This window comes from Bradyrhizobium sp. S69, assembly GCF_009766005.1.
Classification (GTDB): domain Bacteria; phylum Pseudomonadota; class Alphaproteobacteria; order Rhizobiales; family Xanthobacteraceae; genus Bradyrhizobium.
In genome coordinates this window covers 1-57,671 of record NZ_LMUK01000029.1, presented here as the reverse complement: position 1 = coordinate 57,671, position 57,671 = coordinate 1, and the positions used below count along the sequence as shown (strand labels likewise).

Annotated in this window: 46 protein-coding genes and 3 tRNA genes (1 of these 49 running past the window's edge); 20 read left to right on the top strand and 29 right to left on the bottom strand. The window is 63.5% G+C overall.

Features of this window, described 5'->3' with window-relative positions; translation table 11 throughout:
* A protein-coding gene (locus GSQ88_RS12305; protein WP_159008022.1) for a pseudouridine synthase crosses the window boundary here: on the top strand, window positions 1-1,179 show its 3' portion. 960 nt of this gene lie to the left of the window's left edge; the window shows 1,179 of its 2,139 coding nt (coding positions 961-2,139); its start codon lies off the left edge, out of view; it ends in the stop codon at window positions 1,177-1,179.
* Between the two features lie 7 nt (window positions 1,180-1,186).
* Window positions 1,187-1,741, top strand: a complete 555-nt coding sequence (rsmD, locus tag GSQ88_RS12300; protein ID WP_159008021.1) for a 16S rRNA (guanine(966)-N(2))-methyltransferase RsmD — start codon at window positions 1,187-1,189, stop codon at window positions 1,739-1,741.
* A gap of 186 nt (window positions 1,742-1,927) precedes the next feature.
* On the opposite strand, the gene mutL is transcribed toward rsmD, so the two are convergent.
* Entirely contained in the window at window positions 1,928-3,748 is a 1,821-nt protein-coding gene (gene mutL, locus GSQ88_RS12295) for a DNA mismatch repair endonuclease MutL (RefSeq protein ID WP_159008020.1), read from the bottom strand.
* A 252-nt stretch (window positions 3,749-4,000) separates the two neighbouring features.
* Here mutL and GSQ88_RS12290 point away from each other — a divergent pair, with 252 nt between their 5' ends.
* Entirely contained in the window at window positions 4,001-4,318 is a 318-nt protein-coding gene (locus tag GSQ88_RS12290) for a ribbon-helix-helix domain-containing protein (protein WP_159008019.1), read from the top strand.
* A gap of 1,039 nt (window positions 4,319-5,357) precedes the next feature.
* Here the strand turns inward: GSQ88_RS12290 and GSQ88_RS12285 are convergent.
* The 7 genes from GSQ88_RS12285 to GSQ88_RS12255 all read right to left on the bottom strand — a co-directional run bounded on the left by GSQ88_RS12285 (window position 5,358) and on the right by GSQ88_RS12255 (window position 13,346).
* Window positions 5,358-6,236: a phosphonopyruvate hydrolase gene (locus GSQ88_RS12285; protein ID WP_159008018.1), complete on the bottom strand. Its 879-nt coding sequence runs from the start codon at window positions 6,234-6,236 to the stop codon at window positions 5,358-5,360.
* A gap of 57 nt (window positions 6,237-6,293) precedes the next feature.
* Entirely contained in the window at window positions 6,294-9,161 is a 2,868-nt protein-coding gene (locus GSQ88_RS12280) for a valine--tRNA ligase (protein WP_159008017.1), read from the bottom strand.
* 282 nt (window positions 9,162-9,443) lie between these two features.
* Complete coding sequence (locus GSQ88_RS12275; protein ID WP_159008016.1) at window positions 9,444-10,232, bottom strand: PopZ family protein; 789 nt, start codon at window positions 10,230-10,232, stop codon at window positions 9,444-9,446.
* A 179-nt stretch (window positions 10,233-10,411) separates the two neighbouring features.
* Window positions 10,412-10,654: a hypothetical protein gene (locus tag GSQ88_RS12270; protein ID WP_159008015.1), complete on the bottom strand. Its 243-nt coding sequence runs from the start codon at window positions 10,652-10,654 to the stop codon at window positions 10,412-10,414.
* 48 nt (window positions 10,655-10,702) lie between these two features.
* Window positions 10,703-12,100 (bottom strand): TolC family outer membrane protein, encoded by a 1,398-nt coding sequence (locus GSQ88_RS12265; protein WP_159008014.1) that lies wholly within the window; start codon window positions 12,098-12,100, stop codon window positions 10,703-10,705.
* Between the two features lie 198 nt (window positions 12,101-12,298).
* Window positions 12,299-12,964, bottom strand: a complete 666-nt coding sequence (locus GSQ88_RS12260) for a protein-L-isoaspartate O-methyltransferase family protein (RefSeq protein WP_159008013.1) — start codon at window positions 12,962-12,964, stop codon at window positions 12,299-12,301.
* Between the two features lie 202 nt (window positions 12,965-13,166).
* Window positions 13,167-13,346 (bottom strand): hypothetical protein, encoded by a 180-nt coding sequence (locus tag GSQ88_RS12255; RefSeq protein WP_159008012.1) that lies wholly within the window; start codon window positions 13,344-13,346, stop codon window positions 13,167-13,169.
* Window positions 13,347-13,669: 323 nt separating this feature from the next.
* Between GSQ88_RS12255 and GSQ88_RS12250 the strand changes: the two genes are divergently transcribed.
* The 4 genes from GSQ88_RS12250 (at window position 13,670) to GSQ88_RS12235 (ending at window position 16,400) form a co-directional block, all read left to right on the top strand.
* Window positions 13,670-13,744: transfer RNA gene (locus tag GSQ88_RS12250), tRNA-Asn, on the top strand.
* A 596-nt stretch (window positions 13,745-14,340) separates the two neighbouring features.
* On the top strand, window positions 14,341-14,523 hold the full coding sequence (locus GSQ88_RS12245) for a hypothetical protein (protein ID WP_159008011.1): 183 nt from the start codon (window positions 14,341-14,343) through the stop codon (window positions 14,521-14,523).
* Window positions 14,524-15,077: 554 nt separating this feature from the next.
* Window positions 15,078-15,151, top strand: a tRNA-Cys gene (locus GSQ88_RS12240).
* Window positions 15,152-15,275: 124 nt separating this feature from the next.
* The gene (locus GSQ88_RS12235) at window positions 15,276-16,400 is read left to right on the top strand and encodes an FUSC family protein (RefSeq protein WP_502706724.1); all 1,125 of its coding nucleotides are present in this window, start codon (window positions 15,276-15,278) and stop codon (window positions 16,398-16,400) included.
* 19 nt (window positions 16,401-16,419) lie between these two features.
* Here GSQ88_RS12235 and GSQ88_RS12230 read toward each other — a convergent pair whose 3' ends face one another.
* The 6 genes from GSQ88_RS12230 to GSQ88_RS12205 all read right to left on the bottom strand — a co-directional run bounded on the left by GSQ88_RS12230 (window position 16,420) and on the right by GSQ88_RS12205 (window position 27,178).
* Entirely contained in the window at window positions 16,420-17,154 is a 735-nt protein-coding gene (locus tag GSQ88_RS12230) for a tRNA-uridine aminocarboxypropyltransferase (RefSeq protein WP_159008009.1), read from the bottom strand.
* Window positions 17,155-17,221: 67 nt separating this feature from the next.
* Window positions 17,222-20,311, bottom strand: coding sequence for an efflux RND transporter permease subunit (locus GSQ88_RS12225; protein WP_159008008.1), 3,090 nt, complete (start codon window positions 20,309-20,311; stop codon window positions 17,222-17,224).
* Between the two features lie 112 nt (window positions 20,312-20,423).
* Entirely contained in the window at window positions 20,424-20,906 is a 483-nt protein-coding gene (locus GSQ88_RS12220; RefSeq protein ID WP_159008007.1) for a hypothetical protein, read from the bottom strand.
* A 71-nt stretch (window positions 20,907-20,977) separates the two neighbouring features.
* Window positions 20,978-24,115, bottom strand: coding sequence for an efflux RND transporter permease subunit (locus tag GSQ88_RS12215; protein ID WP_159008006.1), 3,138 nt, complete (start codon window positions 24,113-24,115; stop codon window positions 20,978-20,980).
* A 155-nt stretch (window positions 24,116-24,270) separates the two neighbouring features.
* Window positions 24,271-25,740: an efflux RND transporter periplasmic adaptor subunit gene (locus GSQ88_RS12210; protein WP_159008005.1), complete on the bottom strand. Its 1,470-nt coding sequence runs from the start codon at window positions 25,738-25,740 to the stop codon at window positions 24,271-24,273.
* Window positions 25,730-27,178 carry an efflux transporter outer membrane subunit gene (locus GSQ88_RS12205; RefSeq protein ID WP_502706723.1) on the bottom strand — a complete coding sequence of 483 codons (1,449 nt, stop codon included), beginning with the start codon at window positions 27,176-27,178 and terminating at the stop codon, window positions 25,730-25,732. The genes GSQ88_RS12210 and GSQ88_RS12205 overlap by 11 nt, the downstream gene beginning before the upstream one ends.
* Window positions 27,179-27,648: 470 nt before the next feature.
* Between GSQ88_RS12205 and GSQ88_RS12200 the strand changes: the two genes are divergently transcribed.
* From GSQ88_RS12200 to GSQ88_RS12185, 4 genes are all read left to right on the top strand, one after another.
* Window positions 27,649-28,962 carry an NAD(P)/FAD-dependent oxidoreductase gene (locus GSQ88_RS12200; protein WP_159008003.1) on the top strand — a complete coding sequence of 438 codons (1,314 nt, stop codon included), beginning with the start codon at window positions 27,649-27,651 and terminating at the stop codon, window positions 28,960-28,962.
* Window positions 28,963-28,964: 2 nt separating this feature from the next.
* Window positions 28,965-29,825, top strand: coding sequence for a DUF1365 domain-containing protein (locus GSQ88_RS12195; RefSeq protein WP_159008002.1), 861 nt, complete (start codon window positions 28,965-28,967; stop codon window positions 29,823-29,825).
* 123 nt (window positions 29,826-29,948) lie between these two features.
* Complete coding sequence (locus tag GSQ88_RS12190) at window positions 29,949-31,178, top strand: SAM-dependent methyltransferase (protein ID WP_159008001.1); 1,230 nt, start codon at window positions 29,949-29,951, stop codon at window positions 31,176-31,178.
* A 102-nt stretch (window positions 31,179-31,280) separates the two neighbouring features.
* Window positions 31,281-32,315 (top strand): cysteine synthase A, encoded by a 1,035-nt coding sequence (locus tag GSQ88_RS12185; RefSeq protein ID WP_159008000.1) that lies wholly within the window; start codon window positions 31,281-31,283, stop codon window positions 32,313-32,315.
* A 78-nt stretch (window positions 32,316-32,393) separates the two neighbouring features.
* Here GSQ88_RS12185 and GSQ88_RS12180 read toward each other — a convergent pair whose 3' ends face one another.
* Genes GSQ88_RS12180 through GSQ88_RS12165 form a run of 4 tightly spaced genes read right to left on the bottom strand, consistent with a single transcriptional unit; the run spans window position 32,394 to window position 36,913 of the window.
* Entirely contained in the window at window positions 32,394-33,134 is a 741-nt protein-coding gene (locus GSQ88_RS12180) for an amino acid ABC transporter ATP-binding protein (RefSeq protein WP_159007999.1), read from the bottom strand.
* Window positions 33,135-33,146: 12 nt separating this feature from the next.
* Window positions 33,147-34,649 (bottom strand): amino acid ABC transporter permease, encoded by a 1,503-nt coding sequence (locus tag GSQ88_RS12175; protein WP_159007998.1) that lies wholly within the window; start codon window positions 34,647-34,649, stop codon window positions 33,147-33,149.
* A 10-nt stretch (window positions 34,650-34,659) separates the two neighbouring features.
* Window positions 34,660-35,868 carry an amino acid ABC transporter permease gene (locus GSQ88_RS12170; protein ID WP_159007997.1) on the bottom strand — a complete coding sequence of 403 codons (1,209 nt, stop codon included), beginning with the start codon at window positions 35,866-35,868 and terminating at the stop codon, window positions 34,660-34,662.
* A gap of 28 nt (window positions 35,869-35,896) precedes the next feature.
* Window positions 35,897-36,913, bottom strand: coding sequence for an amino acid ABC transporter substrate-binding protein (locus GSQ88_RS12165; RefSeq protein ID WP_159007996.1), 1,017 nt, complete (start codon window positions 36,911-36,913; stop codon window positions 35,897-35,899).
* Between the two features lie 383 nt (window positions 36,914-37,296).
* On the opposite strand from GSQ88_RS12165, the gene GSQ88_RS12160 reads away from it, so the two are divergent.
* Complete coding sequence (locus GSQ88_RS12160; RefSeq protein ID WP_210253792.1) at window positions 37,297-37,467, top strand: class I SAM-dependent methyltransferase; 171 nt, start codon at window positions 37,297-37,299, stop codon at window positions 37,465-37,467.
* 16 nt (window positions 37,468-37,483) lie between these two features.
* On the opposite strand, the gene GSQ88_RS12155 is transcribed toward GSQ88_RS12160, so the two are convergent.
* The 6 genes from GSQ88_RS12155 to GSQ88_RS12130 all read right to left on the bottom strand — a co-directional run bounded on the left by GSQ88_RS12155 (window position 37,484) and on the right by GSQ88_RS12130 (window position 48,665).
* Complete coding sequence (locus GSQ88_RS12155) at window positions 37,484-37,822, bottom strand: lipid-A-disaccharide synthase N-terminal domain-containing protein (protein ID WP_159008061.1); 339 nt, start codon at window positions 37,820-37,822, stop codon at window positions 37,484-37,486.
* Window positions 37,822-38,565: a glycosyltransferase family 2 protein gene (locus GSQ88_RS12150; protein ID WP_159007995.1), complete on the bottom strand. Its 744-nt coding sequence runs from the start codon at window positions 38,563-38,565 to the stop codon at window positions 37,822-37,824. Before GSQ88_RS12150 ends, GSQ88_RS12155 begins: the two co-directional genes overlap by 1 nt.
* 186 nt (window positions 38,566-38,751) lie before the next feature.
* Window positions 38,752-39,546, bottom strand: a complete 795-nt coding sequence (locus GSQ88_RS12145) for a phosphatase PAP2 family protein (protein ID WP_159007994.1) — start codon at window positions 39,544-39,546, stop codon at window positions 38,752-38,754.
* A gap of 1 nt (window position 39,547) precedes the next feature.
* On the bottom strand, window positions 39,548-41,290 hold the full coding sequence (locus GSQ88_RS12140; protein WP_159007993.1) for an ArnT family glycosyltransferase: 1,743 nt from the start codon (window positions 41,288-41,290) through the stop codon (window positions 39,548-39,550).
* Window positions 41,291-41,340: 50 nt separating this feature from the next.
* Complete coding sequence (pbpC, locus tag GSQ88_RS12135; protein ID WP_159007992.1) at window positions 41,341-43,464, bottom strand: penicillin-binding protein 1C; 2,124 nt, start codon at window positions 43,462-43,464, stop codon at window positions 41,341-41,343.
* Window positions 43,461-48,665 carry an alpha-2-macroglobulin family protein gene (locus tag GSQ88_RS12130; RefSeq protein WP_159007991.1) on the bottom strand — a complete coding sequence of 1,735 codons (5,205 nt, stop codon included), beginning with the start codon at window positions 48,663-48,665 and terminating at the stop codon, window positions 43,461-43,463. Before GSQ88_RS12130 ends, pbpC begins: the two co-directional genes overlap by 4 nt.
* A 393-nt stretch (window positions 48,666-49,058) precedes the next feature.
* Between GSQ88_RS12130 and GSQ88_RS12125 the strand changes: the two genes are divergently transcribed.
* Window positions 49,059-49,135 (top strand) — tRNA-Arg (locus GSQ88_RS12125).
* Between the two features lie 71 nt (window positions 49,136-49,206).
* The gene (locus GSQ88_RS12120) at window positions 49,207-49,869 is read left to right on the top strand and encodes a hypothetical protein (RefSeq protein ID WP_210253791.1); all 663 of its coding nucleotides are present in this window, start codon (window positions 49,207-49,209) and stop codon (window positions 49,867-49,869) included.
* Window positions 49,870-49,940: 71 nt separating this feature from the next.
* On the opposite strand, the gene GSQ88_RS12115 is transcribed toward GSQ88_RS12120, so the two are convergent.
* A complete protein-coding gene (locus GSQ88_RS12115) occupies window positions 49,941-50,192 on the bottom strand; it encodes a hypothetical protein (RefSeq protein ID WP_159007989.1) in 252 nt (83 codons plus the stop codon).
* Between the two features lie 263 nt (window positions 50,193-50,455).
* Here GSQ88_RS12115 and GSQ88_RS12110 point away from each other — a divergent pair, with 263 nt between their 5' ends.
* The gene (locus tag GSQ88_RS12110) at window positions 50,456-50,788 is read left to right on the top strand and encodes a hypothetical protein (protein ID WP_159007988.1); all 333 of its coding nucleotides are present in this window, start codon (window positions 50,456-50,458) and stop codon (window positions 50,786-50,788) included.
* 74 nt (window positions 50,789-50,862) lie between these two features.
* Here the strand turns inward: GSQ88_RS12110 and GSQ88_RS12105 are convergent, their stop codons facing one another.
* On the bottom strand, window positions 50,863-51,027 hold the full coding sequence (locus tag GSQ88_RS12105) for a Flp family type IVb pilin (RefSeq protein ID WP_159007987.1): 165 nt from the start codon (window positions 51,025-51,027) through the stop codon (window positions 50,863-50,865).
* A gap of 425 nt (window positions 51,028-51,452) precedes the next feature.
* On the opposite strand from GSQ88_RS12105, the gene GSQ88_RS12100 reads away from it, so the two are divergent.
* Complete coding sequence (locus GSQ88_RS12100) at window positions 51,453-51,695, top strand: PilZ domain-containing protein (protein ID WP_159007986.1); 243 nt, start codon at window positions 51,453-51,455, stop codon at window positions 51,693-51,695.
* Between the two features lie 47 nt (window positions 51,696-51,742).
* Here the strand turns inward: GSQ88_RS12100 and GSQ88_RS35960 are convergent, their stop codons facing one another.
* Both GSQ88_RS35960 and GSQ88_RS12095 read right to left on the bottom strand, forming a co-directional pair.
* On the bottom strand, window positions 51,743-51,865 hold the full coding sequence (locus tag GSQ88_RS35960) for a hypothetical protein (RefSeq protein ID WP_283810677.1): 123 nt from the start codon (window positions 51,863-51,865) through the stop codon (window positions 51,743-51,745).
* Window positions 51,866-52,320: 455 nt separating this feature from the next.
* Window positions 52,321-53,169, bottom strand: coding sequence for an LssY C-terminal domain-containing protein (locus GSQ88_RS12095; protein WP_159007985.1), 849 nt, complete (start codon window positions 53,167-53,169; stop codon window positions 52,321-52,323).
* A gap of 366 nt (window positions 53,170-53,535) precedes the next feature.
* Between GSQ88_RS12095 and GSQ88_RS12090 the strand changes: the two genes are divergently transcribed.
* Window positions 53,536-53,883, top strand: coding sequence for a DUF6481 family protein (locus GSQ88_RS12090; protein WP_159007984.1), 348 nt, complete (start codon window positions 53,536-53,538; stop codon window positions 53,881-53,883).
* 122 nt (window positions 53,884-54,005) lie between these two features.
* On the opposite strand, the gene GSQ88_RS12085 is transcribed toward GSQ88_RS12090, so the two are convergent.
* Entirely contained in the window at window positions 54,006-54,269 is a 264-nt protein-coding gene (locus GSQ88_RS12085; protein WP_159007983.1) for a pentapeptide MXKDX repeat protein, read from the bottom strand.
* A gap of 321 nt (window positions 54,270-54,590) precedes the next feature.
* Here GSQ88_RS12085 and GSQ88_RS12080 point away from each other — a divergent pair, with 321 nt between their 5' ends.
* From GSQ88_RS12080 to GSQ88_RS12070, 3 genes are read left to right on the top strand one after another with little or no spacing between them, the layout of a single operon-like run.
* Window positions 54,591-55,613, top strand: a complete 1,023-nt coding sequence (locus GSQ88_RS12080; RefSeq protein ID WP_159007982.1) for a TRAP transporter substrate-binding protein — start codon at window positions 54,591-54,593, stop codon at window positions 55,611-55,613.
* Window positions 55,610-56,164, top strand: a complete 555-nt coding sequence (locus tag GSQ88_RS12075) for a TRAP transporter small permease (RefSeq protein WP_174247991.1) — start codon at window positions 55,610-55,612, stop codon at window positions 56,162-56,164. Before GSQ88_RS12080 ends, GSQ88_RS12075 begins: the two co-directional genes overlap by 4 nt.
* The gene (locus tag GSQ88_RS12070) at window positions 56,161-57,519 is read left to right on the top strand and encodes a TRAP transporter large permease (RefSeq protein ID WP_159007981.1); all 1,359 of its coding nucleotides are present in this window, start codon (window positions 56,161-56,163) and stop codon (window positions 57,517-57,519) included. The genes GSQ88_RS12075 and GSQ88_RS12070 overlap by 4 nt, the downstream gene beginning before the upstream one ends.
* The last annotated feature ends 152 nt before the right edge of the window (window positions 57,520-57,671 follow it).

The window sequence follows — 57,671 nt, the reverse complement described above, 5'->3', positions numbered from 1 at the left end:
CAGGAGCATCCGCGCAACGAACCGCGATCGTCCGAGGGCTTTTCGGAGCGCCCGCGCCGCGACAATGAGGACGACAGCAAGGTCTTCGCCAAACGTCCGGCATTCGGCGGCCGTGGCGCCTACCGCGAGCGTCCTGCCGCGGACGAGCGCCGCCCGTCAGCGCGGCCGCCACGCGAGAAGAAATCCGGCGAGCGTATCGCCAAGGTGGTGTCGCGCGCGGGCCTTGCCTCGCGCCGTGACGCCGAGGAATGGATCACGCAAGGTAGGGTTTCCGTCAACGGCCGCGTCATCAACTCGCCGGCGCTCGATGTCACCGGCAACGATGTCATCACGGTCGACGGCAAGCCGTTGCCGCCGCGCGAGCGCACGCGGCTGTGGATGTTTCACAAGCCGCGCGGCCTGATGACGACCCACGCCGATCCCGAAGGGCGGCCGACCGTGTTCGAGAATCTCCCGGAAGGCCTGCCGCGGCTGATCTCGATCGGCCGGCTCGATTTCAACACCGAGGGCCTGTTGCTGCTGACCAATGACGGCGGCCTGGCGCGCGCGCTGGAACTGCCTGACACCGGCTGGCTGCGGCGCTATCGCGTCCGCGCCCATGGCGAGGTCACGCAAGCTCAGCTCGATGAATTGAAGAAGGGCGTCGAGGTCGACGGCGTCAAATATGGTTCGATCGATGCGACCCTGGAGCGCGACCAGGGCGCCAATGTCTGGCTGGTGTTTGCGATCCGCGAAGGCAAGAACCGCGAAGTGCGCAACGTGATGGCGCATCTCGGCCTCGAAGTGAATCGGCTGATCCGCATTTCCTACGGCCCGTTCCAGTTGGCGGAGCTCGAGGAGGGCAAGGTCGAGGAGGTCAAGACGCGCGTGCTGCGCGAGCAGCTCGGCGAGAAGATCGCGGCCCTGGCCGGCGCGGATTTCAACCGGCCGATGCCGGGCGATGCTCCGTCGACCCCGCCAGCCGATGCGGATGATGCGCCGCGGGTTAAGAAGCCGTTCAAGCCGGCCGGCAAGAGCGCCTTGATCGCCGATCGCAAGGGCCGCCGCGTGCTGGTACAGCGCACCGGCAGCGAGGAATCCCGCGCGCGCAACGAAGCCGAAGCCAATGGCTACGGCCCGCCGCGCCGCCCGCAGCGCGGCTATCACGGCAAGCGCGATCTGAAGCCGCTGGACGAGTAGCTCAGCGATGCGCGTCGTCGGCGGACGATTGAAGGGCCGCAATCTGGCCGCTCCATCCTCGAATGATATCCGCCCGACCGCGGATCGCCTGCGCGAGTCGGTGTTCAACATCCTGATCCATGCCTATGACAACCCGGTCGAGGATGCGCGCGTGCTCGATTTGTTTGCGGGCACCGGTGCGCTCGGCATCGAGGCGGTGTCGCGTGGGGCAGCGTTCACGCTGTTCGTCGACAACGGCGCCGAGGCGCGCGCGTTGTTGCGCAACAATGTCGAGGCGCTCGGCCTCGGCGGCGTGACCAAGGTGTATCGCCGCGACGCTACTGATTTGGGTCCGGCGCATCCGATGGAGCCGTTCTCGCTGGTGTTTCTCGATCCGCCGTATCGCATGAAGCTCGCCGAGAAAGCGCTGGCTTCGTTGCGTGATGGTGGCTGGCTCACGCCAGCCGCGCTGCTGGTGGTCGAGGAATCCAAGGCGGCGGAATTCGTCGCGCCGGAAGGTTTCGAGGAACTCGAGCGTCGCGCGTATGACGATACGGAGTTTGTGTTTTTGCGGTTACAGTAGCGCTACATTAGCCCAGCGTCATCCTGAGAGCCTGTGAAGCTATCTCCGACGTCATCCTGAGGTGCGCGCTCTTTCTTGCGCGCCTCGAAGGATGGCCGCGAGCACGGAGCTGAACACCATCCTTCGAGGCTCGCCGGAGACGGCGAGCACCTCAGGATGACGTTTCCACCGTGTGGAAGATCGATCTCACCGCCTCCCGAACAATTTCTCGATATCGCTGAGCTTCAATTCCACATAGGTCGGGCGGCCGTGGTTGCATTGGCCGGAATTCGGGGTGTCTTCCATCTCGCGCAGCAGCGCGTTCATCTCTTCGGGCTTGAGCCTACGGCCGGCGCGGACCGAGCCGTGGCAGGCCATGGTGGCCGCGACATGCATCAGGCGCCGCTCCAGCGGTAACGCCTCGTCCCATTCCGCCATGTGTTCGGCGAGATCGCGCAGCAAGGCGCCGGCATTGGCCTTGCCGAGCAGCGACGGCGTCTCGCGCACCGCGACAGCGCCTGGGCCGAACGAATCGATCGCGAGACCAAACGACGCCAGTTCCTCGGCGCGATCGACCAGCCGCTCCACCGTCGCTTCGTCCAGCTCGACGATTTCCGGGATCAGCAGGATTTGCCGCTGCACGCCGTTCTTCGCCAGCGAGGCCTTGAGCTTTTCATAGACGATGCGCTCATGCGCGGCGTGCTGGTCGACCACGACCAGGCCGTCGCGGGTTTGCGAGACGATATAGGTCTCGTGGATCTGGGTCCGCGCCGCGCCGAGAGGGCGGTCGAGCAGGTCGGCGGATGGCGCTTCCTGAAAGCGTACATCGGCAGTGGGCGTGCCGACGTCGAACGCGGCCTGACCCGGTTCGGCGAACGCCGTCGCCAAAGCATTGTCGAAACCCGGCCGCGTGCTTGCCGGATACGACGGTGAGCTTCGCCAATCCCAATTGGCGGGTCGCGCGGGATGCGGCGCAAATGACGGCCGGAACGAGGCCAGCGCATCGCCACCGCTGTTGGCCGCGGTGCGCTTGCCCTCGCGCGCAAGGCCATCTTTCAACGCATGGACGATCAGCGCGCGAACGAGACCGGCGTTACGAAAGCGGACTTCCGTTTTGGCCGGATGCACATTGGCGTCGACCTCTTGCGGACTGAGCGTCACGAACAGCGCCACCACCGGATGGCGGTCGCGCGGCAGATAATCCGAATAGGCCGCGCGCACCGCGCCCAGGATCAGCTTGTCGCGCACCGGGCGGCCGTTGACGAACAGATATTGCCCGAGCGCATTGGCGCGGGTCAGCGATGGCGCCGCGGCAAAGCCTTCGACCACGACATTGTCGCGTTCGGCGCGCACCTCGATGGCGGAGCTGCGAAAATCCGCGCCGAGAATGTCGCCGAGCCGCGTCAGCCGGCCGGCCGCACCCGGCAGCGCCGCGGCCCAGGTCACCGGCGTACGTTCTTCGCCCGCGAGCGTAAAGGCAATGTCGGGCCGCGCCATCGCGAGGCGCCGCACCACCTCACGGATCGCCTCGGCTTCGGTGCGATCGGTCTTGAGGAATTTTAAGCGCGCCGGTGTCGCATAAAACAGATCGCTGACCTCGACTCTGGTGCCGTGGCCCAGCGCCGCCGGCATCACTTGTGATTTGTCGCCGGCCTCGACCGACAGCGACCAAGCGTGCGGTTCGCCGGCATGGCGGGTGGTGATGCCGAGCCGCGCCACCGCGCCGATCGAGGGCAGCGCCTCGCCGCGAAACCCGAGCGTGCGGATTTGCAGCAGATCCTCGTCGTCGAGTTTGGACGTGGCGTGGCGATCGACCGCGAGCGCCAGATCCGCCGCCGTCATGCCGCCGCCATCGTCGGTGATGCCGATCCGCCGCCGGCCGCCGCCGTCGGTGAAGATGTCGATCCGGCTGGCGCCTGCGTCGATCGCGTTCTCGACCAGTTCCTTGACCACGCTGGCCGGACGCTCGACCACTTCGCCGGCGGCGATGCGGTTGACGATCTGTTCGGGGAGCTGGCGGACGGGCATGAGGGTTGGGCGACTCGGGTCCAGGGAATGAAAGGTCAATCTAGGCGCTTTTGCCGGACGACGGGAGGGCGGGGCCGTCAAACCCCGCGCTACCCAACGGTTTTCCTGCGCTTCTTTCGTTGTTTGGGGGCGAAACGACGGCGGTTTCGGCTCGTTCGATGGTCCGGCCGCGATCCCTGACGGGAACATTGTGGGGCGTGCCGACCGGGTATATCGTTTAGAAAAGCTATAAAAACGACCGGGAGGATATCCATGTGCCAGCTGTTCGCGCATCAGCCGCAACGGGACTATGAATCGCAGACCAGATCGCTTCGCATCGACGGCCATTGCACCTCGATCCGGCTGGAACTGTCGTTCTGGGATACGCTGGAAGAAATCGCCGCCAAGGAAGACATGAGCCTGGCCAAGTTCCTGACCCGCCTGCACAGCGAGGTGCTCGACCACCACGGCGAAGTCCACAATTTCGCCTCGCTGCTGCGCTGCTCGTGCCTGATCTACCGGTCGAAGGCCGCGGTTGTGATTCCGGATTTTCTCGACGACAGAACGCCGCGGCTTGTGGCGGCGGAATAAGCAAAGCGTTGCGCCAGCAAAACCGTCATCCCCCGGCTCGTCCGGGGGATCCAGTATGCCGCGACCTGTCGTTTCCATCACTGACCTCTCGGAATACTGGATCGTCCGGCCAAGCCGAACGATGACGGTTGAGAGTCTGCCGCGCACGCCTCAGCGTCGTCATTGCGAGCGTTAGCGAAGCAATCCAGAACCGCGCGGAAGAGATGGATTGCTTCCGCTTTCGCCAAACGGCTACGGCGGACAGGTCGTCGCAAGAGCTCCTCGCAATGACGTTGATGGGCACGGCGTTTCTCCAAATGACCACGTCGTCCCCGCGAAGGCGGGGACCCATAACCCCTGGCGTTCATTGGTGCAGAAGGCATATGCAACACTGCCAAAACGCGAGTCCTCGCCGCCGCGATGAGCGCAATTGCGCTCACGCTGGGGTCCCGGCGCGGAGGCCGGGACGACGTTGGTGGATTTTTCGGATTCATCAAACACGACGAGGCTCACACACACCTTCGCATTCTCGCGACACACTGCGCCCGAGTTCTGCAAATTCATTCGCCCCCAAAAAAGAGAGGGCGCAGGGAAGACCGGGTGCGCGCTGCACCCGCGGTCTCGCGTGCCAAGATGCACATAGCAAGAAGCGCACACGAGCATACAGGTTCAGCGGAAACACTCCGGCCTTCCCTGCGCAATGGCCTTACAGCTTATATCGTGCTCTCCCCGGCGAGACCTGGCTTGTTTGTCACCGTCGCCCCCAAGAAGCGTGAGCTCCTTGCGAACTTGACACCAGCCACTGGGGCGTCAGGACCACACGACTTTGCCGTACGCTTGGGCCGCGCTCGTCAGTCGCAGCTCTCGCGTCCACCGCTCCCCGCCCCAACGTCAGTGACGATGGCCAACGCCCCCTCTCTCGGGACGGGATGCGAAGAATAAGCGGGTGATTTGGGTCAAGAGTCAAGGATAATTTCTGAAAATCAGAATCTCCGTAGGGATGTGACGGGAGACCGCACCCTTACGGCAGGCAACACACATTTAAGCCCCCTGCCCCGTCTCAGCGCAGATATTTCTTCTCCAACTGCCGCATCTGCGCATCGTCTTGCAGGGCAAATATTTCCGCAACGGAAGCGATGTCGCTTTCCACCCCGGCGATATCGCCTTCGGCCAGGATGCGCCGAAACGTGCTTTGCATCGCCGCGACGGCGGCGCGAATGGCATGGTTGCCGCAGATGATCAGCCCGACCTTGCCAAGGGCCGCAACATCCGCGAACGAGAGTTCCGGGTAGCTGGTGGGCACCAGCACCAGCGGCACACGCCCGGGCCAGGCCCGGCAGAATGACAGGATTTCGTCTGGCGTCTTCTGCTTGCTGTGGATCAACACGGCATCCGCGCCCGCCTCCGCATAGGCGCCGCCACGACGAAGCGCCTCCTCCTCGCCCAACCCGGCGATCAGCGCCTCGGTGCGCGCCACCACCAGCGCGCCGCTCGCTGCGGCCTTGGCCGCCGAGATCTTGCCCTGGAATTCGCTGACCGGCACCAACTCCTGCCGACCGCCTGCGCGGAGGCTGCTGTCCTTTGGGAAGGTCTTGTCCTCCATGACGACCGCGGCGACACCGGCCGCCACATAGCGCGGCACCACATAGGCGACATTCACGGCATTGCCGAAACCGGTGTCGATATCGGCGATAACAGGAGCATCCTGTACCTCGCCGATCGCGCGCATCATCTCCAGATGCGTACCCATCGGCAGAATATTGGCGTCCGGCACCGCGTAGGATGCCGACAGTTCGAAACCGCTTCCCCATATCGCGTCGAAGCCCGCGGCAGCCGCGAGCTTCGCCGCCAGCGGGTTGTGTGCGGCCATGGCGAGCGCTGGCTTACCCACATCCAGCATGGCTCGAAGCGCGGCGGCCTTCGCGTTGTCCTGCGCCATCAGGTCGTTCCTTCCGCAAACATTCGCCAGCATGTTCGAGCGTGCGTCACCGCCCGACTAAACCGCGTTGTTGAGCCGCTCCAGCGCTTCGAGGATTTTTTCCTTGCGTGCGACCGCGGCCTCGCGTTTTTCCTTTTCTTCCTCGACGATCTCTTCGCGCGCGTTGGCGACGAATTTTTCGTTGGAAAGCTTCGCATCGACGCGCTTGATGTCGGCGTCGGCCTTAACGATTTCCTTGTCGAGCCGGGCCTTTTCGGCCGAGAAATCGACCACGCCCTTGAGCGGCAACGCCGCGACCTCGCCGCGCACCACGAGCTGCACCGCGCCCTGCGGCGCAGCGTCAGCAAACGAGATGTCGGAGATTCGGGCCATCCGCTTGATGACGTCGCTCCAGCGTTGCGCGCGCCCTTTGTTCTCGGCGGACGCGGCCGCCAGCACCAGCGGCGTCAGCGTGGCCGGCGCGATATTCATTTCCGCCCGCACCGAGCGGATCGCGGTAAGGAGATCGACCACCCAGCCGATCTCGGATTCCGCGGCCGGATCGCTGAAGTCCGGCTCGGCAGGCCCGACCAGCGCCGCCGGAATCAGCGGATCGTTCGGGCTGGCGGCCGACAACACGGCCAGTTGCTCCGGCGTCCACTCGGGCGCCTTGCGCGACCATGCCGTCAACGCCAGCAAGCCCTCGCGCTTGGCCGTCACCGCCCACAGTTCTTCGGTGATGAAGGGCATGAACGGATGCAGCAGTTTCAGGATCTCGTCGCGCGCCCACGCGATCATCGCCCGGGTCTCTGTCTGGGCGGGACCCTCGGCGCCGAGCAGCACCGGCTTGGCGAGTTCGATGTACCAATCGCAATAGACGTTCCAGACGAAACGATACGTGGCACCCGCGGCATCGTTGAAGCGATAGGCCTCGATCGCCTCGGTGACTTCACGCGTGGCTTGCACGGTCTCGTGCGCAATCCAGCGGTTCAACGTCTCCTTGGCCTTGGTGGGATCGAAGTCGGCCGGTTGCACGCTCTCGTTCATCTCGGCAAAGCGGCAGGAATTCCACAGCTTGGTCGCGAAATTACGATTGGTTTCGACCAGTTGCGGCGACAGCTTGATATCGTGGCTGTGCGCGGCGCCGCGCGCCAGCGCAAAGCGCAGCGCGTCGGCGCCGAAATCGTCGATGACGCCGAGCGGATCGATGACGTTGCCTTTCGACTTCGACATCTTCGCGCCCTTCTCGTCGCGAACCAGGCGATGGATATAGACGGTCGAAAACGGCGCCTGCTTCATGAAATGAAGACCCATCATCATCATCCGCGCGACCCAGAAGAAGATGATGTCCCAGCCGGTCACCAGGACGTCGGTCGGGTAATAGCGCTGCACGTCCTTTTCGTCGTCGGGCCAGCCGAGCGTCGAGAACGGCCACAGCGCGGAGGAAAACCAGGTGTCCAGCACGTCCTCATCGCGAACGATGAAACCTTCGCGCTTGGCCGGATCGAGCGCCATCTCGCGGCCCTGCTCGGCCGTAATGACTTCCTGCTCGACGTAATAGCCGAGCGCGTTGCCGACCGCCTCCTCTTCGGTTTCGGCGACGAACACCTTGCCGTCCGGCCCGTACCAGGCCGGGATCTGATGGCCCCACCAGAGCTGGCGGGAAATGCACCAGGGCTGGATATTCTCCATCCATTCGAAATAGGTCTTTTCCCAGTTCGACGGCACGAAGGTGGTGGTGCCGTCGCGCACGGCTGCGATCGCCGGTCGCGCCATGGTCTTGGCGTCGACGTACCACTGGTCGGTCAGATAGGGCTCGATGACGACACCGGAGCGGTCGCCATGCGGCACCATGTGGGTGTTGGGCTCGATCCGCTCCAGGAAGCCGAAATCCTCCAGCCGCGACACGATCAGTTTTCGCGCGGCGAAACGTTCGACGTGGTTCAGTTCCTCGGCAAGCTGCGCCGAGCCCTCGGGCAGTCCGCGCAAATAGTCCTCGTTGCCGACCAGCGCGAGACAGCCTTCCTGATCGAGCACGCTGATCTGCGGCAGATTGTGCCGCCGGCCGACCTCGAAATCGTTGAAGTCATGCGCCGGCGTGATCTTCACCGCGCCCGAGCCTTTTTCCGGATCGGCGTAGTCGTCGCCGATGATCGGGATGCGGCGGCCGACCAGCGGAAGAATGACGTGCCGGCCGATCAGATGCCCAAGACGTTCGTTGTCCGGATGCACCGCGACCGCGCTGTCGCCCAGCATGGTTTCCGGCCGCGTGGTGGCGACGACGATGAAGGTTTTGGGATCGTCCGGGTTGAAGGTTTGGCCTTCGATCGGATAGCGCAGATACCACAGGCTGCCCTTGACCTCGGTCTGCTGCACCTCGAGATCGGAGATCGCGGTCAGCAGTTTGGGGTCCCAGTTCACCAGCCGCTTGTCTTTGTAGATCAGCCCTTCGCGGTGCAGCTCGACGAACACTTTCACAACGGCGCGGGACAGGCCCTCGTCCATGGTAAAACGCTCGCGCGACCAGTCGCAGGACGCGCCGAGCCGCTTCAACTGGTTGACGATGACGCCGCCGCTTTCGGCCTTCCATTGCCAGACCCGTTCGAGAAACTTGGCGCGGCCCATGTCGCGGCGGCCCGGCTCCTGCCGTTCCATCAATTGCCGCTCGACCACCATCTGGGTCGCGATGCCCGCATGGTCCGTGCCGGGCTGCCACAACACGTCGCGGCCGCGCATCCGCTCGAAGCGGCACAGGATGTCCTGCAAGGTGTTGTTGAGCGCGTGCCCCATATGCAGCGAGCCCGTCACATTCGGCGGCGGGATGACGATGGTGAAGGGACGCGCGTCGCGTCGTTCCGGCCGGCCGGCCTTGAACGCGCCGGCCTCTTCCCAGAGCCGGGACATGCGGTCTTCGATGTCGGCGGGTTGGTAATTCTTCTCGATCATGGCGATGCAATCATTTGAGCATGATCTTTTCGGAAAATCGGTTCCCACTTTTCCGGATCATGCTCGGGGGAAAGGGCTAAAAAGCCGTCACGGCGCGCCAAGTCAACACGACAGGCGGCTTGGCAGGGCGGATAATGCGCCCTGTGGTGGCTGAATGAAGGCTGGAACGGCCAAACCGGAGCTACAGCGGGATGACTTATCTTCGAATCGTCATCCCGCTGTAGCCCATTGTTTGAGCATGATCTTTTCGGAAAACCGGTTTCCACTTTTCCGGATCATGCTTTAGCGGCCGCGAGAAACCCGCTCGATTTCCGCCTTGACGATGCGCTCCACCAGTCCCGGCAGATTGTCGTCGAGCCAGGATTTCAGCATCGGCCGCAGCATTTCCTTGACCAGGTCTTCCAGCGTCCGGGCATTGTTGCTCAGCACGGTATTGGCAAGGCTGTTAAAGGCGGATTCCACGGCGGATACGGTCGAACGCGACAGGATCTGCTGAACCGGCGCCGCCGGGCTCTCAAATGGCGGCGGTTCGAACGCGGGCTGCCGATAGGCCGGCTTAGCGGGTTCGGCGAGCCTTGAGGGTTCAGCAAGCCTTGGGGCTTCGCGCCTTGGCGGTTCGCTAAATTCGACGTCGTCCTGCGGATCGACCTTATGGAAGGCAGGCGGCGGTTCCGGCAACGCCATCTCGTCGGTCAGCTCGAACACCTCGCCATCGGGCTGAGGTGGCCGTATCTCGGCCTCGGAGGTCGCTTCATCGAGGCCCGCCAACATCGCGTCGATGTCGTCCTGGCTGTTGGTCGCCGCGGGCGCGGGCACCGGCTTTGGCGCGGATGCGGCAGGCGGTGGGGCCTTCGCAGGGGCGGCCTTCGGCGCGGCACTGGCCGGGGGCGGAATGTCGTTCGTCACCGGCGCCTTGACGGCGGGCGCTGCCGCGGCAGGCTTGGCCGCGACGGGCGGGCTGGCAGGTTTGTCGGCGACCGGTGGCTTGGCTTCATCGTCGGCAATGATGCGCCGGATCGATGCCAAAATCTCCTCCATCGAGGGTTCTTGGACCTTTGCAGGCTGGCTCATCTCCGACTCCACATCATCAACGCCTTGACCTGCATTTTACACCAAGCACGGCTGGATTTGCCTGTTCCGGATACGCAGGCTTGGATTTTCATCGCACACGCCCGACTTGTCCCCAGATCAACCACCGCATGGTCATGGCGCAGGACCACGCCCCTGCTCTGGACATCGGAGCGTCGTACTCAAAACTGCCTGATGCGGTGCGAATCGCCCTGCTGCCACTGAGAACGGTATGTCAGGGCCTCAAACGATTGCAAGAACGCGTGCAAAAACACGAGCAGGAACGTATGCGAGCGCGCCGCGGTCCGATCTTTCCAGGCGCCGCTTCGAGCTCGCGCTTGAGCAAGCTCGCTCTTGAAATCGTGGGCGCTGGAAATAAAGCCGAGCATCATCAGCAAAAGCGAAACTCCACTTTTGCCGATCATGCGCTTGATGCTGTCGATGTTTCGCTGCCGGCTGCGGCCGGCAGCCGCTTAGCGGCCGTCGGGCGTACGAACGCCGGCCCAGCTGTCGCGGACCTGCTGGTAATGCACGCTCGGGTCGTATGTCGTGGTCGGCAGCTTGAGCACGATCGGCGATAGCCGTCCGACTGCGTTCAAGACCGAGTAGGACGCGACCACGCGGTCATGCTGCGCGGTGACGAGCGCGACGCGGGCGTTGACCAGCGCCTGTTGGGCGTTGAGCACGTCGAGCGTGGTTCGCTGTCCGGCCTTGGCTTCCTCGCGCACGCCGTTGAGCGCGATTTCGGACGCGGTCACCTGCGATTGCGCGGACGCCACCTGGGCCTTGCCGGCCACCAATTGCCCCCACGCCGTGACGGTGTTGGCACGGGTCTGGTCTCGGGTCTGCTCGAGGACGAGACGCTGCTGCGCCAGGTTTTCCTTGGACTGGCGGATCAGCGAATATTCAGCACCGCCCTGATAGACCGGAATCGTAAGCTGGGCGATCGCCGAGGCGCCGAACGACCGGTAGGTCGTCAGCAGCTGTTCGTAGGATTGCTGAACCGCTACCTGCGCCGTGAGCGTGGGCAGCAGCGCGCCCTCGTTCACCTTGACCTGCAGGAAGTTGACGTCGATGCCGAACATCGCGGCGGTCACGTTCGGATTATCCGTCAGGCTGAGCTCGACGGCCGACGGCAGCGTTGCCGGCAGGAAGCGGTCGACCGGCGAACCGGGCGCGAGCGCCTCCGGCTCGTTGCCGATGATGCGCCGGAAGTTCGAGCGCGTGGTCGTGAGGTTGGATTCCGCCTGCAACTGCTGTGTCCGGCCGGCGGCCAATTGCGCCTCCGACTGGGCCACGTCGGTACGCGTCACTTCGCCGACATTGAAGCGATCCTGCGTCTGCTTGAGCGTCTGCTCCAGCACGCGGGTATTGCTTTTCTGAACCTCGACGATGGCGGCGTCGCGCAGATAGTCCATGTAGATGGTGGCCGCATTGAGCAGCACGCCCTGCTCAAGCACACGCAAAGCTTCGCGCGCGCCGGAAACCTGGCTCTCCGCGGCACGAGTCTTGTTGGCGGTTTGATTGCCGTTGTACAGCGTCTGGGTGGCCGTGATGCCGGCGGAGCGCGGCGCGTTTGCGCCGTGATCTTCGAATGTATTAGGCGTAGCGCCTTGTGTGGAAAGACTGTCGAGATATTGGTAGCCGGCGCTGGCCGTGATCGCGACCTTCGGGCGATAGCCGGAGAGAGCCTGCGGCACGTTCTCGTCGGTCGACCGCACCTGCGCGCGCTGCGCGTTGAGTTGTGGATTGCCCTGATAGGCGCGAACCAGCGCCGCCTCGATGGTATCGGCGAGCGCGGGCGCAGGGCCCACGAGCGCCATCAGAAGGACCGCAGCCGCAGCTCCGGTAAAGTCCTTCACCCCACGCATTCGATAATCCGTTCATTGCTATTGGCCGGCTCGAAGTGGAACCGGCGTCGCCTCATCCTGAGTCACCAACATAGGACGCAGGGAAGCGAGACGGAACCTCCTGTCATCAAAAGCCGGTGGAAACTCTTCACGTGGGGCAATCCGGCCACACTTCTGATTCAGAACGGGATTTTAACAGCCGCCGGAAAGCAAAAACGGCTAGAAAACGAAGGCCGGAATCCGCTCCAGGCCGGGCAACACCGGCGCAACGGCGTCAAAAAGCGCCCGATGCCCGAAATCGTCGTGGGAGTGGGTCACGATGGTCGCGCGCGGCGGCAACGTCGTGGCAAAGACCCCAACCAGCCGGCCGCCTGGCTTCAATTGCCGAAACAGGCCTTCGGGAATGATTTCGGTGGCGCCATTGAGCACGATCACGTCATAGGGCGCGGCGGCCTGGTCTCCGTCGGCCGCGGCGGCGACCCGAACCGTCACAGCGCCAAGCCCAAGCCCGGCCAGAGCCGTCCCGGCTTTCGCCGCCAGCGACGAATCGCTCTCGGTCGCGGTCACCTGCCCGGCGATTTTCGCGACCACCGCCGCGGCATATCCGGTGGCGCTGCCTACCACCAAAACCGTGTCGGTGGCCTTGATCTCGGCCGCTTGCAGCATCCGCGCCAGAACCGCGGGCTTGATCAGGAAGCGCTTGACGGAAGCCCCGTCGCTGACATCGAGATCGAGGTCGAGATAGGCCAGCGCGCGCTGATTTTGCGGAACGAAAGCCTCGCGCGGCACGTCGAGCATCGCATCGATAATCGGGACGTCCGTGACGTCGCTCGGACGCACCTGACAATCGACCATATTCTGGCGCGCGGTCGAAAAACCGGACATGGATGGACCCCAGGATAGCGCGGACCTTGCCGCGGGAGATGCCCAAGCGGAGCGAGAAGCTCGGGATTTTGCGGCATCTTTGGTACAAGGCTCGCCAAAACGCAACATCGCGTTGGACAGCCGAAGCCGCGCTCCGCCCCGCCCCGCCCCGCCCGCGCGAGCATGCACTATCCCGGGTCTAACCTTGGTCCAACCTTGGGAGTTATTCGATGGTGACGGCGAGGCGCCCGATCAGCCGCGCCAGTTCATCCAGATCGTCGGATTCCTGCGTGGTAACCGCCCGAGCCAGCCGGGCCAGGCACTCATCGTCGCTCATCACGGGAATGTCACGGGGGACGATCGACGGCGCGGCCTTCATGAGATCGGTCTGGATGTCTGACATCGCTGCAGCTCCTTGGCGAATCCGGCGTGAGCAAGGGTGATGGGCCAATGAGTCGATTTAACGGTCAATTGGCGGCGCGGAGCGCGCTCAGGGGCCGCAGACCGGCCTCAAAATCCCCTCGAAGTCACCTTGGGGCCGCCTTGCGAGGCGCCGGCGGCACGGCTGGCGCCAGCGCGTTCCCCGTGAAAAATGCCTTTAAATCAGCAGCTCACACCCACTTCCGGCCTGACTTCGACGGCTTCGAAAATCCGGCGATTTGGTCCTTTGCAAGCCCGAGAGGCTTTGTTATACGCAGCCGCTCGCGAACGATCGTTTCGCCATGTTCCTCGGTAGCTCAGCGGTAGAGCATTCGACTGTTAATCGAATGGTCGCTGGTTCGAATCCAGCCCGGGGAGCCAAAACTCCTAATTCCTATTTAGCGTTTTGAGTTCGGCGTCCCGCCGCCCTCGGCCATTCGGCCGGCGACGTCTGGTCTATTCCCCTCGCTGGTCGAATACCGCGCGGCAGCCCTCGCTGAGGTTGGCTTTCTGCCGCCGCAGGCAGGCCGTGATCGCCTTCACGTTTGGAATTTCACCGGCACAGAGCCGGTAGACGTCGGGCGTGCAGGCCCTCTTCTGTTCGGGTGTTGCGAGTTAGGCCAAGGCCGAGTTGGTTGCGAACAATCCGAAAAGACAACCGAACGTCCACACCAGACAAGCGCGCTGCGCCGGTGCCAACGATTCATTCAATCTGACATTCATGGGTTGCTTCCCTCGGTTAGGCTGGCGCCGATGGCGACGCCGATGTAACCTCGGGAAATACGGCAAGAATTTTTAGCGGAATGTGATTTTTCTCACATTGAGTGGGAGGCGGTACGGCTACTTCTCGTCCGGCAAATTAAGAAATCAGTAACCAAGTGAGGCGTGGTCGCTCGATCGATAAAATTTGAGCGATTGCCTCAATCTGGAAACAAAAGACTTTTGCGACGCTGCGCTCTGGAATTTGGGAGAGCGCAATGAGTGAAGTCGAATTCGATCGATTGCTGGATGCCGTGCGAACGGCCGTCGCGCCCGCCCCGGAGGATTTTGTGGTTACCTCGCCGACGTTCTTTGAGCAGCAGCTGTTGCGCGCCGCCAACGACAACCAGACCGCCTGGGGCCTTATTCCGTTTCCCGAAGGCTGGTATGCCGCCTGCTGAGCGCTGATAGCGTTCTATTCCCTCAACCTCATCGACATAGCGGTCGATGCGCCGGACGGCTTGCGGCGCGCTTTGCTTCCATTCGTAGAAGCGCACGACGCATCAAGCTGCCGTGACATGCAGCGGCCCGTGATGTTCGAATCATGCCGCAATGTTGTAGCCTGAAGGCGTGAAGCTGCCGGTTGGCGCGCGACGAGGTCGCGCCGATCGGCTGCTGGAGGGGCTCTCCGGAAGCAACGCGAATGCGGACAGGCTTTGCTTTATCTATGCTGCTTGCGTGCGCGGGCTGCGCCTTGTCTCCGAAACCGGTGGCGCAGGCGCCCGTGGCGCAACAAGCCGCCGCCGTGTCGATCCCACCGCAGGCCGCCGATTCCACCCCCAGATTCGAGTGCAGCGACGGCACCATCTCGGTTTCGCAAACCGGCTGCCTCGTCAACATGGCGCGGGCGCGGCTTCCCCCGGGTCAGCCAAGCAGCCCTGCGTCGGATGGCGCGCGCTGAAATACGGCAGCGGTTGCCTAACGGCCCGCGGCTCTGTATTGATCCCGGCCTTGGGGCCACGTGGCGGAGTGGTTACGCGCCGGTCTGCAAAACCGTTTACTCGGGTTCGAGTCCCGACGTGGCCTCCATCATATTTTCAATCACTTATCGCCTTTTGCTCGACCATCGCCTCAGCTTTGCGAGGCGCCGCCGCGGCAAGCGTTCCGGGCACGCCCGGCAAGGTCAGGTCAGACGGGTCGCCCGATGCGAATCATCGCCTTTCTCAAACGCACCACCGCCTGGCTGAAATCCCGGCGCACCGAACTCGGCCTCGGCGTCCGCGTCACCGTGGCGGCGATGGGCGCGCTGGTGATCGCGCTGGCCTTCGGCCTGCGGCTGCCGCTGTGGGCGGTGCTGACATCGATCATCGTCACCCAGATGAGCGTCGGCCGGTCGCTGAAGGCGACCCGCGATTATCTGATCGGGACCATCGGCGGGGCGATTTACGGCGGCGCCATCGCGCTGCTGATTCCGCATAATGGGGAAGGCGCCCTGCTCGCCGTAATGGTGATGGCGGTGGCGCCGCTGGCGTTCATCGCAGCCATCAATCCCAGCCTCAACACCGCGACCGTCACCGCCATCATCGTGCTGCTGTTGCCGACCGCGAGCCACGGCAGTCCGATGGACTCCGCGATCGATCGGGTGCTGGAGGTCGCGGTCGGCGCGATCACCGGCCTTGCGGTGTCGTTTCTGGTGTTGCCCTCGCGCGCGCACAGCCAGATCCGCGCCCGCGCCGCCCGTTTGCTCGAATTGCTGGCGGCCGCCTTGACCGAGCTGCTGTCCGGCCTGACCCACGGGCGCGACAACAATACCCTGCATGAGCTGCAAGACGGGATCGGCGCCGCCCTGGTCAGCCTGAATGCGATCGGCGCCGAGGCGGAGCGCGAGCGCGGCGCCAGGCTCTCCAGCGGGCCCGATACCGGGCCGCTGTTGCGCACGATATTGCGGCTGCGCCATGATCTCGTGATGATCGGGCGCGCCAGCGTGGTGCCGTTGCCGGTCGAACTGCAGACACCCCTCGCCGCCCCGCTCGCAGCCGTCAATTATGCGATATCGGGATATCTGCGGACCACGGCCGCGGCTTTGCGCACCGGCCGCGGCACGCCCGCGATCTGGCCGGTGCAGTCGGCGCTGGAAACCTATGCCGCAGCGGTCGCTTCCGTCCGCAGTGAGGGCCTGACGCGCGGCATCGCCGGCGACGTCGTCGAGCGGTTTTACGCGCTGGGATTTTCGCTGGAACAGATGCGCCAGAATCTGAAGGACATGGAGCGTTGCGTGTCGGACTGGAGCGAGACGTCGGGGGTGGTCGCGACCAACCCGGAAGACGAGGTCGATTGAGCGCGACGGATGCGCCCGATCAGGCGTGTTTGCGGCGGCGATAGTCGCGCTTCGGCTTTGGCTTGGGCGCCAGTTCCGGCATCACGCTTTGGGCCTCGCGATATCTGGCCAGCATCCGCTCAAAGCTTGCGTGCAGCGTCTCGGCGATATCGGGCCGTTTTTCCAGACTGGCCAGCAGCATTGCCGCGGCTTCGATGGTAGACAGGCCGTCGCGGCGCGGCTCGCGGCGCAATTGTCCATAGCGCGACGGACGCGCCGGCCCCAGAATCACGCGCTGGCATTTCAGCATCCACGCGTTGCGCCACCACAGCGCCTTGGCCTGGCTCCAGGTGCCGTCGAGCAGCACGATACCTTCGATATCCTTCAGGATGGCGCGCTGATTATCCTCGATTTCGCTCTTGCGGTTGATGGCGACGATGTCCCGGTCGGTGTCGAGGTCGGCCACTTTCGCCGAGCCGAGATAGAGAATAGCCCAGCGCGAGGGATCGTGAACCGGCCGGCCCAGCGCCTTGGACAGGCTCGGCCAGGACAGCCCGATTTTCAGCACCGCATTCGGTAAGTGCAAGGCGGTCAGCCGCGCCGTGCCAAGCGCCCTGTCCTGCTCCTGCGGATGTTGCAGGATCAGCAGCGTTATCCTGCTTTCGATCGGTTCGATGCTGTCGCAAATGCACAGAGGTTGCGGCTTCTGGCATTGCGGACAGTCCGGTATCGCCTCGATGGCGGCACCGGTTTCAGCCTCGGATTGTTTTGACATAGGGGGCGTATACGCTTTGCGGCGGCGGGCTTCAACCGCGCCAGGGTGAATTAGGGCCCGCTCCGGGCTATTCGGCCGGCGCCTCGATCGCCGCCGGCTCGGCCCGTCGCCTGAGGCGGTCGATCAACAGGTAAATCACCGGCGTCGTGTACAGCGTCAGGACCTGGGAGACGAACAGGCCGCCGATGATGGTAATGCCGAGCGGCCGGCGCAACTCGGTGCCGGGGCCAGCGGCCAGCACCAGCGGGATGCCGGCGAACAAAGCGGCCATCGTCGTCATCAGGATCGGGCGGAACCGGACGCTGCAGGCTTCGAAGATCGCCTCCGCCGACGACAGCCCGCGATGGCGTTCGGCATCGAGCGCGAAGTCCACGATCATGATGCCGTTCTTCTTGACGATGCCGATCAACAGAATGATGCCGACAAAGGCGATGATGGTCAGCGGCGTGTTGGTGATCTGCAGCGCCAGCAGCGCTCCCAAACCCGCTGACGGCAGCGTCGAGATGATGGTCAGCGGATGGGCCAGGCTCTCGTAGAGCACGCCGAGCACGATATACATCGCGACCAGGGCGCCGAGGATCAAGAGCGGCTGATGGCTCGCGGTCTTGTTGAAGTCGCCGGCGTTGCCGTCGAAGCTGCCGCGAATGCCCTCCGGCATGTGCAATTCATCGACCGCGCGCTGGATGTTCGAGGTCGCGATCTCGAGCGGCACATCGTCCACCACGTTGAAGGAGACCGTCGTCGAGGGAAACGACTGGGTGTGGGTGACCGCCAGCGGCGCCAGATCGCGCTGGGTGTGCACCAGCGCCGACAGCGGAATCTGGCTATCGTTGGCCCCCGCGACGAATATCCGCTGCAGGTCCGACGGATCGGTCTGGAACCTCGGATCGGTTTCCAGCACCACCTGATATTGGTTGCGCTGGGTGTAGACGATCGAGATCTGGCGCTGCGAGAACGCATTGTTGAGCGCGTTGTCGATGTCCTGCACCTGCACGCCGAGGCTCGCCGCGGTCTTGCGGTCGATCGCAAGCTTCAGTTGCAGGCCGCCGGGATCGCGGTCGCTGGAGACGTCGTTGATGCCCTCGACCGTCTCCATGCGCTTGGCCACCAACGGCGCCCATTTCTGCAACAGTTCGAGATCGGTGCTCGACAGCGTGTATTGATAATTGGAATCGCTCTGCCGTCCGCCGGCGCGGATGTCCTGGGCGGGAACCATAAACAGCCTGATACCGGCCACCGCGCCCAGGCTTTTGCGCAACCGCTCGATCGCGGTTTGCGTGGTCAGGCCGGGCCGTTCCGAAGCCGGCTTCAGGCTGATATACATGGTGCCGCGATTGACGCTGCCGCCGAGGATCGATCCGATGCTCGCCACCGCCGGATCGGCCATCACGATATCGGCGATGCGCTGTTGCAACCCCTCCATATACTGGAAAGAGACATCGGCGGAGGCCCGCGTCGAGCCGACGATAAAGCCGCTGTCGTCGATCGGGAAATAGGCCTTTGGGGTTTTGATATACAGCGTCACCGTCAGTCCGATGGTGACGAAGAACACCAGCAGGGTCGAAAACGGAAAGCGCAGCACCGTGCGCAGGGTTCGGGCGTAAAACGCCACGATCCGCGACAGCGTGCCCTCGATGATCCGGTCGAACCAGGTCGCATTGTCGGATGTCGCCGCCTTGATGTAATGCGCGCAGATCATCGGCGTGATCGTCAGCGACACCACGGTGGAGACCGCGATCGCGAACGCCAGCGTCAGCGAAAATTCCCGCAGCAGCCGGCCGACGACGCCGTCCATGAAAATCAGCGGCGTGAACGCTGCCACCAGCGACAGGCTGATCGACAGCACCGTGAAGCCGATCTGCTTGGCGCCCTCCACCGCCGCCGGATAAGGCGCCATGCCATGCTCGAGATTGCGGTACATGTTTTCGATCATGACGATGGCGTCATCGACCACGAAGCCGACCGAGATCGCCAGCGCCATCAGCGACAGATTGTCGATCGAAAATCCGGCCAGCCACATCCCGGCGCAGGTTCCGGCCAGCGCCAGCGGCACCGACACGCCGGCGGCGATGGTCGGCGTGATCCGGCGCAGGAACACGAACACCACGAGCATCACCAGCACGACGGTCGCCAGCAACGTGAGCTGCATATCCTCGACACTGGCCCGGATGGTCCCGGTGCGGTCGGTCAGGATGGAAATCTCGACGCCGGCGGGAATCCATTGCTTCAGGTCCGGGATCATGTCCCTGACCCGATCGACGGTATCGATGACGTTGGCGTCGCCCTGCTTGGTGATCTGGATCAGCACCGCCGGCTGCTTGTTGAACCAGGCGATCGACCGCGCATTACGCACGGAATCCTCGACTTCGGCGACGTCCGAGAGGCGGACGTAATTGCCGCCCGAACTCTTGACGATGATGTCGCGGAATTCGGCGGCGGTTCGCATCTGGCGATTGAGGCCGAGCGTTTCGCTTTGCCGGCCGCCGTTGAAAATCCCGACCGGGCCGAGCGGATTGGCATTGACGATCGCGGTCCTGACGTCGTCGGTCGCAATGCCCGCATTCGACAAGGCGACCGGATTGAGCGCGACCCGGACCGCCGGCTGGTCGGCGCCGCTGACCGTGACCTCGCCGACGCCCGGCACCTGGGAGATCCGCTGCGCGATGATGGTATCGGCGACGTCGTAGAGCGCGCCGGTGGAAATGGTCTTCGAGGTCAGCGCCAGCACGAACACGGGAGCCGCGGCCGGATTGGCCTTGCGAAACCTCGGCAGCGACGGCAGGTCGCTCGGCAGGTCGGCTAACGAGGCGTTGATCGCGGCCTGGACGTCGCGCGCGGCGCGGTCGATGTCGCGCCCGATCGCGAATTGCAGCTGAATGCTGGTCGATCCCAGCGAACTCGTCGAGGTGATCTGGCTGATCCCGGCGATTTCGCCGAGGCGCCGTTCCAGCGGCGCCGCCACGGTCGCCGCCATCACCGATGGATCGGCGCCAGGCCTCGAGGCGGAAACCCGGATCGAGGGGAAATCGACATTGGGGACCGACGCGACGGGCAGGAATTCGTAGGCCACGATGCCGATCAGAAACAGTCCGATCGCCAGCAGCGTGGTGCCGACCGGCCGGCGGATGAAGGGCTCGGAGATCGAAATCGATGCCATGATGCAAGTCTATACCCGCAAGGCGGGAAGGCACGCTTCGACGAGATTAAGAATTGTTTAAGGATATGATGATCAGGGATCCTGGATCCGGACGGTCAGGCGATCGCGGCTGCTATTGGCGATTTCTGCCGAACAATTCCGTGTACAGATCGGTTGTCGGCCCGTTGCTGGATATGCCGTAGGCCGTGGGGGTCGCGGGTTCGGCCGGCGGCGCAGCCGGTGCCGGCGGGACCACATTGGCGGCGGTTGCGGCCTGGTTTTGCGCGACTGCGGCAGGCGACCTCGCTCCGGGCCGCCCCTGCGCCACCGTGGCGGGGGCTGCGGCTGTGGGCTGGCCTTGCGCGACCGCGGGTGCGGCCGGCGCGTCATCGCGCTTGGGTCGGAAAATTTCGGTGTAGAGGTCGGTCGTCGGTCCGTCGCTCGTCATGCCGTAGCCGACCTGAACGGGAGCCTCCCGCTGCGGCCGACCTGTGTCGCTCGACGTCTGCATGCTGGCGTTGCTGGAGGCAAAGTGCGAATCGGCGCAGCCGCCCAAAGTGCCCACCAGCGCCGGCAGCACGATCATCACAGGAATCCAACGAGGTAAATGGTACAAGGCGATCTCCCCACTGACGCCAGTCTATCATTCGAGGCCAACAACACAACCCGACGGCGGTTGAGCGGTGGCTAGTGGGTTCCCGTCGCGCGGGCCGGCGGCAGGGTAGCCGGCGGCGCTGGTTTTTCGATTCGACGATTGACCCGATCGAGCGCCAGGTAAATCACCGGCGTCGTATAGAGCGTCAGCAGTTGACTTAGCAGCAGCCCGCCGATGATCGAGATGCCGAGCGGAAACCGCAATTCGGCGCCGGTGCCGCTTTCGACCGCCAGCGGCAGCGCGCCGAACAGCGCCGCCAGCGTCGTCATCATGATCGGGCGAAATCGCAACAGGCAGGCCTGCACGATGGCGTCGGCCGCCGACAGGCCTTGATGACGCTCGGCCTCCAGCGCGAAGTCGATCATCATGATGGCGTTCTTCTTCACGATGCCCATCAAGAGGATGATGCCGATCAAGCCGATCACCGACAGATCCTGCCCGAACAGCATCAACGCCAGGATCGCGCCGACACCCGCCGACGGCAATGTCGAGAGGATGGTGATGGGGTGGATGTAGCTCTCATAGAGCACGCCCAGCACGATATAGATCGTGACCAGCGCGGCCAGGATCAGCCAGGGCTGGCCCGCCAGCGATTTGGAGAATTCAGCGGCATCGCCGGCGAACAGCCCGACAATGCTGCGGGGCATGCCGATCCGCGCCTCGATCGCCCTCACCTGTTCGACGGCGTCGCCGAGCGCCGCCTCCGGCGCGAGATTGAAACTCAGGGAAACCGCGGGGAATTGCGCTTGATGCGAGATCGATAGCGGCGCGGTGGTCCGTGTCAGGGTCGCGACCGCCGAAATCGGCACCTGCCCGGCCGGCGTCCCAACAACCGCGCTGGCCGCGCCCGGAACATAGAGTTTTGAAAGCACGGACGGATCGCGCTGGTACATCGGCAACGCCTCGAGCACGACGCGATACTGGTTGGCCTGCCCGTAGATGGTGGAGATCTGGCGCTGCGCGAACGCGTCGTTCAAGGTGTCGGTAATGACCTGCAGGCTGACGCCGAGCTGGCCGGCGCGCTGCCGGTCGACGTCGAGCTGGGCGCGCAAGCCATTCTCCTGCGCTTCCGATGAGACATCCCGGAACAGCGGGTCGCGTCGCAACTCCGCGACCAACCGGTGAGCCCACGACGTCACGAACTCCGCATCGGTGCCCGTCAGCGTATACTGATATTGCGAACGGCTCGATTGCGTACTGATCTGGACGTCCTGCACCGGCTGGAAATACACCGTCATGCCGGGGATCGCAGCGGTCAGCGCCTTCAGCCGGACCACGACCGCGGCGACGTCATCGCGCCGCTCGCCACGCGGCTTCAGCGACATCGCCAGACGCCCGACATTGGTGGTCGGGTTGACCGATCCGGTGCCGATCACCGAGACCACGCCGATCACGTCAGGGTCCGACTTGATGGCGTCGGCAACTTTTGTCTGCAGGTTCTGCATCTCGGCAAACGAGACCTCGGCGCCGGCTTCGGTCACGGCCGTGATCGACGCGGTGTCCTGCAGCGGCAAAAATCCCTTGGGTGCGACGACATAGAGGACCAGGGTTGCCACGATCGTGGCAAACGTCACGACCATGGTCAGGCGCTGGTGCCGCAGCACCCACAACAGCGTGCGGTGATAGAAGGCGACCATCCGGTCGATGACGCGGCTGATCGCGGCGAGACCGGGAACGGTCAGCTCCTCGCCGGCGTGCCGCAACAGCCGCGAACACATCATCGGCGTCAAGGTCAGCGAGACGATGGCGGACGTCACCACCGCGATCGTCAGGGTCAGCGCGAACTCGCGGAACATCCGGCCCACCAGGCCGGACATGAACAGCAGCGGAATGAACACCGCGATCAGCGACACCGTCAGCGAGATCACCGTGAAGCCGATCTCGCGGGCGCCGCGCAGCGAGGCTTGCATCGCGCTCTCGCCATTTTCCATGTGACGCACGATGTTCTCGATCATGACGATGGCGTCGTCGACGACGAACCCGGTGCCGATCGTCAGCGCCATCAGCGATAGATTGTCGAGGCTGAAGTTCGCAAAATACATCACGCCGAAACTCGTGATCAGCGACAGCGGCAACGCCACACCGGCGATCAAGGTCGCGCGCAGCGACCTCAGGAACAACAGCACCACCAGCGTCACCAGCACGACGCTCAACAGCAGCGTGAATTGCACGTCGTGCACCGAGGCACGGATGGTGACGGTGCGGTCGCTTACCACGGTCAACGTCACGCCAGCCGGAATCGCGCGCTGCAGTCTGGGGATTTCGGCGCGGATCTGGCTCACCACGTCGATGACATTGGCGCCGGGCTGGCGCTGAATGTCGATGATCACGGCCGGCGTGCCCTGGTACCAGCCACCGGTGCGGTCGTTCTCCAGCCCATCGACGATCTCGGCGACGTCGCCGATGGTGACGGGCGAGCCGTTGCGGTAGGCGATGATGATCGGCTTGTAGGCGTCGGCCGCGGCGATCTGGTCGTTGGCGGCGATGATGTAGGATTGCTGGGCGCCGTCGAGCGATCCTTTCGGTCCAGAGACGTTGGCGCCCGCAATCGCGTTGCGCAGGTCTTCCAGCGCGATGCCGTAGGCCGCGAGCCGCGCCAGATCGGCCTGCACCCGCACCGCGGGCTTGAGGCCGCCGAGGACCGCGACCCGTCCGACGCCAGAGATCTGGCTGAGGCGCTGGCCCAGAATGGTGTCGGCCAGATCGCTCATCGCCCGCAGCGAAACCGTCTCCGAGGTCAGCGCCAACGTCATCACCGGCGCGTCCGCCGGATTGACCTTGGCGTAGACCGGCGGATACGGCAGGGTCTTCGGCAGCACTCCGGCCGCGGCATTGATGGCGGCCTGCACATCCTGGGTGGCGCCGTCGATGTCGCGGTTGAGATCGAATTGCAGCGATATCTGGCTGACGCCAAACGAACTGGTCGACGTCATCTCCGACAGCGACGGGATCTGCCCGAGCTGGCGTTCGAGCGGTGCTGTGATCAGCGAGGCAATGACGTCCGGGCTTCCGCCCGGCAATTGCGTCGTCACCTGCACCGTCGGGAAGTCGACCTGCGGCAGCGCCGAAACCGGCAGCGCCCAATAGCCGAGCGCTCCGCCGATCAACAACGCGATACCGAGCAGCGACGTCGCGATCGGGCGGCGAATAAAGGGCTCGGAGACGCTCATGGCGGCGTGCTCATGGGTGCCTTTTCGTAACACTTAGAGCCTGATCGGTTCTGATTGAATCAGAACCGGGCTCTAGGTTTTTGTTTTGACGCGTTTTCTTCACGCGAACCGGCTGCCACTTCGCTCGAAAACGCTATAGAAGACGATGTCTCGGATCATCGCTGCGCCTTTGTCCCACTGCCCGCGGCATCAGCGCCTCGCGCGGGCCGGCCCTCGCCTTTCTCGCCAGCTTCGCCTGGATGGCGTTCGCGCCATCGGCGGTGCTCGCCTTTGCCGTCCGCGTTCTGGCCGTCCCCGCTCTGGCCGTCACGGCTTTGTCCATCTCGGGCTTGCCCGTTCGTCGCCTGGCCGCCTTTGGCTTGCCCCTCACGGCCGTCGCCATCGCCGCCGCCGCGGTTGCGGCGGCCGCGTTTGCGCGGGGCGAGATCGGCTGACGGCGCCTGGTCGTCCGTGCCGACCGTGACCCTGGCGCCGTCGGACAAATTGGCAAAGCCGGTCGTCACCACGCGATCGGAGATCGACAATCCGCTTGCGATCACCGCGTCGGTTTCGTTCTGCTGTGTCACCACGACAGGCTTCGCGGTGACGGTATCGTTGTCGCTGATGACATAGCTGAAGGTGCCCGCCGGCCCGCGCTGGACCGCGGAGGTCGGGATCACCATCACCTGCGACAGGGTGTCGACCTTGAGCCGCACATTGACGAACTGGCCGGGCCAAAGCTGGAAGTTCGCGTTCGGAAACTCTCCCTTGAGCTTCAGCGTGCCGGTAGTCGGATCGACCTGATTGTCGATGCCGGTCAGTTTGCCGGTATCGGCGACCGTGGTGCCGTCATTGCCGAACACATCGACCGCGAGCGTGCCCTTTGCCGAGGCCGCATTGACGCGCACGATCTGCTGCTGCGGCAGGCTGAACAGGATCGCGATCGGCTGCAACTGGGTGATGATCGCAAGGCCGGTGGCGTCGGCGGCGTGAATGATGTTGCCCTGGTCGACCTGGCGCAGGCCGGTGCGTCCCGACAATGGCGCGGTGATCTTGGTATAGCCGAGGGTGGCCTGGGCGTTGTCGATCGCGGCCTGATCGGCGGCGACCAGCGCTTCCTGCTGGGCGACCACGGCGCGCTGGGTGTCGAACTGCTGCTTGGAGCCGGCGTTGGTGGCGGCAAGCTGCTGATAACGGATGAGATCGAGGCGCATATTGCCGAGTTGCGCCTCGTCCTGCGCCTTCTTGGCGACGGCCTGGTCGAACTGCGCCTTGTAGATCGCAGGATCGATCTCGCCGAGCACATCGCCCTTCTTGACATCCTGCCCCTCGACGAAATTGACCGAGATCAACTTGCCGTCGACCTGGGAGCGCACCAGCACGTTGTTGAGCGCGCGAACGGTGCCGACGCCATCGAGATAGACCGGGACATCCTGGACGCGCGGCGCAGCCGCCAGCACCGGCACCGCCAGATCAGGGCGGCTGCGGCCCGCGGCCTGTCTCTCATGCGTGGTCCAGGCGAGATAGCCGAGACCACCGAGAACCGCGAGCGTGATCAAACTCCAGACCGCCCAGCCGCCCCGGCGCGAGGTCGCCTCTTCGCCGATCGGGTCAGCCGCCTCGACCGTATCTGGCTTAAAGAGCATTGACCGGTTTCTCCATCTTCGGCTCCCAGCCGCCCCCCAGCGCCTGGTACATGCTGACCACCGCGAGCAATTGGGCGAGCTGCGCCTGCCACAGCACGTCCTCGGCCTGAAACAGCGTCAATTGCGTATTTAGCACGGTCACCATGTCGGCGGTGCCGGCTTTCAGCTGCTGCTCGGAGAGCTGGAACGCGCGCTGCGAGGCGGACACCACGACGCGTTGCAGCCGCAGCTTGTTGGTGGTTTCGCGGATCGCGATCAACGCGTTGTCGACGTCGCTAAAGGCCTGGACCACCGATTTGCGGTAGGTCTGCAGCATCTGGTCCTGGATCGCCTTCATGTTTTCGAAATTGCCGAGAATAACACCACCGTCAAAGATCGGTTGGTTGATGCTGGCGACCAAATTGAAAAATGTCGCGTGAGGCTGGATCAGCTGTGACAAGGCCGCGCTCTGGTAGCCGCCTGCTCCGGTCAAGGAGATGCTCGGGAAAAATTGCGCGCGGGCGCTCCCGACATTGGCGGTGGCGGATGCGAGCTGGGCTTCCTGACTCCGGATGTCCGGCCGCTGCGCCAGCAATTCCGACGGCAGGCCTGGGGCGATGCGCGGGATCGTGATCCGGTTCATCGAACCGCCCTTGACCTGGAGCCGCTCCGACGGCCGCGACACCAGGATCGCCAGCGCATTGATGTTCTGCTCCAGCGTCTGCCGCAGCGGCGGCACCGCCGCGCGCTGATTGGCCAGCACGCTTTCCTGCTGCGCCACGTCGAGGTCGGTACCGGTGCCGGCCTTGAACCGCTGCTTGATGGCGTCGAGCACGCGCACAGCACTCGCGATGTTGCTGTCCGCGGTGCGAATCCGGTCCTGCGAGGCGAGCACCTGGAAATAGGCGGTGGCGACGCTGGTCAGCGTGGTGAGTGCGACCACTTCGCGATTGTAGCGGTCGGCGATGGAGGTTTGGTCCGCGGCCTGCGCGGCGTCGTGATATTGGCCCCAGAAATCGACGATGTAACTGGCGCTCAGCGAGGTCGAGTAATTGACCGTCTCGCGCCCGCCGGTGGACAGACCGTTGAGACTGGAACCGGAGACTCTGGAGTAGGATTCTTGGCCCAAATTGCCCGGACCGCTTGCCGCCAGGGTCGGCAGCAGCGGCGCGCCGGCTATTCGCGCCTGGGCGTCGGCCTGGGCGATCAGGGCGACGGACGCTGCGATGTCGAGATTGACCTTCTGCGCCTCCTCCATCAGATCGGTCAGCTCCGGCGAACCGAAGCCGCGCCACCAGTCCAGTGGCGGCGGCGCATCCTGCCGCCCGGTCAGCTTCGCGGCGCGGTAGCTGTCGGGGACGTCGAGGCCGGGAACCGGCAGATCCTTGGTCAGGATGCAGCCCGCCGAACTCGCGACCAGGAACAGCCCCACGAGCCACCGCACCGGCAGCCACCGCACCGACTTGGAAAGCGCGAACAGACGCCCGGCGGCGGGACCCTGATGTCCCGGCGTCACAGCGGCGCTCCGGCGCACCACAAAGCCGGCCTCCGGCCCCCCGCGAAGCGCGGGAGCGCGTTGCAGGTGACGTGATTGGGGACCGCCTGAGAGACGTTCACGGGAGTGATGCTTCCGGTGGAACATGCCGGCCATCTTAGCCGGGGCGATACTGCCCGGACAGTCCTGTCGCCGCCTTTGTCCCGCGGCCCAGCTGCCTCGATCGGCCCGTGGAAAGGCGCGACTTATGCCTGCCGCAGTGGGCTTTCTCGCCAATTTCCAGCCTGCGATGACGCCGCGATCTTACCAATGTTTCATCTTGCCGGCGGCCGTTTGCCAGTTCGCTGAACGCGCGCCGTGCGCCACGGGCCGCGTTGAAACTTCGCATGCCTCCCGCCGTAACTTGCTTCAACAGGGGAAACGGGGACAACAGAATGCGCGTCGCGGTGATCGGAACGGGAATTGCGGGCAATGCGGCGGCCTGGGCCCTTTCGAAACGCTATCCGGTCACGGTCTATGATCGCGAGCTTCGCCCCGGCGGACACAGCCACACCGTTACCATCGACTATGGCGGCACGCCGGTCGCGGTCGATATCGGATTCATCGTCTACAACGAACTGAATTATCCGGACCTGACGGCGTTATTCGCCCATCTTGGCGTCGAGACCGTGGAGAGCAGCATGAGCTTCGCGGTGACGGCAGATGCCGGCCGCTTCGAGTGGAAGGGCGGCGGCGTCAACTGGCGCAAGACCGCCGCGGGCTTGTTCGCGCAGCGCCGCAACCTGCTGTCGCCGTCCTATCTGTGGATGCTGCGCGATATCCTGACCTTCAACCAGCAAAGCATCGAAGATTACGCCGCGGGCCGGTTGGCCGGGTTGACGCTGGGCGAGTATTTCAAAACCCGCCATTTCGCGCCCCGGCTGTTGACCGATTATCTCGCGCCGATGGGGTCGGCGATCTGGTCGGCGCCGGCAGCCGAAATGATGGACTTCCCGGCCGAGAATTTTGTCGCCTTCTTCAGCAATCATCGCCTGCTGCAATATGACCGACCGGTGTGGCGCACCGTCAAGGGCGGCAGCCAGCGCTATGTCGAGAAGATGATTTCGGCCTTCCGCGACCAGGTCAGGCTCGGCTGTGCCGTGACCTCGATCGAGCGGACGGCGCACGGCGTCGTCGTCCATGACAGTCATGGCCGGCACGACAGCTACGATCACGTCGTGATCGCCGCGCACAGCGATCAGGCCCTGGCGATGCTGTCGGATGCCGATCCGCGCGAGCGCGCGGTGTTGGGCGCGATCGGCTATTCGCCCAATACGATCTATCTGCATCGCGACACCCGATTGATGCCCAAGCGCAAGCGGGCCTGGGCCTCCTGGAACTTTCTGCGCTGGCAGCGCGAGAACTCCGCGCAGAACGACGTCGCGGTGACCTACTGGATGAACCCGTTGCAAGGCATCGATGACGACAAGCCGCTGTTCGTCAGCCTCAATCCGCCGTTTGCGCCCGCGCCGGAGCTGACCTTTGGCAGATATATGTGCGAACATCCGCAATACAGCGCCGCGGCCTTTGCCGCCCAGAAGCACCTCGGCGACATCCAGGGGCGACGCCACACCTGGTTCTGCGGCGCGTGGACCGGCTATGGCTTTCACGAGGACGGACTGCGGTCCGGCTTGGACGTCGCCGAAGCGCTCGGCGCCAGCGTGCCCTGGCGCAACCCGCCGCCCGAACTCGCGCAAGCCGCGGAGTAACGATGTCCGAACGCCCCGACCAAGCCGGGATGCCAAGCGAGCCCGCCGCCTCGCTTTATTTTGGCGAGGTGATGCATGCGCGGCTCAAACCCATGGGGCATCGCTTCAGCTATCGCGTGATGAGCCTGCTGATCGATCTCGACCGGCTCGATGACGCCGACCGGCAAACCCGGCTGTTCGGGGTGAACCATGCCGCGCTGTACAGTTTCCACGAGAAAGATCACGGCGAACGCGACGGCGCCTCGCTGCGGAGCTACGCCCAGCGCCGTGCGGCGGAGTGCGGCGTCGACCTTGCCGGCGGACGCGTGCTGCTGTTGTGTTATCCGCGGCTGCTCGGTTTTACCTTCAATCCGCTGTCGGCGTATTTTTGCTACCGCGCCGACGGTGAGCTGGCGCTGATGATGTATGAGGTCCGCAATACTTTCGGGGATATCCACGCCTACGTGCTTGCGGTGAAGCCCGGCGAGCTCAGCCAAGCCGGGCTGCGGCAACAGCAGGACAAGCTGTTTTACGTTTCGCCCTTCATCGATATGCCGATGCGCTATCATTTCCGCCTCACCCCGCCGGCGGCCAACGTCAAGCTCCGGATCCTGGAGACCGACAGCGCGGGGCCGCTGCTCGCCGCGACTTTCCATGGCCGCCGCCGCGAGCTGAGTGCGGCGCAGCTGCTGCGGTCGTTCTGTGCGCTGCCGCTGGTGACGCTGAAAATCGTGGCGGCGATCCACTGGGAGGCGCTGCGGCTCTGGATCAAGGGCGCGCGCCTGGTGCCGCGCAGCATTTCCGCGACCGGACAACCCGCACGCGACACCGCCTCTAATACGGTCTTGCTCCAATACGGCCTTGGCGAGCAGCAACAGCCCTGATTATACTGCACGGGAGTCGTATGCCCGAGGAGGAGCGCTCTGGTCCGGTGACGGTGGATGTTAGCGATCGACCGTTAAAGCGCCGCGCTGGACCCAGAGCCACATCGTCAGATGAATCTGCCCATGCCGGATCCGATCCGCGTGACCCCCGAAAATATTGAGGCGCTGCTGCGCGACCTGCCGCGGCTTGTCAGGCTGGCGCTTGGCTTCGGCTCCAAGCTGCGGCGCGGCACCCTTGACGTCACCCTCCCCGACGGCCGCAGAATCAGGCTCGGCGGCGTCGAGCCCGGCCCGGCCGCGGCGATGACCCTGTACAATTATGGTTTTGCGTCGCGGTTCATCAAAGGCGGCGACATCGGCATCGCCGAGGCCTACCTGCATGGCGAATGGGACACCCCCGATCTCACCCAATTTCTGTATCTGTTCTGCGTCAATCACGACCTGATCCAGGCGATGATGGGCGACAAGCCGGTGCTGCGCTTCGTCCAGGGCATTCGCCATTGGCTCAATCGCAACACCAAGCGGCAGGCGCGCCGCAACATCTATGCCCACTACGACATCGGCAATGCGTTCTATTCGGCATGGCTCGATCCCAGCATGACCTATTCCTCGGCGCTGTTCGAGGACGACAATGCGGATTTGACCGCGGCGCAAAACAACAAATATCGCAGGCTCGCCGAGGCGATCGACCTCAAGCCCGGCCAGAAATTGCTGGAGATCGGATGCGGCTGGGGCGGCTTTGCCGAATATGCCGCGAAGACCTTTGGCGCCAGCGTGGTCGGGCTGACCATCAGCAAGGAGCAGCGCGATTTCGCGCAAGCGCGGATCCAGAAGGCCGGCCTTGCCGACAAGGTCGAGATCCGGCTGCGGGATTATCGCGACGAGCGCGATCAGTACGACCGCATCGCCTCGATCGAGATGATCGAGGCGGTCGGTGAGGAATTCTGGCCGCGATATTTCTCGCAGTTGCGCGACCGGCTGTTGCCCGGAGGGCTCGCCGGTATCCAGGCCATCACCATCCAGGACAAGCTGTTCCAGGCCTATCGCCGGGAAGTCGACTTCATCCAGCGCTACGTGTTCCCGGGTGGCATGCTGCCCTCCCCGCAGATCCTCAAATCGCTCGGCGAGAAGTTCGGCGTGCCGGTCATTCGCGAGCGCATTTTCGGGCAAGATTATGCCAAGACGCTTGCGATCTGGCGAAAGAATTTCCGTGCGGCGTGGCCCAACCTCACGCCATCGGGTTTTGACGACCGGTTCCGGCGGTTGTGGGAATACTACCTGGCTTATTGCGAGGCCGGCTTCCTGTCGGGAAATATCGACGTCCGCCAGGTGGTGTTCGCCAAAACCAAATAGCCGGCTTGCAGGGCGCCATGCGGTGCAAAAGCGGCTTCCACTTGGGCTGATCGCGCTCTAGGGTCGTTGCCAGATGTGGCAACGGACTGAAGATTTCCGCAGATGAAAATCAACAACGACGTCATTGAGGCGATCGGCAACACGCCGCTGATCAAGCTAAAACGCGCCTCCGAGGAAACCGGCTGCAATATTCTGGGCAAGGCCGAGTTCATGAACCCGGGCCAGTCCGTCAAAGACCGCGCCGGAAAATGGATGATCCTGGAGGCCGAGAAGCGCGGCGATCTCAAGCCCGGCGGCCTGGTGGTGGAATCGACAGCGGGCAACACCGGGATCGGTCTTGCGGTCGTCGCGAGCGCGCGGGGGTATCGCACCCTGATCGTGATTCCGGAAACCCAGAGCCAGGAAAAAAAGGACATGCTGCGGCTGTGCGGCGCTGAGCTGGTCGAAGCACCGGCGCTGCCGTTTTCGAACCCGAACAATTACCAGCATCTCGGCAAGCGGCTGGCCGAGCGCCTGCGCAAGACCGAGCCCAACGGCGTATTGTTCGCCGACCAGTGGAACAATCTCGACAACCCGAAGGCGCACTACGAATCCACCGGTCCGGAGATCTGGCAGCAGACCGGCGGCAAGGTCGACGGCTTTATCTGTTCGGTCGGCTCCGGCGGTACCTTGGTTGGCACCGGCAATTTTCTGAAGGAAAAAAACAAGGACATCGTGATCGGCTGCGCCGACCCGCGCGGCGCTGCGATGTACGAACTGTTCAAGCACGGCGAAGCCAAGTCAACGCCGGGCAGCTCGATCACCGAAGGCATCGGGCTCGGGCGCGTCACCCCGATTATCGCCAAAGCCACGGTTGATGAGGCCTATCTCATTCCGGACGAGGAAGCGGTGCCGGTGATTTTTGACCTGCTTGAGCACGAAGGCCTCTGCCTCGGCGGCTCGACCGGCATCAACATCGCCGGGGCGATCCGGCTGGCCAAGCAACTCGGACCCGGCCACACCATCGTGACCATCCTGTGCGACTCCGGCAACCGCTACCAGTCAAAACTGTTCAACCCGGCCTTCATGCGCTCGAAGAATTTGCCGGTACCGGAATGGTTGGAGAAGCGCAGCACGATCGAACTGCCGTTCGAGTAAAGGCGCGAATGGCGAATAGCGAGTGGCGAATAGGGAAACAGTTTTTTTCATTCGCTATTCGCCACTCGCCATTCGCCTCTACCGCAGTATCTGGCTCAAGAACAACTTCGTCCGCGCATGCTGCGGGTTGGCAAAGAACTCTTGCGGCGTATTCGCCTCGATGATTTGCCCGGCATCCATGAACACGACGCGGTTGGCGACTTCGCGGGCGAATCCCATCTCGTGGGTCACGACCATCATCGTCATGCCCTCCTTGGCGAGATCGACCATGGTGTCGAGCACTTCCTTGACCATTTCGGGATCGAGCGCCGAGGTCGGCTCGTCGAACAGCATGACCTTCGGGTTCATGGTCAGCGCGCGCGCGATCGCGACGCGCTGCTGCTGGCCGCCCGACATCTGGCCCGGATATTTGTTGGCCTGATGCGGGATCTTCACCCGCTCCAGATATTTCATCGCCGCGGCTTCGGCGTCCTTTTTCGGCACGTTACGCACCCAGATCGGCGCCAGCGTGCAGTTCTCCAGCACGGTCAAATGCGGAAACAGATTAAAACTCTGGAACACCATGCCGACTTCGCGCCGGACCTCGTCCACCCGCCGCAGATTGGGACCGAGCTCGATGCCATCGACCACGATGCGGCCTTCCTGGAATTCCTCCAGCGCATTGATGCAGCGGATCAACGTCGATTTGCCCGAGCCGGAAGGGCCGCAGATCACGATGCGCTCGCCCTTGGCGACGTCGAGGTTGATGTCGCGCAGCACGTGAAAATCGCCGTACCATTTGTTGAGGCCGGCAAGGCTGACGATGGCGTTCTCGGTCATGGTTGTTTCAATTCAGTTGCGGCGGTGTGCGTTCAGCCGGTGTTCGACGAACAACGAGTAACGTGACATTCCAAAGCAGAACACGAAGTAGATCATGCCGGCGAACGCGAACCCGGTGAACAAAGTGGTCGGCGTCGACCATACCGGATCGGAGAACGAGGCCCGCACGCTGCCGAGCAGATCGAACAAGGCCACGATCGAGACCAGCGAGGTATCCTTGAACAAGGCGATGAAGCTGTTGACGAGGCCGGGAATGACATGCCGCAGCGCCTGCGGCATCACGATCAGCCCGGTCGTTTTCGCCCAGGACAGGCCCAGCGCGCTGGCGGCTTCGCCCTGCCCTCGCGGGATCGCCTGTAGGCCGCCGCGGATCACCTCGGCATTATAGGCGCCGGCAAACAGTGCGATGCCGATCAGCGCCCGCACCAGGCCATCGACGGTAAAACCCGCGGGAAGGAACAGCGGCAGCATGTAGGTCGCGAAGAACAATACCGTAATCAAAGGCACGCCGCGCCAGAATTCGATAAAGGCGATCGAGAAGATGCGGACCAGGGGGATGGTCGAGCGCCGCCCCAAGGCCAGCGCGATGCCGACCGGCATCGACGTCACAATGCCGGTGACCGACACCACCAGCGTCACCAGAAGGCCACCCCACAGCCTCGTATCGACGATTGGCAGGCCGCCGCGGTCGAGCCCTAACGCTGCGATCACGATGGCGATGCCGGCAAAAATCGAAAGGCTGACGATCAGCGCGCGCCATCCGGTGCGAATACCGCCGCCCAGGAAGAACATCAGGGCCGATACGATCACGGCGGTCGCGGCAAAATCCGCCCAAACCGGCCGGGAAGACAGCTGGATTCGGTCGCGCAGCCAGGTCAGCGGCGAGATCACATACACCAGCCCCTGCCCGAGGCCTGTCAAGAGCTTGCCCAGCCAAGGCAGCGCGCCGCCGGCCTCCGAAAGCCTTTGGCCGGCCGCGCTGACATCGTCGACCAATCCGGCCAGCAGGTCGGCGATCCAGCTGACGCCAAAGCCGCTCAAGCCGCCGCCATGCAGCAGGAAGAAGGCCACGATCGGAAATGCGACAAAGAACAGACCGGCGTTGAGACCCTTTGCCGGCAGCCGCGGGATCAACAGCGGCAACAGCAACAGGGCGGCGAGAACGAACGTCAGATTGACCCGCCATCGCTCCGGCTCGGGGTAGAAGCCGTAAATGAATTGCGTGAACTTGGCATGCACGTACGGCCAGCACGCACCAACTACGTGTCCCGCATTCTCAGCCAGGCAGGCGTTGCGGTCGGTGCCGGTCCACACCGCATCGATCAGCAGGAAGCGCAGCGTCGGTATCACGGTAAACCACAGCAGCAGCGCGCTCGCGATGGTCAGCAGGATATTGGTCGGCGAATTGAACAGGCGGGTGCGCAGGAATCCGACAAAACCGGTGGTCTTGATCGGCGCGGCGCGTTCGGAAACAAGTTCCTGCCGCACAAAGGATTGGTCAGCAATGTCGCTCATGTGTTGCCAATCACGTGTTTCCGAGGCTCCGGCCCAAGCGCCAGCCGTAGAAGCTCATGATCGCGCTGGTCACCAGCGAAATCAGGAGATAGACGCCCATCGTGATCGCGATGATCTCGATCGCCTGCCCGGTCTGGCTCAACGTGGTTCCGGCGAACACCGAAACCAGATCGGGATAACCGATCGCCACCGCCAGCGACGAGTTCTTGGTCAGGTTGAGATATTGGTTGGTGAGCGGCGGCAGGATCACGCGCAGCGCCTGCGGCACCACGATCAGCCGCAAGGTCGAGCCGCGCGACAAACCCAGCGAGGCGCCGGCTTCCATCTGCCCCTTGTGCACCGACTGGATGCCGGCACGCACGATCTCGGCGATGAAGGCGGCGGTATAGAGCGACAACGCCAGCAACAGCGCCACGAATTCCGGAATCACCCGTGAGCCGCCGGCAAAGTTGAACCCCTTGAGTTGGGGTATCTCGAACATCACCGGCGCGCCAAACACCAGCGACGTCACGAGCGGCAGTCCGATCAGCAAACCGAGCACGATGGGCCAGATGCGCATTAATCTACCGTGCTCGAACAATTGACGGCGCGCGTAGCTTCGCAACAGCAGGGCTGCAACCACCGCCACCAGCAATGCGATCGCAAACGGCTCGAGGCCTGGTTCGGCGACCGGTCTCGGAATCACCAGGCCGCGGTTGGAGAGAAAGAAGCTGCCGAACAGTGCTATGCCCTGTCGCGGGTTAGGTAATGCCGCAAGCACCGCGAGATACCAGAACAGGATCTGGAACAGCAGCGGCAAATTGCGGATCAGTTCGACATAGCCGCCGGAGATGCGCGCCAGCAGCCAGTTCGGCGACAACCGGCCCAACGCCACGATAAAGCCGATCGCGGTGGCAAAGAAGATGCCGATCACCGCCACCAATAGCGTGTTGAGCAGGCCGACGAAAAACACCCGGGTGTAGGTGTCGGATCCGGAATACGGGATCAGGTTCTGGCTGACGTCAAAGCCGGCTGTATTGCCCAAAAATCCGAAACCGGACGTGATGCGCTGCGCCTGTAGATTGGCGCGCGCGTTGACCACGATCTCGTAGCCAATCCAGATTAGAACGGCGACGAACAAGAGCTGGAAGGCAAATCCTCCCCAGCCCGCCCGGCCGCCGAGCGCGCGCCGCAATTTGGCGGCGAACTGCGGCGGCGGAGGTCTGGACTCGGTGCTCATCGCAGAAAGCGCCAACCGCTGATCGGGATCAGCGGATCGGCGGCGCGTATTGAATTCCGCCCTTGTTCCAGAGCTGATTGAGCCCGCGCGCAATTCCAAGTTTCGAGCCGGCGCCGACGTTACGGTCGAAGGCTTCGCCGTAATTACCGACCGCCTTCACGATCCGCGCCACCCAATCCTTGGTAACGCCGAGCTGTTCGCCGAGATTGCCGTCGGTGCCGAACACCCGCTTGAGCTCGGGCTTGTCGGATTTCGCCATGTCATCCACGTTCTTCTGGGTAATGCCAAGTTCTTCCGCATCGACCATCGCGAACAACACCCACTTCACCAGATCGAACCATTGATCGTCGCCATGGCGCACCATCGGGCCGAGTGGCTCTTTCGAGATGACTTCCGGCAGCACGGCGTGGTCGGCGGGATTTGCCAGCTTCAGCCGCTCGGCATAGAGCTGCGAGACGTCGGAGGTGAAGACGTCGCAACGCCCGGACTCATAGGCCTTTACGGTTTCATCGGCGCTGGCGAACGCGATCACCTCATACTTCATGCTGTTGCTCTTGAAGTAGTCGGCGAGATTTTGCTCGGTGGTGGTGCCGGTCTGCACGCAGACCGAGGCGCTGTTCAGTTCGAGCGCGGAATTGACCTTGAGCGATTTTTTGACGAGGAACCCCTGTCCGTCATAATAGGTTACGCCGGTAAAGTTCGCGCCGAGCGTGGTGTCGCGAGAAAGCGTCCAGGTGGTATTGCGCGACAGCACATCGATCTCGCCGGACTGTAGCGCCGTGAAGCGGTCCTTGGCCGACAGCGGCACGAATTTGACCTTGCTGGGATCGTTGAAAATCGCGGCGGCAACCGCGCGGCAGATGTCGACGTCGAACCCGGTCCAGTTACCCTTGTCGTCGGGCGACGAAAAGCCCGGCAGCCCCTGGCTGACGCCGCAGGATACCATGCCACGGTCGGTGACCGTCTTGAGCGTCTGGGCGTGCGCGGCCGGCGTTGCAAGACCGGCGGCAAAAGCTACGGTGAGAACCAGGGATGCGCGTTTCATGGCAAGGCCTTTCAAGGGTCGTCTGGGAACATTCGCTTAGCATCGCATGCGCCGATGGGCCAACCTGGTAAATCCATTGCCGCGGGCGCCAATCCGATCAGGCAGTTTGGCGGGCGGTCTAATCAAACGATGGATCTGGGTCGCGGCAGGCCCCTCAACGTGCGGCGACGGAATAACTCGCGCGCATCACAGAACGACTGGCGAGCCGGGTCAAGGGGTTGACGACCGACTTCCCTCCCCGTTGTTAACGAACCCTGCCCGCCCCATCTGCTGGCGGGAGTTCAACTTGCGTCACGGCTGCGGCAAAATGTCCTTGACTTGACGCAGGATCGCACCACTTCGCTGGAAAAGGACAACCATGGCCGATCAACCAATCCGCTTCGATGATGGCGCCGCCGCTTCCGGATACCCGCTTCGATGCCGCGATCATGGCGCTGGTGATCTTTTTCGTGCCGGACCCGGCCAAGGGCATCGCCGAGATGGTGCGCGTGGTGGCGCCCGGCGGCACGGTCGCGGCCTATGCCTGGGACATCATGGGCGGCGGCTTTCCGTAATAGACGGGCCGGAAGATCAGCGATCGAGCGTCTGCGTCTGCTTGCCGCGATTTTTGACGATCAGCATGATGTTGCGCAGGTAGATCACGGTCGCCATCGCCTGGCCGAGGATGATCACCGGCTCGCGCTTGGCTATTCCGTAGATCAGCGTCATGAATCCGCCGCCCATCGAAAAGAACCAGAACGCCATCGGGACCACGCTTTGCCCGGCGCGTTCGCTCGATATCCACTGCACCAGAAAGCGTGCGGTGAACAGCAATTGCGCCACCAGCCCGAACGCGAGCCAGAAATCGAACTTGGCGACGAACACCTCGTACAGATAATCGCCGAGCGCCTGGCCATATTGAATGAACATCATTGAACCTCGGTCGCGACGGGTGTCGGTTTCTTGCGGCGGATCAGCCACCACACGCCCGCGAGGTCCATGATTCCGATCCACACCCGGTCGAAGAAACCATAGTTCGAGACGCCGGAATGGCGGGGACGATCGATAACGTCGACATACGCGATCGCGTATCCCTCGCGGCGCACCAGCGCCGGCAGAAAGCGATGCAGCCCGTCGAAATAAGGCATTGCCAGAAACACCTCGCGCGGGAACGCCTTGAGGCCGCAGCCGGTGTCGCGGGTGCCGTCGCGCAGAATGGCGTTACGCACGCCGTTGGCGATGCGCGACTGAAGCTTCTTGAAGCCGGTGTCCTTGCGTCCGACCCTTTGGCCGGCGGCAAGACCGACACGGCTGCTGGCGTTCTCGATCGCCGCGATCAGATCCGGCAGGAACGCCGGATTGTTCTGTCCGTCACCGTCGAGCGTCGCCACGATGGCGCCGCGCGCCGCGCGCACGCCGCTGCGCACCGCCGCCGACTGCCCCGCCGAGGCCGCATGAGCGATCTGACGCACATTGTCGCGCTGCTTCATGATGGCATCAAGCCTCTCGGCCGTGGCATCGGTCGAGCCGTCGTTGACATAGATGATCTCATAGACCCAGCGGCCGTCGAGCGCCGCGGTGATTTCCGCGATCAGCGGCGCCACATTCTCGGCCTCGTTACGCACGGGCACAACGATCGAAACGGCCAATGCGGCGGGGTCAGAAGACGGCAAATTCAACACTCGGCTGGAGTTCGAGGCATGCAGGTTGGCCCGGAGCCAAGATCTTGAAACCAGGACCTTGAAACAAGGCCTCGGCCGAAGACCTTAAAAAACCAAGACCTGGGCCGGGGCTTGCGGCGCCCGCTTTTATGAGGCTGGCGCTCAACGGGCAACCCCTTTGACGGGACCCAAACCGGGTCAATTCGACGGCGTTATGGCCCCGTCCTGGCCGATGACAAACCCGAGCCGGCGCGCGGCAAACCAGTAGCGCACCAACATCGCGCCGACCACCCCGATCACGGCACCTGCGGTGACATCGCTCGGATGATGCGCCAGCAGCACCAGCCGGCTGGCGATGATCAGCAACGCGTATAAGATCATCGCGACCGACGCCCGCGGCCACAGCGCCGAAACCGCGAAAGCAAGCGCGGCGGCGGTGATGGCGTGCGCCGACGGGAAGCTGGCATAGGCTTGAGTTCCCGCAAAATGTGAGAAGTTGAAGGCATTGGCTTCGCCGCCGACAAACGGCCGGCCGCGTCCGACGACCCATTTGATCAACTCTCCGGCGAGGATCGGCACCAGCACGGCCAGGAATATAAACTGCAGTTCTGTGCCAAACCGGAGCAGCCGTAATCGCGAAGCTCCCTGCAAGCTGGGTGCGACCAGCACAACCACCAACAGCAGTCCCGCCACCGACCACAGCACATTGGCCGCCTTGCCAAAGTCGGTCAGGATACGAACCGGCCAAAGCTCGGGCGCGCCGCGCGGCGGCATCAGGCCGATCTCGGTGGCGTCAAAGCCAAACGTCAAGGCGACGACGGCGACCGCACCAAGCGCAATCAATAGCAACGTTTGATACCGCAGTTTTCGCGCGGCCTCGGCGGATTGCGGATGCGAGACCGGGCGCAGCAATTGCGCTGATGACGACAGCGTCAACGTGGCGAGACGCACAAAATAGTTCGCGGGCTCGCCGCCTGTGGCCGGGGTGGGCATGTTACTCGGTGCCTTCGGAGCGGAAGATCGCGATCGAAATCGCCTTGCCCTGCGAAATATTATAGCCCTCGATCCGCGTGGCGACGTCGTAACGCAAGCCGATCGCTTCGGCGCGTTGAGCAAACGCACGCTCCGAGCGCGCTTCGACCAGCGCAAACCGGCAACTGCCCTGGCCCAGGAAATCCGCAGCACCAGAGCCGTCGGTGAGTAGCGTCGAGGTTCCCGTCATGAAGACGAGACTTGGCTCGTGAAACCCGGCCGCGGCGGCCTTCGGTCCGACGCAGACCACGTTGCGCAGCGCGCGCGCAATCTCGGCGCTCGGAAACAATGGCGTCAGCGCCGGCATCACCACGCCGTAGATCGCCATGGCGAGAAACATCGCCGCGACCACTGCATTCAACAGCGAGCGTTCGGCGCGGTTGTCGTCGTAGAGCCACCACGCGAATAGCCCGAAGATCAGCGCCGCCGCCACGAACGGCCACGCCAGAAACACCGGCTGGCGCGTTACCGTCACCGCGCCGATCACGGCCACGACCGACATGATCGCGGGGATGGCGAACCACCAGGCCGCGCCGCGCCGCAACCAGGATCGCGACAGCACCCGCCGCTCCAGCGCGCCGACGGTAAGGATCGCGATCGCCGGATAGAGCGGCAGCACGTAATGCGGCAGCTTGGTCAGCACCGCCTCGAATACGATCCAGGACGGGATCAGCCATGCCAGCAGGAATTGCGCGGCAGGCTCGCGCCGCGCCCGCCACACCGCCGGCGCTGCCATGGCCGCCAGCGGCGCACCCGGCCAGAACGTGATCAAGAACAGCAACAGATAGACACCGGGCGGCGCGCCGTGCGATTCCTGCGCCGACAGCTTGCTCAGCATGTCGCCGCCGATCGAATCCGCAAAGAACGCATCGCCGGCGCGCCAGAAGATCGCGACGAACCACGGCAGCACCAGTACCAGCATCCACGTCAGGCCCCAGACCGGACGCAGCCGCCAGATCCAGTTCGCGGAGCGGTCGAGGATCGCAAGCGTGACGATGGTCAGCCCGACGAACATCAGGATCAAGGGCCCCTTGAGCAGGATGCCGCCGGCCAGCGCGGTCCAGAAGATCGCGGGCCACGCCCACGGCGGATGCGCGGGATCCTCGCCGCGCTGCCAGGACAGATATACCCGCGCCAGCGCGCCCATCGCCGCCACCACCGTGAGCAACAGCATCGCATCGGTCTTGGCGAGCCGCGCTTCGACGCCCAACAAGACCGAACTGCACATCATCAGCGCGGCCAGCACCGCGCCGCGCCGTGTCACGAAGGCGAGTGCGGTCCAGTAGGTCAGCAGCACCGCGCCGATCGCGCCGATCAGCGAGGGTATCCGATAGAGCCAGATCCGCAGTTGCGCGCGGGGCAGCCCGAGCGCGGAGGCGGTCTCAACCGCCGCCGATTGCAGCCAGTAAATGCCGACCGGCTTCTTGTAACGGACGTCATCCTGGAACCGGATATCGACGAAATCGGAGGTCTCGACCATTTGCTTGGTCGCCTGCGCGAACCTGGCTTCGTCGCGGTCGATCGGCGGGATGTTGAAAAATCCCGGCAGGAACAACAGCAGCCCGCAGAGCAAAAGGAAGGCGCCGGCGCGGAGATGGCTGGCGGTGACAAAATCGATCATCGCGATCAGCCGGCTACCGGGATTTACCCGATTCTTCGGCTCACGCGGCTCTCCAAATCGGGGACGGGCAAAGGTCTCGGCCATTGGTTCCGCATACGCCGAAACCACCATCGCGACAACCGCTTGGCGACCCCCTATTGAATTCTCACCACAACTGTGTCCGCGGCGCCCGTGGCGTCGATGACGGTTAATCTGACGAAGCCCGGCCCGGGCGGATCGACCAGCCGCTGGCGGCGGCTGTCGATCTCGCCCGCCGCCACGCCATTGACCATCATCGTCATCGGCAGCACGCCGCCGGCGACCTTGACCGGCATCGCGGAAAATGACCCGCCATCGGAGCCACCGGCATCGATCCGCGAGCCGTTCAGGGGGTACTGGATGTGGGGCGCCTGCTCGCTGCCGGTCCGCACCAGTTCCCCAAGCGGACGGAACCGGCGCAGCGGCAATGGCAGCGCGGCGTTACTGGCGATCAGCACGCCCTTTGGCGGCCTCTGTAGCGGCATCGGCAGTTTGCCGGTACGGGCAAAGGCATCGAACAGGATCGGCGCCGCCGCAACACGGCCGACCAGGCCTGGAACCGGCGCCCCGTCGGGACGCCCGACCCAGACCCCGATCGTCATGCGGCCGTCGAAGCCGACCGACCAGGCATCGCGATAGCCGTAACTGGTGCCGGTTTTGAACGCGATGCGGTTATGCGGGGCATTTTCCGGCGGCGGCGTTCCCATCAGCACGTTGCCGACCTGCCAGGCCGCGACCTGGTCCATCAGCCGCAACGGATCGCGCGGCCCGTCATTTTCATTCATGATCTCGCGCAGCGGCCGCGTGGTGCCGAGCCGCGCGATCCCCGCATAAAGCTGCACCAGATCCTGCAACGTGACGCCGACGCCGCCGAGGCCCATCGCCAATCCCGGCACCTCGTCTTTCGGTAGCACCAGATTGCCGCCGGCCTGCTTCAGCCGCGACGACAGCCGGCTGGCGCCGACCCGATCCAATAGCGCAATCGCGGGCACGTTCAGCGAGAGTTGCAGCGCCTTGCGCACCGGCACGGTGCCCTGGAAGGTCATGTCGAAATCCTGCGGCGCGTAGTCGCCGAACCGGATCGGCCGGTCGTCGATCAGGCTTTCCGGATGGACAAAACCGTCTTCGAAGGCGAGACCATAGATGAACGGCTTCAAGGTAGATCCCGGCGAGCGCACGGCGCGGGTCATGTCGACCTGCCCTGCCCGCTGCTCATCGAAATAATCCGGCGAGCCGACCCGAGCCAGCACGTCGCCGCTCTCGTTGTCGACCGCGAGGATGCCGACCGAGATCTTCGGACCCAGCGCGATCGCGCGGTCGCGCGCCAAGGCCTCAAGCGCCTTCTGCAAGCTGCCATCCAGCGTCAGCGAAATCACCGGAATATCCTTGAAACCGGCAACGGCGCGATCGGCGGAATGCGGCGCCAGGATCGGTATCGCCTTGCGCATGCGCGGCACCGCTACGGCTTTCGCCGCGGCGGCGTCGTCGTTCGAGATTTGACCGTCCTCGACCATGCGGTCGAGCACCCGGTCGCGCGCGGCCCGCGCTTCTTCCGGGTGGCGATCGAGGCGGCGGTTTTCCGGTGACTGCGGCAATGCCACCAGCAAGGCCGCTTCCGCCAGCGATAGCCGCTTCGGCTCCTTGCCGAAATAGGCGATCGAGGCCGCACGAATGCCCTCGAGATTGCCGCCATAGGGTGCCAGCGCCAAATAGAGGTTGAGGATCTGGTCTTTTGTCAGTTGCCGCTCGATTTCGACGGCGCGGACCATCTGGCGCAATTTCGCATGGACCGAGCGCTCGCGCCGCGGCTCCATCAGCCGCGCCAGTTGCATCGTGATGGTCGAGCCGCCCGACACGATGCGGCCTCGGCTGCCCAGTTGCAGCGCGGCGCGGCTCAGCGCCAGCGGATCGATGCCGTGGTGGGAGTAGAAGCGTTTGTCCTCATAGGCGAACAGCAGCTTGAGGTAGCCCGGATCGACATTGGCCCTGGCATCGACCGGCAATCGCCAGCGGCCGTCCGCCATCGCATAGGCGCGCAGCAATTTGCCGTGGCGATCGACCACCGTCGCGGAGACCTGCCGGGCCTGCTCAAACGGCAATGGCCCCAGTGAGGCGACCCACGCCGCGAAGACACCGACCGAAATCAAGCAAGCCGCGGCCAGCGCGACGGCCGCCCGCTTGATCCGGTGCCAGCGGCGTTGGCGTGGCGCCGCCGGCGCGATGGTCTCCGTTGCGCTCATTTCGCCGGACGCACCTCGACGGTTCCGGTGCCGGTTCGGCCGTAGCGCGAGGGATTGTACATGTCCTCGACATAGGCCTGCGGCAACACGTATTTGCCCGGCGACACCGCGCGCACCACGTAGGCGACGGTGAATACCGATTTGTCGTTGGCGGCACGATCGATCGCGGCGGTAAAGCGGTCGTCGCGGAACTCGGTGTTTTGCGGCTCCTCACCGTCCTCGATCCAGTCCAGCGTCCCGGTGTCGCCGGACGAGACCAGATGCGGATTGTCGATTTCGAGGCCGGCGGGGAGATAATCCGACACCATGATGTGGCCGAACTCCGGCTTCGGTTCGGTGATCTTCAGCACCACGGCAAACCGATCGTTCTGCTTGGCTTTGGACACGTCGGCCGGCTTGCCGTCGAGCGTGAAATAATTGCGCTCGATCTTGAAGCCGTTGGAGGCAGCCGGCTCCGGCGTGACCGGCGCGCCGCTCACCGAAACCACCGCCTGCACCGACGCATCGCCGGTATTGGTGATCTTGACCGGCTTGCCCGCCATCTCGGCTGCCTTGTAGCTGCGATAGACCGCGGTCTTGATCGGCGATCCATCGATATCGAGCGCCAGCGTTTCCTTCGCCAGCGCTCGCGACGCCAGCACCAGCCAGGCATTTTCCTGGGTCGAGGTGTAAGGCGTCAGGCCGCGCGCGACTTCGACGCGTTCGACGGCCTGGGTCAATGTCGCCCGCGGCGCATTGCCTTCACTGGCCAACGACACCAGCGCCGCCGCATCGCGCAGCGCCGAGCCATAATCGACCCGGCCGAACTCCAGGGTTGGCTTGGGGTTCAGGCTATCGAGCGCCGCGGCATAGACCCGCTCGGCCCTGGCTTTGTCGCCGACCAGCGCCAACGCCGCCGCCAATTGCGATTTGGCGATCGAAGTGGCCAGATTGTTCAGCTTGGTGTCGGCGAGGTAGCGCAAATCGCCGATCGGGGCCGTGCCATTGCGGGCCAGCACATAGAGGCCGTAAGCGAGGTTGCGGCCACCGTCCTTTTCCGGCTCGTCGGCGTTGACGACCGAATTGCGCACACGATCCAGCGCGTTCTTGAACAACACGTCGGGCACGTTAAATCCCTTCTCGCGGGCGCGGGTCAGGAAGTCCGTGACATAGGCATCGAGCCAGGCGTCGTCGCCGCCGGCCGACCATAGTCCGAACGAACCGTTCGAGCCTTGTCGTGCCAGCAGCCGATCGATCGCATCCTTGATGCGCTGATCGACTTCGGTATCCATCGCCAGATGCGCGCCGGCGGCGAGGTCGTTGACGTACAGCAGCGGCATTGCGCGGCTGGTGATCTGCTCCGAGCAACCGTACGGGTAACGATCGAGCGCCTTGAGGATGGTCGCGGCATCGAGCGCGGTCGAGAGGCTGACCGACAACGACACGCTTCCGGTACCCTGCACCAGGTCCGAGAACATGTCCGACGTCAGCGTCAGGCTCTCGCCTTTTGCCAGGGTCCGGATCGAGCGTCGCGCCAGAATTTGCGTCGCCGCCTTGACGTCGAGCGCGTAATGCCGCGCCAGGGCCAGCCCGTTCGGCCCTTTGATGTCGACATCGAGCGCGGCCGTTCCGGTGCCGCCGGCATCGAGCGCCAGCGCCATCGAGCTGCGCTGCTTGGCCGCGAGCTTTACCGTCGTGGTCGGATTGCCGCTGACCTTGATGGGTCCGGACGCCTTCACGTCGATGCTGTAATCGCCGGGCGCGCCTTCGACATTGTCGAGGTCAAAGCTCATGGTGCCGTGGTCGCCATTGAGCAAAAAGCGCGGCAAGGTCGCCGTCAGCACCACGGGATCGCGTACCGTGACATCGGTCGTGGCGCGGCCGAGCTTGCTGGCGGTCCACGCCACCGCCATCACCCGCGCGGTGCCGGCGAATTCCGGAATCTCGAAACTGATCTCGGCGGTGCCGTCGGCGGCGACCGTGACGATCCCCGAATACAGCGCCAGCGGCTTTTGCGTCGGCGGGCTGCCCTGCAACTCGGCGCCGGCGGAATCGCCGCCGGTCTTGATCCGGCCGCTTGTGCCCTGCATGCCGTCGATCAATTGCCCGTAGATGTCGCGAATTTCCGACGTCATGCGGCGCTGGCCGAGATAATAATCGTCCGGCGCCGGCGGCTTGTAATTGGTCAGATTGAGAATGCCGACATCGACCGCGGCGACGACGATCTTGGCGTCTTCGCCGGGACTCAATCCACCAAGCTTCACCGGCAGCTTCAGCGTGGTGCCCGGCCGTACCAAAGCCGGCGGCGAAAGATTGACCTGCAGCGTGCGGCTGTTCTTGTCGATGCCGAACCATTTCAGGCCGATGGCGCGGCCCGGCATCCGCTGGGCCGCCGCATCGAGCGGACGGCGCAATGTCGCCACCACATAGGCGCCGGTGCCCCAGTCCTTGCCGACGGGAATCTTGACCTGCGCGGTGCCTTCCTTGATGTCGGTGGTCTGCGTGGTCAGCAACCGGTCGCCCAGCACATTGATGGTCAGCTTGCCGGCGGTGCGGGCATTGACCGACACCGTCATGGTGTCGCCGGATTGATAGTCCGGTTTGTCGATCGAGGTTTCCAACAGGTCCGGCGTGTCGGCCGAGCCATCGGAATACCAGCCGACATCGAACTGCACCGACGTCAGCGGCCCATCGGCCTCATTCGATTTGACGTCGAGGCGATAGCGGCCGGGCTGCGGCGACAGCATGACCCGTGACGGCTTGTCGGCGGCAACCGTCAGATCGCCGTCGGCAACCCGCGTGGTCGATTTGACCGGCTCATAGTTCCACGACGCGTTCTGCCGGTACCATTGATAGCGGGATTCCATCTTCAGCAGTTCGTAGCGCAGGCCGTCCCTTGCCAACGGCTTGCCGTCGGGAGCGACGAACACGACGTCGAAACCGGCCTTGTCGCCCTCAGCGACGTTCTTGTCGCCGAACAACGGTTTGACGCCGATCATCGCGGCGGTCGGCGCCACCGGCAGCACCAGTTTTCGCTCGACCGCACGGCCGCCGGCTTCCGCCATGCGGATGAAGATCTGGGCCTCCTGCGGCCGCGTCGAGGTCGGCGCCTTGGCAAGGCTGACCGGGAACGTGGCGACGCCGTTGGCGTCCGCCTCGGGCAGATTCTCGATCGGCGTGCGCTCGTTGCTGGCGGTCTCCTCGTCGTCGACGCCGAACTGGTAGCCGGCATAACCGGGCCGTTCCGCCGCCTGCGCGACCAGCATGTCGCCCTCGAGCTGCAAGCCCGACGCCGGCGCGCCGTACAGAAAACGGCCGTCGACCTTAAGTTCTACAGGAGCATCAACTTTGATCGCTTTATCTTTGGCAGATAAGTCAAATTCGATACGCTCGGGGATGTAATCCTCGACCATGAAGGTGGTTTCGCCCACCGAAGACGCCTTGGGATCGGTGAATGCCCGCACCCGCCAGGTGCCGGCCGGAACCGCCGAGTTCAGCGGCAGCGCCAGGCTGCGCCCGCCGGCGCCTTGATCGGGCAGCACGGCGCGGCGGAACTCAACGCCGTCGGGGCGTTCGATCACCAATGTCAGCGGCCCGCCGCTGACGGCATTGCCCTGACCGTCGCGCAGCAGCGCGGTCAGATACACCGTCTCGTTGGAGCGGTAGACGCCGCGCTCGGCATCGACGAACGCATCGGCGCCCGCCGGCACCGTCCTGCCGGAAACGCCACGGTCCGACAGGTCGAAGGCGTCTGTTTTCAGGCTGAGGAAGGCGTAGTCGGCTTTCTCGCTGGTCACGGTCAGCATCGCCGGCGACAGGCCGCCCTCGCCGCGCGCGAGCCCCGCCTCGAACAGCACGTGGCCCGATTCGTCGGTCTTGCGTGTCGCGAGAATTTCGTTGTTGCGCGCCACCAGCCGCACCTCGGCCCGGGCGACCGCATCGGTCGATGCCAGCGAATTGACGAAGACATGGATGCCGTCATTGCCCGAGAACGCGCTCAGCCCGAGATCGGAAACGATGAACCATTGCGTCGCCAACTGGCCGTCATCGTCGGTACTCGGGCCCTTGGCCTTGGCGGTCATCACATAGACGCCGGGCTGCAGGTCGCCGAGCGCCTGATCGACCGGAAACGCCGTGGTGACGTCCTGATTGAGCGTCGGCGCGGTCGCAAGCTCGCCGGTCCAGACTTTTACCCCGCGCTCGTCGCCAAGGTCGGACAATTGATAACTGGATATCTGCTGCTGGAAGTCGCTGCCGATCACCGTGTTGATCAGGTTGCGGTCGCCGATCCGGAACACATTCACGGTCACGGCCGGGGTATTGACGCTGACCACGGGAATGCCGCGCTGGCCGGTGCGCGGCAGCACATAGGCCCGCCCGGTGAAACGCACGAACGGCTTGCGGTCGCGCACATAGATGTTGAATTCGGCCGATTTCGGCAGGGTTTCCTTGACCGTGGACGGCAGCCCGGCGCGCAGATTGATGTTGTAGCGCTCGCCGTGCTTGAGGCCGTCGACGCAGAGCTGCTTGCCTTCCGACGACAGCGCCGGCTTGTCGCTGCCGGCAAGCGCCAGGAACGGGGCAAAATCGGTACGCTTGGCCAGATCCTCGGAAAACTGGAAACAGGCCCGCGGCGAGGCGGCATCCGAATCAACGGTGTAATCCAGCAGCCGGAAGCCGTGCTCGTCGCGTAACTTCTCGTATTGGCCGCGCACCTCGGCGACTTCGCGCTGGTCAAGCGAGAGCCGCAGGCTATCCAACGCCGGGCGCCACAGCTTGCGGTCGGCCATGGCCTGGCCGAGCACCGCGAGCGCATCGGCCTCCTCGCCCGCATTGCCGGCGCGCTGATAGGCGATGTAGGCCGCGGTCGAGGCCCGTTCCAGCAGGAACGTCCCCTCGCTGGGATTGGAGGGTTTGATCTGGAAAATGGTGCGGGCGAGTTTGAGCCAATTCGCGCTGTCGTCCGGCGTGGTGGCGGCGATTTGCCCGAGAATTTGCAGGCCGGTGCGGAAATCGGCACGTTTGAAGGCGGCATCGGCATCGGATCGCAGGCTCGCGCCCGACTTGGCGACCGGTCCCGCCTCGCTCTTGATCTGGGCTTCCAGCTTGATCGCGGAATCCGCGAGGTCGTCGCGTTTGAAGGACTTGTCCGCCGCCTGGGCCGTGACCAGGCCGAACGCCAGCGTGACGCAAACGATCGCGGCGCGAACCAAACCGGTCATGATGAAGCTCCCTGACGCGGACTGACGCCGCGTATCAAACAGAAATGCGCGAAAAGGTGACGGACTCATGGCCATGGAACAAAGGCGCGAAAAGGTCGCATGCGGCATGGCCGAGGCAATTCTCCGCTGAGACACGTCTCCGCTTGCACCGTTGTCGCAAGCTTTTGCGTGGACGACCGACCAAACGCAACGGTCCGCCGCCCTGCTTGGTCGACGGCACCACGAAAATGGTTCGGAGCGGGCCTGAAAATGGTCAAGACAGGCTTGAAACGGCCAAGAGAAGGCTTGGAAATGCTCAAGAACAGACTTGAAGTGCTCAAGAACAGACTTGGCGGCGTTGCGGATTTTTCATATTGGCAGTGCTATGAAGGCCGCGCGATCGGGTCGCCGGATGGTCCCATAGCTCAACTGGATAGAGTAACGGATTTCTACTCCGTGGGTTGCAGGTTCGAATCCTGCTGGGATCGCCACTTCATTTTCCGCTCCTAGTGATTTCAATAGCTTGATCGTCGGTTGGCTCACCGGGCTGGAAGGTCAGCCAATGCCTGTTCCGGAAATGAGCGTGGCCGTGATATTGTCCGCTCCCCGTCCGGCCCCGGCGGGGCACCCTATCGCCTCTCTCAAGCGATCAAGAATGTCGAAACGAAACCCCACCGAACAGGATCTTGCAGCATTTTCCAATCTCGAAATCACAGAAACTGGCTATTCGTTCGACGGCCCGAGTGGGCGGGTCAGATTTGAGAACGTCGTGCCGGGTGAAGAGGTTTTTCGCAGCGAAATGCTCGGCGTTCTGAACATCTCGCTGGCCTGGCGCAACATACACCGGTCAGGGCAAAGCCCGATGACGGTTCCGATCAACGCCAGCCTTCGAAATAATATCTCCCAGTTGGAATACGATCATGACGTCGTGAAGGCGATGACCCTGCAGCGCCGAGACGAGCCGGTGCTGATGCTTATCACGTTCAACGGCCTGAACACCATTGATGGGGCTCATCGACTGAAGCGGCGGATAAGAGACAAACTACCCAGTGTGCAGGCGTTCATCCTGCCGCCGACCGTGCTGCGCGAAATTCAGGTCAGGATGTTCGAGCAACAAGATGGGGTTTGGCAGCAAGTTTCTGGCCTCAGCGACGAGTCGCTCGCCGAGCACATCAGGCAAGCCAAGCTCGTGGAAGCGATGATTTTTCGGGGGCCCGGGCGATGACCAGCAGCGTCGAGACCGTCGATGTCATCACGACCTCTCTGGCAGGCTCGTTTGCGCCGGCTTCCACAAAGCTATCTCCGCCGGCTCATGATCACACCGACCAAGAACGCTGCTGCCAAAGCCTGCAGCGGGGCCTCGCGCGTCCAGCGGCTAACGGTGTCCAGCGGCATGCCGGGTTCTCGAACCGCCTCAATCGCCTCGTTGACCCGTTGGCTGGCCGATCGGAAGGCCTGCGCGGCCTGATCAGCGACTGATCTGATCGGTTCGCCCGGCGCACGAGGACGCGAGTCCATCGCGTTTAATCGATCGAGCAACTCGCCCATGTCGAAATCCTTCCCAAGGTCACCGAGCTAACCGAAGGCGCCAGCAAACGTTCCAACGACATGGGCGGCCGTCGCCATTCGCGCATCAGGGGCTGTCTGCTGGGATCGCCAGTATTCGTGCCTGCCCTGCTTTTTTCGCCAGCGAAACGGAACGCGGCTGCGGCCTGGGTGGTTAGCTTGCGCGGTGAGGCACAAGTAGCATCTGTAGGCATCGCCGTCCGCTGGGCGCTCCGCCCACCGCCAAGCCCGCCGGAGGCGTCGTCATGCATCCTGTCATCCTAGGAATTGGCCTCAGCACTCAGCTTGTCGTCCAGGTTTCGGGCCAGATTCCGAACTTCAATTTGGAGAAGGCCTGCAAAGTCCTCAGCGAGAAGACAGATCAGGGCTACCATGATTGCTTGAATGACGAGAAGTCGGCCCGGCAACAATTGGCAACGATCTGGTCTTCGTATTCCTCATCGATCCGAGCGCAATGCACCCGCGATACCGTGACCCTCGGAATGAACAGCGCCCTGGACCTGCTCACCTGTCTGCAGATGAAGGACGATGCAGGCAGCCATTCCAAGCGGGCGGCTGGAACGAAACCACCGAATTGATCGCGGCGAATCAAACCCAACGAAAAAGGGCCCCGTCACGAATCGGGGCCCTCGCAATCAACGCAGCGCTACGATTATTTAAGTGCGGTACTTACTGCTGCGTACTTGCCATTGACCGTCGTACCAAGGCTGCTGACGGCGGTAACAATGGCCAGAGCGATACCGGCGGCGATCAGGGCGTATTCGATCGCGGTGGCCGCCGATTCGTTCTTCAAAAATTGCAAAAATAAAAGTCGCACCCGTTACCTCCTGGTTTCAACACCCTGAGGCTTCTCCGCAGGGTTTCCCGCATCCAATTTGCCGATCGAAAGCTAACATTGCGCGAAGATCGCCAATTAATTTCTCACCCTCCGCATTTTGCGTGCGGCGCTGAGCCGGCACGGCCTGTGGTTGATACCACACGCCGGCGCTCATCACGGGGGTTTGAAGCCTCCGCTGTGGATCAACTTTCTAAGGACACATTGCGCGCCGACATCCGGACACCAATTCGTTCCCCGAAGGGAAATCAGGATGCATGTCGCGTTTGCAGTCGCCGCGGGGATCGCGGCTATCTATCTGGGTATCCGCTTCAGCCTGGCGCGGCTGTTTCCGAAAGATAGCGCTTAAGCGGCGCCGGCCCGTTTGTAAGGTCCGTGTAAGCGCGGGGGTTTAGTGGTGCGCTGCCATGGAGGAAGATCGAATTGCGCCCCGTCAACGCGTGCTAAAGGCCGGAACCATCGAGTTCGGCGGCAGCAAGGTGGATTGTCTAATTCGCAATGTTTCTGCGACCGGCGCTGCCCTGGAGGTCAATAGCCCTCTGTGGTTTCCGGACGTCTTTGTGCTGGGCATGACATCCGATGGCAGCTCCAGGCGATGCCATATCGTCTGGCGCAACGGAAAGCGCATCGGGGTTAGCTTCGACGACTGAGGCCGACGGCTGATTCGGCAACCGATCTGGCCGGCCGCAGCCGGATATCAGACAGCCCGCTTCATCAGAACCGATTTCGGCAGTTGGGCAAAATGGGCGTCGTAATGCGCGATCGTCAACATCGCGCCGCAGATGAAGATCGTGAATGCGATAACCGATGCTTTGAACATGGCGGCTTCCCTTCATCCCTTTAGATATGTCGGGCCGATGGCAGCACCAGTTCAAATTACCGGAATTTAACCCGTGATTAACCTCTCATTCGGTCCGCGGTGGCAGCGCTGAGCTATCAGGCAAAAAACCACCACAATCCTGCATAGAAAATTGCCGGACCTTTGATGGAAAGGATAGTCAAATGCGGGTGCTTATTGCGATCGTACTTGGTGCGAGTGTCGTTCTGGCGGGACGGTCGTTTGCCAAGACGCCAAATGTACCACAAGCCGTTGACGAACCATCTTCGTCGTCAGCCTGCCACGCCTACGAGCAGGGCCCGGATGGATCGTGGAGGCAAATGCCGTGTCAGGAACAGGGCTTGAAGCCTCAGGCCGCCCCAACGGTCTCGACGCGAGAGATGGGCAAGCCGACGGACGACGGCAAGGCAACCCGGTAAGCAGAGCCGCCATCGGTTTTACTTCTTTGTCTCGCCTGCGAGATCACGGGCGCTGGGCGCAATATCCTGGTCGATCGCGTTACCGAGGCCATGCCAGATCTGGTCCTTCAAGGCGATCAGTGGTGGTGGCGGCAATGTCGACGGCGGCGTCGTTCGCTTGACGCCACCGACCACCAGACTGCCGACATCGATTTCTCCGTCCGTGTGATAGGGATCGCCGCCGCCATTGCGACCGAACAAGGTCGGTCCTATTCCGGAAATCTTGAACCGTGCGTCGATCATCCCGGCCTCGGTCAAATCGCGCATCAACAGGTCGCGCTCGGCGTCGATGTCCGGACCGATGTGATGGGTGACCTGTCCGGTATAGTGGCTGAAGCCGACGCCGCGGTCGTACGTCACCGCGCCGAGCCAGACCGGACGGCCGTCGGTGCCCTTTTCAAGCGCCAGCCAGAAACGGACATGGTGACGCCGGTCGGCGCTCTTGCCGTCAGGTTTTTCGAAAGCGAATTGCTCTTTTTTGCCTTCAAAATACAGCGGGCTGACCGGCGCCTCCTGGTAAGGCCGATCCAGCACCACGCTGCCGATGATCGCGATGCTGGTGCGAAATGTCACGGGGTCGGCCGGAAACCACCCTGCCGCCTCCAGCGCGCGGAAGACATCTTCCTGGCCGCCAACCAACCCGACATTGAGCGCATCGCCCGGGATGCCGGTGCCGGTGCGCGTCACCATAGGCCGCGACGCGAGGCCCGGCTCCCGCTCGTGATGGCGCCACACTGCCGGAAGCACGACGTAGGCGAGCATGAGATAGGCGATCACCACGGTTGCGAGAACGAGCAGCCCGCGACGGCGGTTTGGCAATAATTTCATTCAAATCGCTCTCGACCCGTGATCAAGGCAGGTTGGTAATCAGACGCCACGCAACCGGAAATCGTTCATTTGATCTGCCTAAGCGACGATACATACTAGGGTTTTCAACGCCGCCATACCGCCCGCGCAGACCAGGCGCCATCGCGGCCTTGTCGGCGACAAACGTGACCAGATTACCGCAACCGGCCGATATCGGCCGCAGCGTCAGTTTTCGCGCGACATGGCGCCGGTTAGCGGATATTTGATGGCGCCTCGGCGCGAGCGGCGGTACAAGCCGCTACCGATGATGCAGGCGCCTTTGTATTGTGCTGGCGCGACTTCAAGCGACCGTTTCACAACAAACCATGAAAGCGACAAGGCCTATCTATGAGTGGATTCAAGGAACCTAACTTCGCGGACCGTCAGAAGGCAGCTCAGGAAGCGAGGAAAGCCATCCTGAACAAGTTCCGCGCCCAGCCCGGCCCGGATGATCCCGCGGTGAAGCAGCGGCAGGCGGAGCGCGAGGCGCAAGCCGCGCTGCGGGCCAAGGTCCGAGAAACGCGCGAGGCCGAGAAGGCCGAACAAAAACGCCGCGAGGAAGAGGCCGCAGCAGAAGCCGCCGCCCTGCTCGCGCGCGAAAAGGAAGAGGCTGCCGCCCGCGAGCTGGCGCTCGAGGTCGAGCGCAAAGCCGCACGCGACGCGCGTTACGCCGCCCGCAAGAAGCGTAAGAAATAACCCGCGATATCGCGCGGTGTTATGCTCGGGCAATCTCTTGCCCGGCAAGATGTTGCTCGAAATAGCACAGGCTCGCCCCGATCGAAGCGAGCCTGCACGGAAGATTGAGGAAGACGCGCCGCTTACTTCTTCATCTCGTCTTTCTTCATCTCGTCTTTCTTCATTCCGTCGTCCTTCTTCATGCCATCGTCCTTTTTCATGGCATCCTTCGACATCGTGTCTTTCTTCATGCTGTCCTTGGACATGGTGTCGTTCGACATCGTGTCCTTTTTCATCATGCTATCGTTGCCCATCTTGTCCTGGGCGAAGGCAGCGGGGGAGAGCGCGAGGCCGAGCGAGAGTGCGGCGGCTGAAACGCCGAGCGCGATGCGGGTGCGGATGGTCATTGGTCAGTGATCCCTTTGAAATCGTTTTGAACACGACTGATGTCGATCCAATCACGACGGTTCCGCGCCATCGTTTGTTACGGAATGTCCCAAATAATTCTGTCGGCAACCGGCTTGTGACGCGCTCTCCGGGGTTTGATGGTATATGTTGACCGTCTCCCTTCCTCGCCCCGCTGCACGTGTGCGCCGCAACAATGCCGGTGCATCGCGCACCGCCTCGAACTATCAGACTAGAGAAAATCCAGACGAACCCCGCTACAGATGGCCGCCAAGCCCGCTCGATGAACGATCCAAACAAGAACGCCTCCTGGGAGGAGAACCATGCTTACACGCCGTCACGTCCTCGTATCAGCGGTTGCAGCCCCCGCCATCCTTCGTTTCGGGACCGGCACGGCGCACGCGGCCACCACGCTGAAAATATCGCATCAGTTCCCCGGCGGCACGATCGACAAGGGCGATTTCCGCGACCGGCTGTGCCGGACGTTTGCCGCTGAAGTGACCAAGCGCAGCGGCGGCGAGATCGCGTCCGAGATTTATCCGAACTCCTCGCTGATCAAGACCAACGCGCAATTCTCGGCGATGCGCAAAGGTGCGCTCGACATCAGCCTCTACCCGATGCCGTATGCGGGTGGCGAGTTGCCGGAGACCAATATCGGCCTGATGCCCGGCCTGGTCGCGACCTATGATCAGGGCATGCGCTGGAAGAAAGAGCCGATCGGCAAGGCGCTGACGGATTTCCTCGCCGACAAGGGCATCATCCTGCTGACCTGGGTCTGGCAGGCCGGCGGCGTCGCCAGCCGCTCCAGGCCGATCGTCGCCCCCGAAGATGCCAAGGGCCTCAAGGTTCGCGGCGGCTCGCGCGAAATGGATATGGTGCTGCAGGCGGCGGGCGCGGCCGTGCTGTCGGTGCCGTCGAACGAAATCTACTCGGCGATGCAAACCGGTGCCTGCGACGCCGGCATCACCTCCTCCACCAGCCTGATCTCGTTCCGGCTCGAGGAAGTCGCAAAATCGCTGACGTCGGGCGCCGGCGCCTCCTACTGGTTCATGCTGGAGCCCTTGATGATGTCGAAGTCGATCTTCGACGGTCTGCCGAAGAACCAGCAGGACATCATCCTGGCCGTCGGCACCGAACTGGAGGCGTTCGGCCGCAAGGGCGCGCAGGACGACGACGTCGAAGTCGCCAAGGTCTATGAGAAGGCCGGTGGCAAGGTAAGCGCGCTCGATATCGCGACCGTCGGCAAATGGCGCGACATCGCCCGCGACACCGCGTGGAAGGACTATGCCGCGAAAACCCCGACCGCGGCGAGTTTCCTCAAGCTCGCCAGCGATGTTGCCGCGTGATGCATGGTCCGCTTCCGGATCAGGCCGACATCTCGACCGCAGCGCCCGGCAATCCGCTGGTCGCGGCGGCCGGGCGCTGGCTGGCGTTCGTCAACAACATCATCGTCGTGCTGTCGGCGCTGGCGCTGATCGCCGCCTGCGCGATCCTCTGCGATAGCGTGTTGGGCCGGGCTCTGTTTCAAATCCCGAACTACTGGCAGGATGAAGCCGCCGTGTTCCTTTTGGTCGGGGCGACCTTCATGTCGTCGGCCTATGTGCAATCCCAGCGCGGCCATATCGGCATCGAGGCCTTCGTCGGCTTGATGTCGCCGGTGGTCAACCGTGTCAGGCTGTGGCTCGTCGATGTCGCGAGCCTGTTGTTTTGCGCGTTCTTTGCCTGGAAATCATGGACGCTGACCCATGAAGCCTGGGCCGACGGTCAGGTGTCGAATTCGATGTGGTCGCCGCCGCTGTCGATCCCCTACGGCCTGATGGCGGTCGGCATGACGCTGTTGTGCGTTCAGATATTGCTTCAGATCATCGTTCCCCTGACCGGTACGGCACGCCGATGACGGTTCTGGGAATTGGCATCAGTTACGGTCTTGCCACGCTGTTTGCGATGTTTTCGGGAATGCCGATCGCGTTCGCGCTCGGCGCGGTCGCGGTGGTGTTCATGGGCATCTACATGCCCGCGGCCTCGCTCGATACCGTCACGCAGAACGTTTACGAGGAAATGGCCTCGATCACGCTATTGGCGATCCCGCTGTTCATCCTGAAGGGCGCAGCGATCGGCAGGTCTCGCGCCGGACAGGATCTCTACACGGCGCTGCATGCCTGGCTGCACCGCGTGCCCGGCGGGCTCGGCGTCGCCAATGTGTTTGCCTGCGCATTGTTCGCGGCAATGGCTGGGTCGTCGCCCGCCACCTGCTCGGCGATCGGTTCGGCCGGCATTCCGGAAATGCGCAAGCGTGGTTATTCCGGCGGGTTTGCCGCCGGCATCATCGCCGCCGGCGGCACGCTCGGCATCCTGCTGCCGCCCTCGATCACCATGATCCTGTTCGCGGTCGCGGCGGAAAAATCGCTGGGCCGGCTGTTTCTCGCCGGCATCGGCCCCGCGCTGTTTCTGGTGATGCTGTTCGGCGCTTACGCGGTGTTCCGTTTCCGCAAGGAGTATGCCGCGGCCAGTGCGGTCTACGCGCAGACCGGCACGCCAGCGGCAATTCTCAAGCACGACGATTTCACGATGGCGGAGCGATTCAGTGTGCTCCCCCGCGTGCTCCCGTTCGTGATCCTGCTGACGGGCGTGATGATTGCGCTCTATGGCGGCTATGCGACGCCTTCGGAGACCGCGGGCCTGGGGGGCCTGATGGCGCTGGTGCTGATCGCCTTGATCTACGGCGTGTGGCGGCCGGCCGATCTGGCGCCGATCCTGAAATCGACGATCCGCGAATCCACCATGCTGATGATGATCATCGGCATGTCGCTGCTCTACTCCTACGTCATGAGCTATCTGCACATTTCCCAATCGGTGGCCGAATCGATTGTCGCGATGAACCTGCCGCGCTGGGAGCTGCTGGCGGCGATCCTCGTCATGGTGGTGATGCTGGGTTTTTTCCTGCCGCCGGTCTCGATCATCCTGATGACCGCGCCGATTGTCCTGCCGCCGCTGCGGGCGGCCCACTTCGACATCATCTGGTTTGGCGTGGTGATGACCATCGTGATGGAGATGGGGCTTATTCACCCGCCGGTCGGCCTCAATCTGTTCGTGATCCGCAACGTCGCGCCGGACATTTCGCTGAGCGAGGTGATCTGGGGCACGCTGCCCTTCGTGCTGTTGATGATGGCCGCCGTCGTGGTGCTGTGTTTCGTGCCGGAGATTTCGACCGCTTTGCCCGATCTGGTGATGGGGCCGGACGGGGGGAGATAGTACTCCTCGCAATGACGCTGATAGCGATGCTGCGCTAAAGCCGTCGTCCCGGCGAAGGCCGGGACCCATATGTGGACGGCCCCCGTGCCACAAGAGTTTTTTTCAGGGTCTGATCGGATCGCTTGCATCCATATGTCCGGCCTGTTGATGCG

Excerpts from the sequence above, each read along its gene's own strand:
- rsmD (WP_159008021.1), top strand. The coding sequence starts at position 1,187 with ATGCGCGTCGTCGGCGGACGATTGAAGGGCCGCAATCTGGCCGCTCCA.
- mutL (WP_159008020.1), bottom strand. The coding sequence starts at position 3,748 with ATGCCCGTCCGCCAGCTCCCCGAACAGATCGTCAACCGCATCGCCGCC.
- GSQ88_RS12290 (WP_159008019.1), top strand. The coding sequence starts at position 4,001 with ATGTGCCAGCTGTTCGCGCATCAGCCGCAACGGGACTATGAATCGCAG.
- GSQ88_RS12285 (WP_159008018.1), bottom strand. The coding sequence starts at position 6,236 with ATGGCGCAGGACAACGCGAAGGCCGCCGCGCTTCGAGCCATGCTGGAT.
- GSQ88_RS12280 (WP_159008017.1), bottom strand. The coding sequence starts at position 9,161 with ATGATCGAGAAGAATTACCAACCCGCCGACATCGAAGACCGCATGTCC.
- GSQ88_RS12275 (WP_159008016.1), bottom strand. The coding sequence starts at position 10,232 with ATGAGCCAGCCTGCAAAGGTCCAAGAACCCTCGATGGAGGAGATTTTG.
- GSQ88_RS12270 (WP_159008015.1), bottom strand. The coding sequence starts at position 10,654 with ATGATCGGCAAAAGTGGAGTTTCGCTTTTGCTGATGATGCTCGGCTTT.
- GSQ88_RS12265 (WP_159008014.1), bottom strand. The coding sequence starts at position 12,100 with ATGCGTGGGGTGAAGGACTTTACCGGAGCTGCGGCTGCGGTCCTTCTG.
- GSQ88_RS12260 (WP_159008013.1), bottom strand. The coding sequence starts at position 12,964 with ATGTCCGGTTTTTCGACCGCGCGCCAGAATATGGTCGATTGTCAGGTG.
- GSQ88_RS12255 (WP_159008012.1), bottom strand. The coding sequence starts at position 13,346 with ATGTCAGACATCCAGACCGATCTCATGAAGGCCGCGCCGTCGATCGTC.
- GSQ88_RS12245 (WP_159008011.1), top strand. The coding sequence starts at position 14,341 with ATGAGTGAAGTCGAATTCGATCGATTGCTGGATGCCGTGCGAACGGCC.
- GSQ88_RS12230 (WP_159008009.1), bottom strand. The coding sequence starts at position 17,154 with ATGTCAAAACAATCCGAGGCTGAAACCGGTGCCGCCATCGAGGCGATA.
- GSQ88_RS12225 (WP_159008008.1), bottom strand. The coding sequence starts at position 20,311 with ATGGCATCGATTTCGATCTCCGAGCCCTTCATCCGCCGGCCGGTCGGC.
- GSQ88_RS12215 (WP_159008006.1), bottom strand. The coding sequence starts at position 24,115 with ATGAGCGTCTCCGAGCCCTTTATTCGCCGCCCGATCGCGACGTCGCTG.
- GSQ88_RS12210 (WP_159008005.1), bottom strand. The coding sequence starts at position 25,740 with ATGCTCTTTAAGCCAGATACGGTCGAGGCGGCTGACCCGATCGGCGAA.
- GSQ88_RS12200 (WP_159008003.1), top strand. The coding sequence starts at position 27,649 with ATGCGCGTCGCGGTGATCGGAACGGGAATTGCGGGCAATGCGGCGGCC.
- GSQ88_RS12195 (WP_159008002.1), top strand. The coding sequence starts at position 28,965 with ATGTCCGAACGCCCCGACCAAGCCGGGATGCCAAGCGAGCCCGCCGCC.
- GSQ88_RS12190 (WP_159008001.1), top strand. The coding sequence starts at position 29,949 with ATGCCGGATCCGATCCGCGTGACCCCCGAAAATATTGAGGCGCTGCTG.
- GSQ88_RS12185 (WP_159008000.1), top strand. The coding sequence starts at position 31,281 with ATGAAAATCAACAACGACGTCATTGAGGCGATCGGCAACACGCCGCTG.
- GSQ88_RS12180 (WP_159007999.1), bottom strand. The coding sequence starts at position 33,134 with ATGACCGAGAACGCCATCGTCAGCCTTGCCGGCCTCAACAAATGGTAC.
- GSQ88_RS12175 (WP_159007998.1), bottom strand. The coding sequence starts at position 34,649 with ATGAGCGACATTGCTGACCAATCCTTTGTGCGGCAGGAACTTGTTTCC.
- GSQ88_RS12170 (WP_159007997.1), bottom strand. The coding sequence starts at position 35,868 with ATGAGCACCGAGTCCAGACCTCCGCCGCCGCAGTTCGCCGCCAAATTG.
- GSQ88_RS12165 (WP_159007996.1), bottom strand. The coding sequence starts at position 36,913 with ATGAAACGCGCATCCCTGGTTCTCACCGTAGCTTTTGCCGCCGGTCTT.
- GSQ88_RS12160 (WP_210253792.1), top strand. The coding sequence starts at position 37,297 with ATGATGGCGCCGCCGCTTCCGGATACCCGCTTCGATGCCGCGATCATG.
- GSQ88_RS12155 (WP_159008061.1), bottom strand. The coding sequence starts at position 37,822 with ATGTTCATTCAATATGGCCAGGCGCTCGGCGATTATCTGTACGAGGTG.
- GSQ88_RS12145 (WP_159007994.1), bottom strand. The coding sequence starts at position 39,546 with ATGCCCACCCCGGCCACAGGCGGCGAGCCCGCGAACTATTTTGTGCGT.
- GSQ88_RS12140 (WP_159007993.1), bottom strand. The coding sequence starts at position 41,290 with ATGGCCGAGACCTTTGCCCGTCCCCGATTTGGAGAGCCGCGTGAGCCG.
- pbpC (WP_159007992.1), bottom strand. The coding sequence starts at position 43,464 with ATGAGCGCAACGGAGACCATCGCGCCGGCGGCGCCACGCCAACGCCGC.
- GSQ88_RS12130 (WP_159007991.1), bottom strand. The coding sequence starts at position 48,665 with ATGACCGGTTTGGTTCGCGCCGCGATCGTTTGCGTCACGCTGGCGTTC.
- GSQ88_RS12120 (WP_210253791.1), top strand. The coding sequence starts at position 49,207 with ATGCCTGTTCCGGAAATGAGCGTGGCCGTGATATTGTCCGCTCCCCGT.
- GSQ88_RS12115 (WP_159007989.1), bottom strand. The coding sequence starts at position 50,192 with ATGGGCGAGTTGCTCGATCGATTAAACGCGATGGACTCGCGTCCTCGT.
- GSQ88_RS12110 (WP_159007988.1), top strand. The coding sequence starts at position 50,456 with ATGCATCCTGTCATCCTAGGAATTGGCCTCAGCACTCAGCTTGTCGTC.
- GSQ88_RS12100 (WP_159007986.1), top strand. The coding sequence starts at position 51,453 with ATGGAGGAAGATCGAATTGCGCCCCGTCAACGCGTGCTAAAGGCCGGA.
- GSQ88_RS35960 (WP_283810677.1), bottom strand. The coding sequence starts at position 51,865 with ATGTTCAAAGCATCGGTTATCGCATTCACGATCTTCATCTGCGGCGCG.
- GSQ88_RS12095 (WP_159007985.1), bottom strand. The coding sequence starts at position 53,169 with ATGAAATTATTGCCAAACCGCCGTCGCGGGCTGCTCGTTCTCGCAACC.
- GSQ88_RS12090 (WP_159007984.1), top strand. The coding sequence starts at position 53,536 with ATGAGTGGATTCAAGGAACCTAACTTCGCGGACCGTCAGAAGGCAGCT.
- GSQ88_RS12085 (WP_159007983.1), bottom strand. The coding sequence starts at position 54,269 with ATGACCATCCGCACCCGCATCGCGCTCGGCGTTTCAGCCGCCGCACTC.
- GSQ88_RS12080 (WP_159007982.1), top strand. The coding sequence starts at position 54,591 with ATGCTTACACGCCGTCACGTCCTCGTATCAGCGGTTGCAGCCCCCGCC.
- GSQ88_RS12070 (WP_159007981.1), top strand. The coding sequence starts at position 56,161 with ATGACGGTTCTGGGAATTGGCATCAGTTACGGTCTTGCCACGCTGTTT.